General features: G+C 27.5%; 56 protein-coding genes and 1 other annotated feature (2 of these 57 cut by a window edge). Of the genes, 42 read left to right on the top strand and 14 right to left on the bottom strand.

The features are described 5' to 3' along the window. The 10 genes from NNC19_RS02915 to NNC19_RS02870 form a co-directional block, all read left to right on the top strand. Positions 1-1,345, top strand: the 3' portion of a protein-coding gene (locus NNC19_RS02915; RefSeq protein ID WP_310937106.1) for a xanthine dehydrogenase family protein molybdopterin-binding subunit. Its footprint begins 764 nt before the window's first position; 1,345 of the gene's 2,109 nt are visible here — the last part of the coding sequence; its start codon lies beyond the left edge, outside the window; it ends in the stop codon at positions 1,343-1,345. Beyond that, positions 1,338-1,814, top strand: a complete 477-nt coding sequence (locus NNC19_RS02910; protein WP_310937105.1) for a 2Fe-2S iron-sulfur cluster-binding protein — start codon at positions 1,338-1,340, stop codon at positions 1,812-1,814. The genes NNC19_RS02915 and NNC19_RS02910 overlap by 8 nt, the downstream gene beginning before the upstream one ends. Continuing rightward, on the top strand, positions 1,808-2,662 hold the full coding sequence (locus NNC19_RS02905) for an FAD binding domain-containing protein (protein WP_310937104.1): 855 nt from the start codon (positions 1,808-1,810) through the stop codon (positions 2,660-2,662). Before NNC19_RS02910 ends, NNC19_RS02905 begins: the two co-directional genes overlap by 7 nt. Before the next feature lie 94 nt (positions 2,663-2,756). Further along, positions 2,757-5,504, top strand: coding sequence for a molybdopterin cofactor-binding domain-containing protein (locus tag NNC19_RS02900; RefSeq protein WP_310937103.1), 2,748 nt, complete (start codon positions 2,757-2,759; stop codon positions 5,502-5,504). 4 nt (positions 5,505-5,508) lie between these two features. Further along, complete coding sequence (locus NNC19_RS02895; protein ID WP_310937102.1) at positions 5,509-6,531, top strand: XdhC family protein; 1,023 nt, start codon at positions 5,509-5,511, stop codon at positions 6,529-6,531. An 80-nt stretch (positions 6,532-6,611) separates the two neighbouring features. Continuing rightward, on the top strand, positions 6,612-7,976 hold the full coding sequence (locus tag NNC19_RS02890) for a nucleobase:cation symporter-2 family protein (RefSeq protein WP_310937101.1): 1,365 nt from the start codon (positions 6,612-6,614) through the stop codon (positions 7,974-7,976). Positions 7,977-8,015: 39 nt separating this feature from the next. Then, the gene (locus tag NNC19_RS02885) at positions 8,016-8,396 is read left to right on the top strand and encodes a RidA family protein (protein ID WP_310937100.1); all 381 of its coding nucleotides are present in this window, start codon (positions 8,016-8,018) and stop codon (positions 8,394-8,396) included. Positions 8,397-8,690: 294 nt separating this feature from the next. Further along, positions 8,691-9,722, top strand: coding sequence for an FIST N-terminal domain-containing protein (locus NNC19_RS02880; RefSeq protein WP_310937099.1), 1,032 nt, complete (start codon positions 8,691-8,693; stop codon positions 9,720-9,722). A gap of 17 nt (positions 9,723-9,739) precedes the next feature. Beyond that, the gene (locus tag NNC19_RS02875; RefSeq protein WP_310937098.1) at positions 9,740-10,717 is read left to right on the top strand and encodes a methyl-accepting chemotaxis protein; all 978 of its coding nucleotides are present in this window, start codon (positions 9,740-9,742) and stop codon (positions 10,715-10,717) included. A 111-nt stretch (positions 10,718-10,828) separates the two neighbouring features. Continuing rightward, positions 10,829-11,707, top strand: a complete 879-nt coding sequence (locus tag NNC19_RS02870; RefSeq protein ID WP_310937097.1) for a radical SAM/SPASM domain-containing protein — start codon at positions 10,829-10,831, stop codon at positions 11,705-11,707. Between the two features lie 26 nt (positions 11,708-11,733). Here the strand turns inward: NNC19_RS02870 and NNC19_RS02865 are convergent, their stop codons facing one another. Continuing rightward, entirely contained in the window at positions 11,734-12,528 is a 795-nt protein-coding gene (locus tag NNC19_RS02865; protein ID WP_310937096.1) for an HAD family hydrolase, read from the bottom strand. Positions 12,529-12,858: 330 nt separating this feature from the next. Between NNC19_RS02865 and NNC19_RS02860 the strand changes: the two genes are divergently transcribed. The 8 genes from NNC19_RS02860 to NNC19_RS02825 all read left to right on the top strand — a co-directional run bounded on the left by NNC19_RS02860 (position 12,859) and on the right by NNC19_RS02825 (position 18,751). Further along, positions 12,859-13,281: a YjdF family protein gene (locus tag NNC19_RS02860; protein ID WP_310937095.1), complete on the top strand. Its 423-nt coding sequence runs from the start codon at positions 12,859-12,861 to the stop codon at positions 13,279-13,281. A gap of 74 nt (positions 13,282-13,355) precedes the next feature. After that, complete coding sequence (locus tag NNC19_RS02855) at positions 13,356-14,210, top strand: LD-carboxypeptidase (RefSeq protein ID WP_310937094.1); 855 nt, start codon at positions 13,356-13,358, stop codon at positions 14,208-14,210. Positions 14,211-14,267: 57 nt separating this feature from the next. Next, positions 14,268-15,182, top strand: a complete 915-nt coding sequence (locus NNC19_RS02850) for a ribonuclease Z (protein ID WP_310937093.1) — start codon at positions 14,268-14,270, stop codon at positions 15,180-15,182. A 12-nt stretch (positions 15,183-15,194) separates the two neighbouring features. Further along, positions 15,195-15,530, top strand: coding sequence for a hypothetical protein (locus NNC19_RS02845; protein WP_310937092.1), 336 nt, complete (start codon positions 15,195-15,197; stop codon positions 15,528-15,530). A gap of 182 nt (positions 15,531-15,712) precedes the next feature. Beyond that, positions 15,713-16,510: an amino acid ABC transporter substrate-binding protein gene (locus tag NNC19_RS02840; RefSeq protein ID WP_310937091.1), complete on the top strand. Its 798-nt coding sequence runs from the start codon at positions 15,713-15,715 to the stop codon at positions 16,508-16,510. Positions 16,511-16,541: 31 nt separating this feature from the next. After that, entirely contained in the window at positions 16,542-17,183 is a 642-nt protein-coding gene (locus NNC19_RS02835) for an amino acid ABC transporter permease (RefSeq protein WP_310937090.1), read from the top strand. Positions 17,184-17,193: 10 nt separating this feature from the next. Further along, on the top strand, positions 17,194-17,886 hold the full coding sequence (locus NNC19_RS02830; RefSeq protein WP_310937089.1) for an amino acid ABC transporter ATP-binding protein: 693 nt from the start codon (positions 17,194-17,196) through the stop codon (positions 17,884-17,886). Positions 17,887-18,061: 175 nt separating this feature from the next. After that, complete coding sequence (locus NNC19_RS02825; protein ID WP_310937088.1) at positions 18,062-18,751, top strand: 4'-phosphopantetheinyl transferase superfamily protein; 690 nt, start codon at positions 18,062-18,064, stop codon at positions 18,749-18,751. 58 nt (positions 18,752-18,809) lie between these two features. On the opposite strand, the gene aspS is transcribed toward NNC19_RS02825, so the two are convergent. Next, a complete protein-coding gene (aspS, locus tag NNC19_RS02820) occupies positions 18,810-20,093 on the bottom strand; it encodes an aspartate--tRNA(Asn) ligase (RefSeq protein ID WP_310937087.1) in 1,284 nt (427 codons plus the stop codon). Between the two features lie 56 nt (positions 20,094-20,149). After that, positions 20,150-20,488: a binding site (T-box leader), on the bottom strand. A gap of 154 nt (positions 20,489-20,642) precedes the next feature. Between aspS and NNC19_RS02815 the strand changes: the two genes are divergently transcribed. Then, complete coding sequence (locus tag NNC19_RS02815; protein WP_310937086.1) at positions 20,643-24,224, top strand: glycosyl hydrolase; 3,582 nt, start codon at positions 20,643-20,645, stop codon at positions 24,222-24,224. A gap of 80 nt (positions 24,225-24,304) precedes the next feature. On the opposite strand, the gene NNC19_RS02810 is transcribed toward NNC19_RS02815, so the two are convergent. Further along, positions 24,305-25,669, bottom strand: a complete 1,365-nt coding sequence (locus NNC19_RS02810; RefSeq protein WP_310937085.1) for a [Fe-Fe] hydrogenase large subunit C-terminal domain-containing protein — start codon at positions 25,667-25,669, stop codon at positions 24,305-24,307. 254 nt (positions 25,670-25,923) lie between these two features. Between NNC19_RS02810 and NNC19_RS02805 the strand changes: the two genes are divergently transcribed. Both NNC19_RS02805 and NNC19_RS02800 read left to right on the top strand, forming a co-directional pair. Then, positions 25,924-26,628 (top strand): peptidase MA family metallohydrolase, encoded by a 705-nt coding sequence (locus tag NNC19_RS02805; protein ID WP_310937084.1) that lies wholly within the window; start codon positions 25,924-25,926, stop codon positions 26,626-26,628. 78 nt (positions 26,629-26,706) lie between these two features. Beyond that, positions 26,707-28,623, top strand: a complete 1,917-nt coding sequence (locus tag NNC19_RS02800) for a hypothetical protein (RefSeq protein ID WP_310937083.1) — start codon at positions 26,707-26,709, stop codon at positions 28,621-28,623. A gap of 42 nt (positions 28,624-28,665) precedes the next feature. Here NNC19_RS02800 and NNC19_RS02795 read toward each other — a convergent pair whose 3' ends face one another. Together NNC19_RS02795 and NNC19_RS02790 are read right to left on the bottom strand one after the other, a co-directional pair. Then, positions 28,666-30,030: a DUF5808 domain-containing protein gene (locus NNC19_RS02795; protein ID WP_310937082.1), complete on the bottom strand. Its 1,365-nt coding sequence runs from the start codon at positions 30,028-30,030 to the stop codon at positions 28,666-28,668. Further along, positions 30,027-30,425 carry a GntR family transcriptional regulator gene (locus NNC19_RS02790; protein WP_310937081.1) on the bottom strand — a complete coding sequence of 133 codons (399 nt, stop codon included), beginning with the start codon at positions 30,423-30,425 and terminating at the stop codon, positions 30,027-30,029. The genes NNC19_RS02795 and NNC19_RS02790 overlap by 4 nt, the downstream gene beginning before the upstream one ends. Before the next feature lie 316 nt (positions 30,426-30,741). On the opposite strand from NNC19_RS02790, the gene NNC19_RS02785 reads away from it, so the two are divergent. From NNC19_RS02785 to NNC19_RS02755, 7 genes are all read left to right on the top strand, one after another. Then, positions 30,742-31,761, top strand: a complete 1,020-nt coding sequence (locus tag NNC19_RS02785) for a hypothetical protein (protein ID WP_310937080.1) — start codon at positions 30,742-30,744, stop codon at positions 31,759-31,761. 126 nt (positions 31,762-31,887) lie between these two features. Further along, positions 31,888-33,138, top strand: coding sequence for a poly-beta-1,6-N-acetyl-D-glucosamine synthase (pgaC, locus tag NNC19_RS02780; protein WP_310937079.1), 1,251 nt, complete (start codon positions 31,888-31,890; stop codon positions 33,136-33,138). Further along, positions 33,138-33,605, top strand: a complete 468-nt coding sequence (locus tag NNC19_RS02775) for a hypothetical protein (protein ID WP_310937078.1) — start codon at positions 33,138-33,140, stop codon at positions 33,603-33,605. The genes pgaC and NNC19_RS02775 overlap by 1 nt, the downstream gene beginning before the upstream one ends. 1 nt (position 33,606) lies before the next feature. Further along, positions 33,607-34,476, top strand: a complete 870-nt coding sequence (locus NNC19_RS02770) for a polysaccharide deacetylase family protein (protein WP_310937077.1) — start codon at positions 33,607-33,609, stop codon at positions 34,474-34,476. Between the two features lie 155 nt (positions 34,477-34,631). After that, positions 34,632-34,901, top strand: coding sequence for a hypothetical protein (locus tag NNC19_RS02765; protein ID WP_310937076.1), 270 nt, complete (start codon positions 34,632-34,634; stop codon positions 34,899-34,901). A gap of 163 nt (positions 34,902-35,064) precedes the next feature. Beyond that, entirely contained in the window at positions 35,065-35,259 is a 195-nt protein-coding gene (locus tag NNC19_RS02760) for a hypothetical protein (RefSeq protein WP_310937075.1), read from the top strand. A 175-nt stretch (positions 35,260-35,434) separates the two neighbouring features. Beyond that, on the top strand, positions 35,435-36,586 hold the full coding sequence (locus tag NNC19_RS02755) for an SEC-C metal-binding domain-containing protein (RefSeq protein WP_310937074.1): 1,152 nt from the start codon (positions 35,435-35,437) through the stop codon (positions 36,584-36,586). 58 nt (positions 36,587-36,644) lie between these two features. Here NNC19_RS02755 and NNC19_RS02750 read toward each other — a convergent pair whose 3' ends face one another. Further along, the gene (locus NNC19_RS02750) at positions 36,645-37,160 is read right to left on the bottom strand and encodes a GNAT family N-acetyltransferase (protein WP_310937220.1); all 516 of its coding nucleotides are present in this window, start codon (positions 37,158-37,160) and stop codon (positions 36,645-36,647) included. 152 nt (positions 37,161-37,312) lie between these two features. Between NNC19_RS02750 and NNC19_RS02745 the strand changes: the two genes are divergently transcribed. Next, positions 37,313-37,966: a class I SAM-dependent methyltransferase gene (locus NNC19_RS02745; protein ID WP_310937073.1), complete on the top strand. Its 654-nt coding sequence runs from the start codon at positions 37,313-37,315 to the stop codon at positions 37,964-37,966. A gap of 13 nt (positions 37,967-37,979) precedes the next feature. Here the strand turns inward: NNC19_RS02745 and NNC19_RS02740 are convergent, their stop codons facing one another. Further along, complete coding sequence (locus tag NNC19_RS02740; protein ID WP_310937072.1) at positions 37,980-38,405, bottom strand: hypothetical protein; 426 nt, start codon at positions 38,403-38,405, stop codon at positions 37,980-37,982. Positions 38,406-38,725: 320 nt separating this feature from the next. Here NNC19_RS02740 and NNC19_RS02735 point away from each other — a divergent pair, with 320 nt between their 5' ends. The 11 genes from NNC19_RS02735 (at position 38,726) to NNC19_RS02685 (ending at position 48,324) form a co-directional block, all read left to right on the top strand. Continuing rightward, complete coding sequence (locus NNC19_RS02735; protein WP_310937071.1) at positions 38,726-39,076, top strand: hypothetical protein; 351 nt, start codon at positions 38,726-38,728, stop codon at positions 39,074-39,076. Between the two features lie 114 nt (positions 39,077-39,190). Next, the gene (locus NNC19_RS02730; protein ID WP_310937070.1) at positions 39,191-39,445 is read left to right on the top strand and encodes a DUF1653 domain-containing protein; all 255 of its coding nucleotides are present in this window, start codon (positions 39,191-39,193) and stop codon (positions 39,443-39,445) included. A 105-nt stretch (positions 39,446-39,550) separates the two neighbouring features. Beyond that, positions 39,551-41,317 carry a M3 family oligoendopeptidase gene (locus NNC19_RS02725; protein WP_310937069.1) on the top strand — a complete coding sequence of 589 codons (1,767 nt, stop codon included), beginning with the start codon at positions 39,551-39,553 and terminating at the stop codon, positions 41,315-41,317. A gap of 172 nt (positions 41,318-41,489) precedes the next feature. Next, on the top strand, positions 41,490-42,158 hold the full coding sequence (locus NNC19_RS02720; RefSeq protein WP_310937068.1) for a hypothetical protein: 669 nt from the start codon (positions 41,490-41,492) through the stop codon (positions 42,156-42,158). Positions 42,159-42,261: 103 nt separating this feature from the next. After that, positions 42,262-43,299, top strand: a complete 1,038-nt coding sequence (locus tag NNC19_RS02715) for a M42 family metallopeptidase (RefSeq protein WP_310937067.1) — start codon at positions 42,262-42,264, stop codon at positions 43,297-43,299. Positions 43,300-43,531: 232 nt separating this feature from the next. Continuing rightward, positions 43,532-44,383, top strand: a complete 852-nt coding sequence (locus NNC19_RS02710) for a methyl-accepting chemotaxis protein (RefSeq protein ID WP_310937066.1) — start codon at positions 43,532-43,534, stop codon at positions 44,381-44,383. Positions 44,384-44,571: 188 nt separating this feature from the next. Then, positions 44,572-45,441 (top strand): pyridoxal 5'-phosphate synthase lyase subunit PdxS, encoded by an 870-nt coding sequence (pdxS, locus tag NNC19_RS02705; RefSeq protein WP_310937065.1) that lies wholly within the window; start codon positions 44,572-44,574, stop codon positions 45,439-45,441. A 1-nt stretch (position 45,442) separates the two neighbouring features. Then, entirely contained in the window at positions 45,443-46,027 is a 585-nt protein-coding gene (pdxT, locus tag NNC19_RS02700) for a pyridoxal 5'-phosphate synthase glutaminase subunit PdxT (protein WP_310937219.1), read from the top strand. Positions 46,028-46,133: 106 nt separating this feature from the next. After that, positions 46,134-46,889, top strand: coding sequence for a YdcF family protein (locus NNC19_RS02695; protein ID WP_310937064.1), 756 nt, complete (start codon positions 46,134-46,136; stop codon positions 46,887-46,889). A gap of 317 nt (positions 46,890-47,206) precedes the next feature. Then, positions 47,207-47,611: a hypothetical protein gene (locus tag NNC19_RS02690; RefSeq protein WP_310937063.1), complete on the top strand. Its 405-nt coding sequence runs from the start codon at positions 47,207-47,209 to the stop codon at positions 47,609-47,611. 98 nt (positions 47,612-47,709) lie between these two features. Beyond that, positions 47,710-48,324 carry a superoxide dismutase gene (locus NNC19_RS02685; RefSeq protein ID WP_310937062.1) on the top strand — a complete coding sequence of 205 codons (615 nt, stop codon included), beginning with the start codon at positions 47,710-47,712 and terminating at the stop codon, positions 48,322-48,324. Between the two features lie 21 nt (positions 48,325-48,345). Here the strand turns inward: NNC19_RS02685 and NNC19_RS02680 are convergent, their stop codons facing one another. The 4 genes from NNC19_RS02680 to NNC19_RS02665 form a co-directional block, all read right to left on the bottom strand. Further along, positions 48,346-49,860, bottom strand: a complete 1,515-nt coding sequence (locus NNC19_RS02680) for a phytoene desaturase family protein (RefSeq protein WP_310937061.1) — start codon at positions 49,858-49,860, stop codon at positions 48,346-48,348. A gap of 109 nt (positions 49,861-49,969) precedes the next feature. Further along, a complete protein-coding gene (gene glgB / locus NNC19_RS02675; protein WP_310937060.1) occupies positions 49,970-51,799 on the bottom strand; it encodes a 1,4-alpha-glucan branching protein GlgB in 1,830 nt (609 codons plus the stop codon). A gap of 161 nt (positions 51,800-51,960) precedes the next feature. Next, positions 51,961-53,535 carry a MutS-related protein gene (locus NNC19_RS02670; protein ID WP_310937059.1) on the bottom strand — a complete coding sequence of 525 codons (1,575 nt, stop codon included), beginning with the start codon at positions 53,533-53,535 and terminating at the stop codon, positions 51,961-51,963. A gap of 162 nt (positions 53,536-53,697) precedes the next feature. Next, entirely contained in the window at positions 53,698-54,084 is a 387-nt protein-coding gene (locus tag NNC19_RS02665; protein WP_310937058.1) for a hypothetical protein, read from the bottom strand. Between the two features lie 126 nt (positions 54,085-54,210). Between NNC19_RS02665 and NNC19_RS02660 the strand changes: the two genes are divergently transcribed. Beyond that, positions 54,211-54,564 carry a hypothetical protein gene (locus NNC19_RS02660; RefSeq protein ID WP_310937057.1) on the top strand — a complete coding sequence of 118 codons (354 nt, stop codon included), beginning with the start codon at positions 54,211-54,213 and terminating at the stop codon, positions 54,562-54,564. Between the two features lie 26 nt (positions 54,565-54,590). Here the strand turns inward: NNC19_RS02660 and NNC19_RS02655 are convergent, their stop codons facing one another. The 3 genes from NNC19_RS02655 to NNC19_RS02645 form a co-directional block, all read right to left on the bottom strand. Next, positions 54,591-55,439, bottom strand: coding sequence for a DegV family protein (locus NNC19_RS02655; RefSeq protein WP_310937056.1), 849 nt, complete (start codon positions 55,437-55,439; stop codon positions 54,591-54,593). A gap of 118 nt (positions 55,440-55,557) precedes the next feature. Continuing rightward, positions 55,558-56,694, bottom strand: a complete 1,137-nt coding sequence (locus NNC19_RS02650; RefSeq protein WP_310937055.1) for a radical SAM/SPASM domain-containing protein — start codon at positions 56,692-56,694, stop codon at positions 55,558-55,560. Beyond that, positions 56,600-57,496 (bottom strand): hypothetical protein, encoded by an 897-nt coding sequence (locus NNC19_RS02645; RefSeq protein WP_310937054.1) that lies wholly within the window; start codon positions 57,494-57,496, stop codon positions 56,600-56,602. The genes NNC19_RS02650 and NNC19_RS02645 overlap by 95 nt, the downstream gene beginning before the upstream one ends. 145 nt (positions 57,497-57,641) lie before the next feature. Between NNC19_RS02645 and NNC19_RS02640 the strand changes: the two genes are divergently transcribed. After that, positions 57,642-57,671: the 5' end (the start) of a MarR family winged helix-turn-helix transcriptional regulator gene (locus tag NNC19_RS02640; RefSeq protein ID WP_310937053.1), read on the top strand. It continues 438 nt past the right edge of the window; only the first 30 of its 468 coding nucleotides appear in the window; it begins with the start codon at positions 57,642-57,644; its stop codon lies beyond the right edge, outside the window.

The raw sequence follows: 57,671 nt of genomic DNA, 5'->3' as shown, positions 1-57,671 counted from the left end.
GTCTTTTACACCAAAAAGACATCCAGCTTTACTAAAGTACAAAAGCTTTTTAGATAAAGATAACAATCTAATTGGTATGGATATAAATATAACATTAAATGGTGGAGCATATAAGACATTATCTTCTGTTGTACTTCAAAGGTCACTTCTCTGTGCAACAGGAGTTTATAACATACCTAATATTAGGGTCAAAGGTCGTGTTGCTAAAACAAATACTATTCCAACAGGAGCCTTTAGAGGTTTTGGTGGACCACAAAGTATATTTGGGATAGAAACCCATATGGCACATATAGCAAATGAAATAGGTATTGTTCCTTTAGAATTTAAAAAGAAGTATTTTGTAAAAACAGGTGATGATACCTGTACTGGTGGGAAATTTACCTATGATATAAAGCTTGAAGAAATGCTAAAAAAGGCTGAAAAAATAAGTAACTTTAGTGAAAAATACAAAAAGTATTCTAAGGAAGATGGAATTATGAAAAAGGGAATAGGGATATCTTTATTCTTGCATGGATGCGGATTTACAGGTAGTGGAGAAAGGGATTTTATAAAAGCTAAGGTTAAACTTTTAAAAGATAAAGATGGAAAAGTGGAAATATTAGTGGCAAATACAGATATGGGGCAAGGCCTTCAAACCACATTTAAGAAAATAGTTGCTAAGGTTTTAGATATAGATTATGAAGACATAAAGTATGAAAATCCAGATACAGATAGAGTTCCAGATTCAGGACCAACAGTAGCTTCAAGATCAATAATGGTAGTTGGGAAACTTTTGGAAAGAGCAGCTAATAGACTTAAGGTTAATTGGAAAAATGGACAAGAACAAGAAATAGAAGAAAACTATAAACATCCAGACTTGATACCTTGGAATATAACAAAGTTTAATGGTGATGCTTATCCAAGTTATTCATGGGGGATAAATATTGTAGAACTTGAAGTGAATATCATAACAGCTGTTATAGAAGTTAAAGGAATATATACAGTTTATGATATAGGAATTCCAATAGATGAGACTATTATAGAAGGTCAAATACAAGGTGGTGTAATACAAGGTCTTGGATATGGTTCTTGTGAAAATATGGACTGTGATGATGAAGGAAGGATAAAACAACATAGTATAACAGATTATATTATTCCAACTTCAAAGGATGTTGTGAATATGAAAAATGAACTAGTTGATAATCCTTGTGATCTTGGTCCATTTGGAGCAAAAGGGGCTGGAGAGTTGACCTTAGTTGGAACAGCACCAGCTTATGCAAATGCAATAGAAAATGCATTAGGCATAAAGGTAGGTAAAATCCCTGTAACACCTGAATGGATTATGGAGGCTATAGAAAATGAATAAAGAGATAAAATTAAATATTAATAATAAAATCATTACAACAAAAGAGCATCATACCAAAAGGCTCCTAGATTTTCTAAGGGATGATATGGATATAACAGGCCCCAAAGAAGGCTGTGGGGAAGGAGAATGTGGTGCCTGTGCAGTGATTATAGATAAAGAATTAGTTAATTCATGTTTAGTTACAATTGGTTCTGTTCAAGGCAAAGAAATAATAACAGTTGAAGGATTAAAAGGAACAAAACAATTTGATATTCTAGAAAAATGTTTTGCTAAAGCAGGAGCAGTACAATGTGGATTTTGTACCCCAGGTATGATAATGGCAGCTCATGCATTACTGTCTAAAAATCCAAAACCAGAAGAAAATGATGTGAGAGAAGGTATTTCGGGGAATTTATGTAGATGTACAGGTTATAACATGATAATAGTTGGAATCCTTATGGCAGCTGAAAGAGGTGATGGTTTATGGTAGAAGGCTATTATCCCAATACACTTTTAGAAGCATTAAAAATATTAGAGGAGAAAGATATAATTATTCATGCTGGTGGAACTGATCTTATGGTTAGAAATAAGAATATAACATCACTTCTTCCTAAGTTTGACAAGGATTTATTATATATAGGTGATTTGAAAGAGTTAAAAGAAATCAAAATTTGTGACTCAATGATAGAAATAGGAGCAGCTTGTACTTATTCAAAGCTTTTAAAAGAAAAAGAAATTCCTAATGTTTTGAAAGAAGCTATTAAAGAAATAGCATCGCCAGCTATAAGAAATAAGGGAACTATAGGCGGAAACATCTGTAATGCATCACCAGCTGGAGATACACTACCTATTTTATATGCATTAGATGCAAAGCTGAAGCTAACTAACATAAGTATATCAAGAGAAATTAATATAGAAGATTTTATACTTGGTCCAAGAAAAATTACTCTTAAAAAAGATGAAATTTTAGAAAGTATAATCATACCAAAATCAAAAATAAACATTACTTACTATGAAAAAGTAGGAGCTAGGAAAGCCTCAGCTATCTCAAAATTATCCGTTGTTGCTCTTGCAGATATTGAAAATGAAAAGATTAATGATATTAGAATAGCCTTAGGTGCAGTAGGTACAACAGTTGTTAGAAGAAAAGAAATAGAAAATATTATAATAGGAACAGATTTAAAAGATATAAAAAATAAAATTGAAATTATAAAAAAAGCTTATTCAGAAAAGATAACGCCTATTAATGATCAAAGATCAACAGCAATCTATAGAAAAACAGTAGCTTTAAAACTTATAGAATATTTTTTAATCTCAAAATTACCAGCTATTCATTAAGGGACAATCAAAAAAATAACAAGTCAATCTGCCAGACTATTTGGACATGTTATTTATTTTCATGCCCATAAAGCTATATTGGAGGGATATAAGAGTGTCAAAATTAATAAGACTAACAGTAAATGGTGTAAACCTAGGTAAAGAGATTGATAAAGACTATTCGCTTTTAAAATACTTGAGAGATGAATTAAGTCTTATGGGAACAAAAAATGGTTGTGGAAAAGGTCATTGTGGAGCTTGCATGGTAATAATTAATGGTGAAGCTAAGCGTTCATGCCTTGTTAAAATGAGTAGATTAGACAAATCAAATATAGAAACTATTGAAGGATTATCTTATGGAGACAATCTTCATTATATACAAAAAGCCTATATAGATGAAGGAGCAGTGCAATGTGGCTTTTGTACACCAGGAATGATAATGTCAACAAAAGCATTGTTAGATAAGGTTGAAAATCCAACACAAGAAGAAATTAAAGAAGCATTAAAAGACAATATGTGTAGATGTACTGGATATACAAGCATAGTAAGAGCTGTACAAAGAGCAGTAAGGTATAAAAAACATTATGAAGATAATGGATACATCATAAAAGGCAGTAATTATATAGGTGTACCAGTGCCTAAGATAGATGGTGTAAAAAAGGTAAAAGGAGAACCCATTTTTGCAGCAGATTATACAGTAGAGAATATGTTACATGGTAAATTATTATTTTCTAAACATGCTCATGCAAAGATTAAAAAAATAGATATTTCAAAAGCAGAAAAATCAAGTGGAGTTAAGCTGGTTTTAACAGGTAAAGATATCCCAGGAAGAAATTCCTTTGGATTATTTGTTCCAGAACAACCTGTAATTAGTGAAGATGAAGTTAAATATTTAGGTGCAGTTGTAGCAGCTGTATTTGCAGATTCTGAGGAAGAAGCAGAAAAAGCTAGGGATTTAATAGAAGTTGAATATGAGGTTTTGCCAGCCATATTATCTCCAATAGAGGCTTTTAAGGATAATTCTCTTGTGATCCATGAATGTAAGAAAAATAATATAGTTCATGAGGTTCATGTAAGAAAAGGAGATATAGAAGAAGCCTTTAAAAAGGCTGATGTTATAGTAGAGGATTATTATTATACTCCAGCAATAGAACATGGATATTTAGAAACTGAAAGCTGTTTAGCTATTCCTAGTGAAGATGGAGGAGTGACTGTTTACTCAGGTAGTCAAGGCTCAGTAGGTTTTCAAGAGGCCATTTCAGCTAGTTTAGGGGTGCCTATGGAACAGGTAAGAGTTATTTATACCCCTTGTGGTGGTGGCTTTGGTGGAAAAGAAGAACCAACGGTGCAGATTCATGCATCTATTGCAGCAGTTAAAACAAATAGACCAGTAAAAATAATTTTATCAAGGGAAGAATCTATTAGAACAAGTACCAAGAGACATCCTATGCATATATGGATGAAACATGGTGCTACTAAAGATGGTAAGATATTAGCAGTCAAATCAGAAGTAATAGGGGACGCAGGAGCATATGAATCAGCCACAAAACCAGTTATATTTAGATCAGCAGTAACAGCAACAGGTCCTTATGTAGTAGATAATTTTCAAGCTGACTCCTATGGAGTATGTACACATAACAATCCTAATGGGGCCTTTAGAGGTTTTGGAAGTACTCAAGCAAGTTTTGCCTGTGAAATTCAAATGGATAAGATAGCTAGAAAATTAAATATGAATCCTGCAGAACTTAGAAAAATTAATGGTTATGCCTCAGGAAAGAGAACTGGAACAGGACAACTTTTAGGAGAAGGTGTTGGATATTTAAATACATTAAAAGTAGTTAAAGATGCATTATATAAGGAAAAAGATAAATTTAAACCATCTTCATATACTAAAAAAATAGGAATAGGAATAGCTAGTTCCTATAAAAATGTCGGTATTGGTACAGGTCTTTTAGATAAAGCTGGAGCTATAGTTGAAGTTATGGAATATGGAAAGATTCAAGTTAGAATGGGAGCAACTGATATGGGACAAGGTTGCGATACCATCTGTGCTCAAATTGCAGCAACAGTCCTAGATATACCTTATGAACTTTTTGAAGTAATAGCATGTGATACAAAAACTTGTCCAGATGGAGGTATGACTACAGCTTCAAGACAAACTTATGTAACAGGAAATGCTGTAAGAGTTGCAGCAGAAGCTGTGAGGCCAAAGCTTAAAGCGTATTTGGGTTTATTATCAAATAATGAAGAAAAAATTACACAAGATACTCTTAAAAAAGTTTATTTATTAAGTAAAGAAAATAATGATTACTTAAGAGAAGAAAGGGATTATATTCCACCTAAAACCTTTGCTCATAGAACCTGTGCAGATTTAAAGCCTAGTATGAAGGAAGAAGAATTAAAAATTCATTATGCATATTGTTTTGCAAGTGCAGGAGTTATCGTAGAAGTTGATACTTTAACAGGTGAAACAAAGGTATTAAAGGTATTTGCAGCTCAAGATGTAGGAAAAGCCATAAACCCACAAAATGTAAAAGGACAAATAGAAGGAGCAGTATTGATGGGAATGGGACTTGCTCTTTCAGAAGAATTCTTAGAAACAGATAGCAAAATACTTACTGATAATTTAAATAGAATTGGAATACCTAAAATTAAATCCACACCAGAAATAGAAGCCTTTGTTGTAGAGGTAGGTGAGCCAGAAGGTCCTTTTGGAGCAAAGGGAATGGGAGAAGTTGGACTAAATCCAATAGCACCAGCTATATCAAATGCAATTTTTGATGCAGTTGGAGTAAGAATGCAACAGCTCCCAATGAAAAAAGAAAAGGTATTAAAAGCCATTCAAGAGCTTAAAAGAAGGTGATGCTATGAAAAAAAAGTTTTATAATAATCTATTCAACAAGTTAAAAGAAAAAGGACAATTAAATGTAATCACAATAGTTAAAGGAAGTTATAAAGGAACAAGTCTAATTGGAGAAAAGTGTTTAAAAAGTGAAGATGAAATTCTTGATGTATTCTGGAGAGATATATTAAAAAAAATAAATTTTTCTAATGGGTCTACCCTGTTAAAAGTTAATGATAATCTTGAAGTGTTTATAGAATTTGTTTCATCAAAGCCTGATTTAGTTATATGTGGAGGCGGGCATATAGCACTACCTTTATGTCAATTAGGAAGGATGGTTGAATTTAAAACAACCATAATAGATGACAGAGAAGAATTTGCCAATATTTCAAGGTTTCCTATGGCAGATAGGGTTATATGTAAAGATTTTTCTAAAGCAATTGATGAGATAAAACCAAATAGAAGCACATATTTTGTTATTATCACTAGAGGTCATAAAGATGATAGAAAATGTTTAGAAACCATTCTAAAGAATAATTTCTTCTATGTAGGGATGATAGGAAGTAAGGGAAAGATTTCATATATTATAAATAACTTACTTGAAAATGGTTTTAGTAAAGAAGAGATAAGTAAACTTCATAGTCCAATTGGATTAAACATTGGTGCACAAACTCCAGAAGAAATTGCAGTAAGCATAATAGGGGAAATAATATTAGAAAAAAATCAAAAAGAAGCAAGCATTATAGAAGAAAATATTTTAAATTCAATTTGTAATAGAAAAGAGCCAATGATACTTGCAACTATAATAGATAAACATGGTTCTTGTCCAAGAGGTGTTGGAACAAAAATGCTTATATATGAGAATACAGAGTTTGTAGGCACTGTAGGTGGTGGAAGTATAGAAAATGCAGTATATGAGAAAGCATTAGAATTAATAAAAAATAGAAAATCTTCTGTAGAAGTTTATGATCTTTCAAATTCAGAGGCTTCAAACCTTGGAATGGTATGTGGTGGAAGTTTAAAAGTATTATTTGAATTTATAGAATAAATTAAAGACACTCAGTTGGGGAAAGTGTTTTTTCAATATAGAATCTAAAAATAAATAATTATACAAGTAGGGGGCTTATTATGTTAGAAAATGAATTAGTTAAAAAAGATAAAGTAAATGAAATGCTTCCAGTAGGCAAACTTGCAGTTTTAGGGTTACAACATGTACTTGCAATGTATGCAGGAGCAGTTTCAGTGCCATTAATTATTGGAGGAGCTGTAGGACTAACAAAAGAGCAACTAGCACTTTTAGTAGCAGCTGATTTATTTACATGTGGTTTAGCTACACTTTTACAAGCAATTGGGATTGGGCCTTATGTTGGTATAAAGTTACCTGCCATTTTAGGATGTACATTTGCAGCAGTAGGGCCACTGACTCTTATAGGAAAAAGTCTTGGTATAGAAACAGCTTATGGTTCAATTATAGTAGCAGCTATTATAGTTATAGTAATTGCACCTTTTTATGGAAAACTCTTAAGGTTTTTCCCAACTGTTGTTACAGGAACTGTTATAACTATGATAGGACTTTCTTTAATAAATGTAGGTGTTACAAGTATAGGTGGTGGTTCAGGGTCAGAAGATTTTGGAAGTGTAAAAAATTTAGTCTTAGCTGGATTTGTAATGATAGTTATACTCATATCAAATAAATTTTTAAAGGGCTTCTTTCAAGCTATATCTGTATTAAATGGTATAGTTCTAGGAACTATATTAGCATCATTTATGGGAAAGGTAGACTTTTCAACTATAGATACTGCCAAATGGATAAGTCCAATACATCCTTTTAATTTTGGAATACCTAAATTTGATATAGGATCTATAGTGATGATGACCTTTGTTATGTTAACAGTAATGATTGAATCAACAGGTACATTTTTAGGTATAGCTAGGGTTTGTGAAGTGGATATCAAAGAAAAAGACATAGTAAAAGGATTAAGAGCAGAAGGGATAGCCACAATTTTGGGAGGAATATTTAATTCTTTTCCATATACAACTTTCAATCAAAATCTAGGACTTTTAGCATTAAGTAAGGTAAAAAGTCGTTTTGTTGTAGTAGCTTCTAGTATAATTCTTATTGCCCTTGGATTGATTCCTAAATTTGCAGCACTAGCTACAATAATTCCTCAACCAGTTATAGGAGGAGCCACTACAATAATGTTTGCCATGGTTGCAGTTGCAGGTATTCAAATGTTATCTTCTGTAGATTTCAATAAGAGCTCAAATATGCTTGTGGTTGCATGTTCAATTGGATTAGGATTAGGGATAACATCAGTTCCAGATTTATTAAACAATGTACCAAGCATGATTAGGTCTATTTTTAGTAGTGGAATAGTAACTTCTTCTGTAGTTGCAGTAATACTCAATGCTTTCTTAAATGATAAAGGAAAACAAAAGAAAGATGAAATAAATTATGTAGAATATGGATTAGATAAGAATTCTAGTTTATAATTAGTTTAAATATAATAACTCAGATTTGGAGGAATAAAAATGTTAAAAGTAACAAATACAGATAAGGCTCCTGCAGCTATAGGACCTTATTCTCAAGCTATAAGCTTTGGAAATTTATTATTTACATCAGGACAAATCCCTTTAGATCCATCAACTGGAGAAGTGGTAGGAACAAATATTGAAGAGCAAGCTCTACAAGTTATGAAAAATATTTCAGCTATATTAGAGGCTAATGAGGTGGATTTTAAAAATGTTATAAAAACAACTTGCTTTATTGCAAATATGAGTGATTTTGCTAAATTTAATGAAGTTTATGCTAAATTCTTTGTAAGTAATCCAGCACGTTCTTGTGTAGCTGTTAAAGAACTTCCTAAAGGAGTTTTATGTGAAGTTGAAGCAATATGTGCTAAAAATCTGTAAACATATAAAAACAAAGGGAGCTTGGTATCCGGCGAAAGACAACCCAAGCTCCCCAATTAGCACTATTGTACCAACTGCATAGTAATATTAACATATATATATATATTAAACAAGTACCATTTATAAATGTAAACGAATATCTTTGTAAAATTTATATTTTAATAATTTTATTTAGTTTTTTTTATTAATATGTTTAAAAAACATAAAATTATCTCTAAGGTTGAAAAATATTTATACGATAATAAAAACAATAATAATATAACAAGATGAAAAATGACGAAAGGTTGAGATGAAATGGAGACATTTAAATTTTCAAATGTAGAAGAAACAATAAGTTACCTTAATAAAAACAGCTCATATGGACATGTTGTATTTTGTGATCCCGAAAAAGTTAAACAAATATCATCAGCCGTTACAGGTAATGTAGTATTGTGTTCTACCTCAGGAGAATATACAAGTGAAGGATTTGAAAAACATGTATGTACAGGCTTTCAATTTGATTTAAAGGAAGTTGAAATAGTTGAAATTAGTTATCCACCAATAAAAAGTTTAGAATCTCTAAAAAGAGCTTATGAAAAAGTAAAGAATAATGAAAATGCTTTTGCACTATTACTTTGTGATGGATTGTCAGGGGCAGAAGAAAGTATTATGACAACATTCTTTTTTGCAAGAGATAACTTTAAGATAATTGGGGGGAGTGCTGGAGACTATACCGAGTTTAAAGAAACTTTTATCTATCATGGAAATAGAAAAGTACACAGTATAGCTTTATTTTTCAATAGTAAGAAGAGAACTCAAATAATTAAAGAAAATATTTATAAGCCAACTGGAACTAAACTATTAGTAACAGAAGCTGATTCTGTAAATAGGATTGTTAAATCATTTAATAATAACCCTGCAAGCACAGAATATGCAAGAGCGCTTGGAATAGCAGAAAGTGAGTTACCTAAATATTTTATGAATAATCCATTAGGGAAGGTATCTAAAGATAATATATACATATCATCTCCTATGAAAGTAAATAGTGATAAATCAATAACCTTTTATTGCCAAATATTAACCAATACTTTTGTTGAAGTTCTGGAACCTACAGATACCTTAAGTATGATTAAACATACTCTTAATGAAGTAAAATTTAAGCCTAATTTTACTTTAGCTTTGAATTGCATATTAAGAAGCTTAAAGTTTCAAGATGAATCATTATGGAAAAGTATAGATAATGAATTATTAAATTTCTGCAAAAATACTACAGGATTTATTTGTTATGGAGAACAATATTATAAAGCTCATTTAAATCAAACTATGGTACTTTTAGTAACAGAATAATACAAGGAGGCGTTAATTTGTTTAACTTAAGAAAGAAAAAAGAGATAGAAATTTTTAAGGAAGCAGTCACTGAAGAAGTACAAACAGGTAAAGAGAAATTTAAATATGTTGATGAAGTTTTTGTTTTATCTAATGAAATAGATAAAAATGTTAATGCTCTTTTTAATGAAGAAGGTGATATGACTTTTGGACTTAAGAAGCTTCTTGAAGGAAATGAATATACTACAAATCAAATTCAAGAAGTTGAAAAGTATTTGCACACAGTATCAGATAATACAGATAACATAGAAGGTTTTGTTGAAGAAGTATTTGAAAGAATAAAAATATCATTAGACAAAGTTGAAGGTGCAGGAAAAGAAATTAACAATTTAGCAGTTAATATGAATTCTGTTAATACTATATTTAATGATATAGTTAGCAGTTTTGGAGATCTACAAGAAGAATATATGAACATAAATAAGATAGCTAGTCTCATTACAGATATTGCCAGTCAAACTAACTTATTAGCTTTAAATGCATCTATAGAAGCAGCAAGAGCTGGCGAAGCAGGTAAGGGATTTGCAGTTGTTGCCAACGAAATAAAAAATCTATCCGAAAGTACACAAAATAGTGTGAAAAGCATAATAGAATCAAATAATAATATGACAAAGATCATAGATTTATTAAGCAATAAATCTAATGAAGGTTCAAGTGTAGTTGAAGATACAATGAATGGAATTAAAAATTCTGAAAGTCAATTAAAGCGTATAATAGATGCGGAAAAAGAAGTTGCTACTAGCATGGAAAAGGTAAAAAAATCTCAAATAGAAAATAAAGAAAATGTTGAATCTATAACAAAAAATTTAACTAATGTTGTTGAAAAGTCAGTTAGAGATAATGATGATCTTGAAGAATTAATTTATAGTGTACAAGCAAAATCTGATTATTATTTACATGTTTTAAATCATCTAAATCAAATAAAGATACTTAGAGAAGAATATGATAAAAATAAGTAATACTATCTTTAACTAATATATAACATTAATTTTTATTGTTTATTATGTTAAATATAAGTATAATAAAGCTTGTATATTTAATCACAAGTAAATAATAGAGGTATTTAACATATGAATAAATTTAAAAAGGTTTATATAGAAATTACAAATATATGTAATCTTAGTTGTAGTTTTTGTCCAAAGACAAATAGAGTTAAAAAATTTTTAAGTATAGAAGAATTTAAAATGATACTTAATGAGATAAAGCCATATACAAAATTTATATATTTTCACTTAATGGGAGAACCTTTGCTTAACCCAAATCTTGAAGAGTTTTTAAAACTATCCTATGAAGAAGGTTTTAAAGTTAATATAACTACAAATGGAACATTAATTCCTAAAGTATATGATATTTTACTAAAATCTAAAGGGTTAAGACAAGTTAATATTTCATTACATAGTTTCGAAGCAAATGATAAAGAAGTATCTTTTAATGAATACTTTAAGGGAATACTTGAATTTATAAAGGAAGCTAATATGAATACAGATATAATCTGTTCTATGAGACTTTGGAATATGGATAGTAGTATTTTAAGTATAAAGGGAGAAAATAATCTAAACATAGATATAATAGAAAAAATAAGCCAAGAACTTGGATATACAGGCGATTTAAAAGAAAATCTTTATAGAGATAATAAAGTTAAAATTAAAGATAGAGTATATCTAAATGGGGCAGAGAAGTTTCAGTGGCCTAACATGCATGCTGAATTCTTTGGAGATATAGGTTTTTGCCATGGATTAAGAGATCATTTTGGAATATTAGTAGATGGCACAGTAGTTCCTTGTTGTTTAGATGGTGAAGGGCATATCCCTCTTGGAAATATATATAGTAAAACATTAAAAGATATTCTAGAATGTGATAGAGCTAGAAAGATTTATGATGGGTTTTCTGGACGTAAAAGAGTTGAAGAACTTTGTATGAGATGCGGATATAGTGAAATCTTTAAGTGATTTAAAAAAGTGGCTAAGCCGCTTTTTTAAATTATATTGAAATGTTTTAAAGCATATTCAATTCCATCATCCCCAATGTCTTTAGTAACAAAAGAAACGAAATCAAATAATATCGGATTACTGTTTCCCATAGCAATGCTATTTTTTACATATTTAAGCATGGATAAGTCATTTGTGCTATCTCCAATTGCATATGTGTTTTCAAAAGGAAGATTTAAGTACTTGATTATATATTCAATACCTGATGATTTAGAAAAACCTAAAGGCACAAGTTCGTAAAAATCCTTTCCTCTATGTATAAATTCAAAAACATCACTATATTTCTTGTTAAACTCTTCAAAATTACTATCATCTCTTGTCCAAATTGTTAATTTATCAAAATTTATTTCAGGTGAATTCCATGTTTCGCCATTATATAAATGCTCTTCTATATGGCGCTTTTTTATTCTCATTAATTCTTTAGAATTTATATTTGAATCTTCGTCATAATATAGACCATTTTCTCCTTCTAGAATTGCATCTATTTTACACTCTTTAAGGTCATTAACCACATCTTTAGATAATTTGTTACCCAATTGTTTTGAAAACAGGACTTTATCTGCATATTCAATATAAGTACCACATCCACATATATAGCCATCAAATTTTATGTCTTTAATAAAAGTGTCTATACTCACTATTGGTCTACCAGTATTAATAAATGCTAAGTGTCCATTTTCTTGAGCTTTTCTTATTGCTCTTTTTGTACTCTCTGGAATAACAAGAGTTTTTTCCGTTAGAATTGTTCCATCAATATCAAAAAAAATAATTTTGGGCTTCATTTTATTCTCCTTTAAGCTTGTCTATAGTTTTTTATAGTTAATTTTAAATTATATTATCATTATATCTGAATTGTTAATATACATACAACTATAATATATGATACATAAAATATAATGTTTGATAAAGAGTTTTTGTAAAAGCAGTATTTTTTGCACTATACAATATCTTTTCTTCATGAGTAACTTTATTTTAGGGCAAAATAAGGATATAATAGCATATAGAGATAAAAACACAGTTCTGTTGGTAGTCAGAACCTATTTCATATAGCAGTAACCTGCCTCCTGAGGTTGTCCTTTCTCTGTAATTTAAATTTACAGGAGGATTTGATTATGATGCCAATAATTAAATTAACAGTTTTATTTAGTAATCCTTTTTGGATTGGAATCTTTGAAGTAGAGGATGGTAATGAATTTCAAGTATGTAAAGTAACTTTTGGTTCAGAGCCAAAGGATTATGAAATATATGAATTTATATTAAAAAAGTTATATTCATTAAACTTTACTTCCTCTATTTTAATTGATGATGTGAAAATAATTAAAAAAAAGAAAAATCCTAAAAGAATTATGAGAGAGATAAAAAAATCTACATGTGAAAAAGGAATAGGAACTAAGGCACAAGAAGCTTTAAAATTGCAATACGAAAATAATAAAGAATTATGCAAGAAAAAAACAAAAGAACTAAGAGAATTAGATAAAGAAAGAAAGTATTATCTAAAACAAAGAAAAAAACTTGAAAAGCATAAAGGTCATTAATTAGACAAAAAGTGCTGGTTCTATAATAGGGCAGCACTTTTTTAGCAAATAAGCAAAAGGCAGGTGTGCGAAAAATGATTTTAAAAAAAGGAGATAAAATAGGTATTGTTGGATGCTCAAATGCACAGTCTTTATTAAATAAGCCAAAGATTGAAGAATTGTTAAAGGTACTTAAAGATATAGGATTGATTCCTATTTTTAGTGAATACATATATGAAAAATACTCCATATTTAGCGGAAGTCCAGAAGATAGAGCAAAAGCATTACTTAAGTTTTATTCTGATACTGAAATTAAAGTTATCTTTGATATTTCAGGTGGAGATCTTGCAAATGAAGTATTAGAATATATAGACTTTGATTTAATTAGAGAAAATCCTAAACCTTTCTTTGGGTATAGTGATTTAACTACTATAATAAATGCAATATATACTAAGACTGAATCTATATCATATTTGTATCAAATAAGAAATTTAATATATGATAATAAAGATGTTCAAAAAGAAAGAGTTATAAATTCTTTACTTAATGAAAAAAATGATTTGTTTGATATTAAGTATTCATTTATACAAAATAATAAAATGGAGGGAGTTTTAGTTGGTGGAAATTTAAGATGTTTTCTAAAGTTAGCAGGAACACCGTACTTTCCTAAATTAGAAAACAAAATATTGTTTTTAGAATCACTTGGAGGAGAAGTTGGTCTTATTTCCACTCTATTTAGGCAGTTAAAACATATTGGAGTATTCTCAAAAATAAATGGAGTTTTACTTGGAAATTTTACAAAAATGGAAGAGGATAATTTAAAACCTACAGTAGAGGATATCCTTAAAAATGTAATAAATAATGAAAATATGCCTATTGCAAAAACAAAAGAAATAGGTCATGGAAGTGATTCAAAATGTATTGCAATAGGTAAATTTATATCATTATAGAAGTTATATTAAACATAGTTAGATGAAATTTATAATATTATATTTGAGGTGAATTAAATGATAGATTTAACGCTTTTAGGTTGTGGTGGAGGAATGCCTACTCCAAATAGGTATTTATCATCATTATTAATTAATTATAAAGGAAGAAAAATGCTTATTGATTGTGGAGAAGGAACACAAGTTTCAATGAAAATAGCTAATACAGGCTTTAAAAATATAGATATTATTTGTATTACACATATTCATGGAGATCATATAGTAGGTCTTCCTGGACTTTTAGGTACTATAGGTAATAGTGGTAGAATAGAACCCATTACAATTATAGGGCCAGAGGGTATAACTGAAGCTGTAGAAGGACTTAGAGTTATTGCAAGGTATCTTCCTTATGAAGTAAATGTTATTGAAAATCCAAAAGAAGATTTGAACATTATAAATGATGAAATTAAAATTTCTACATTGGAGGTTGATCATTCATCTCCATGTATAGGTTATAGTTTTTACTTTAAAAGGGCTGCTAAATTTGATGTGGAAAAGGCAACAAAAAATAATATACCTAAAAATTTATGGGGGAAACTTCAAAAATCTAATAAAGAGATTATTGAAAATGGAATTACTTATTCACAATCTATGGTGATGGGAGAACAGAGAAAAGGTATTAAATTAAGCTTTATAACAGATACAAGGCCAATTAATACAATCCCTGAATTTATTAAAGATAGTGATTTGCTTATAAGTGAAGGAACATATGGTGATGATTTAGATATAGAAAAAGCAATAAAAAATAAGCATATGACTTTTAGGGAAGCTGCAACGTTAGCTAAAGAATCTCAAGTAAAAAAACTTGTTTTAACACATTTTGGCACAGCATTGGAAGATCCAGAATACTTTATAAATAATGCTAAAGAGATTTTTGAAAATACTGTAGCTGGTGAAGATAGGATGGCTTTTGAACTAAAATTTGATGAAGAATAGGAGAGGTACTAAATGATGATAAAAGCATTAGATGTTGCTGATAAATTAGGATTATATTTAAAGATTGTAACAACCACTTCATCTTTTGAAAATTATAATAGCTTTTTTAATATATACACTGATATGGAAGAACCTTGTAGAAGAGTAGCTGTTTTGACTCCTTATAAAGATTTAGAAGAAGTTACAGAAGTGGATTTAAGTAAACCAATTGAAAAGCTTAAAATAATTGATAATAATTTATGGATAGAAGAATATCCTCTAACAGTTAACCCAAAAACAATTAAATTAGAAGATATATACATACCAGAAGAAACATGTGATGTGATAAAAAAATCAATAAAATTTTAAGTATTTAGTTGTTAATATTAAATTATAACCATATCAGAAATTTTTGATATGGTTTTTTGCATTAATATTCAATAATAAATTACATTTTTTGTCGTAAAAGAAAAAAATCATTGCATTCATCACTTTAGTGTGGTAAAGTATTAAAAGAATGATAAATAAACATTACTAAAGGAGTGGCAATAATGAATTTGAAAAAGTTATTAAAAAAAGGCTTAGTTATAACAATGATTGGAACACTAGCTATAAGTATGGTTGCTTGTGGTAGTGATAAAAATAAAACAAACACTCTAAATAAGGATGAAATAGTTTTAGGGTTTGATGATACCTTTGTACCAATGGGATTTAAAGGTGATGATAGCAATTATACTGGTTTTGATATAGAATTATCTGAAGCTGTAGCTAAAAAGTTAAATAAAAAAATTACATTTCAACCAATTGATTGGACTATGAAAGAATCAGAACTTAAGAATGGAAATATAGATTTAATTTGGAATGGATATTCTGTTACAGATGATAGAAAGAAAGAAGTGGATTTTTCAAAATCATACTTAAAAAATAGACAAGTAATAATAACTCTAGCAGATTCAACTATAAATTCTAAAGATGATTTAAAAGGGAAGAAAGTTGCTGCTCAAGATCAATCAAGTGCTGTTGATGCAATAGGTAATTACAAAGATAACTTTAAAGAGTTAATTACATTTTCAACAAATGATGAAGCTTTAAGAGATTTAGAAGCAGGAAGAAGTGATGCAGTAGTTGCTGATGAAATTCTTTCAAGGTATTATTTAAAGCTTAAAGGTGAAACTAAATACAAAGTATTAAGTGATGACTTTGGTAGTGAAGAATATGCTGTAGGTATCAGAAAAGATGATAAGGAATTTGTTGATACATTTAACAAAGCTTATGATGAAGTTGTAGCAGATGGAACTGCTTCAGAAATCTCTAAAAAATGGTTTGGAGAAGATATTATTTTAAAGTAATTTGAAGATATGGGAAGGGGGATATCCCTAAATGGACATGATAAAAGAATTAATGCCACAATTATTACAAGGTTTAGAAATGACATTGGCAGTATTTGTATTAACTTTAATACTTTCAATACCTCTTGGGATAGTTGTTGCATTAGGAAGAATTTCGAAAATCAAAATAATTAAAAATATAACTGGAGTATATGTTTTGATTATGAGAGGAACACCTCTATTATTACAATTAGTATTTATATTCTTTGGGTTACCTATATTAAACATTAGTATTGATAGATTTCCTGCAGCTTTATTAGCATTTGTACTTAATTATGCTGCATATTTTGGTGAAATCTTTAGAGCAGGAATTCTTTCAATAGATAAAGGGCAGTATGAAGGTGCAGAAGTATTAGGTTTATCTTCTAAAGATACTTTTTTAAGAATAATATTACCTCAAGCTTTCAAAAGAATTTTACCACCTGTAGTTAATGAAATAATAACCTTGGTTAAAGATACATCTTTAGTATACGTAGTTGGATTAGATGAATTATTAAAAATAGCCAAAGCAGCATCTAATAAACTTTCATCACTAGTACCCTTAGTTATAGTTGGTATAATATATCTATTACTTATAGCAATACTAACAAAAGTACTTTCTAGAGTAGAAGAAAAATATAATTATTATGAATAGGTGGTAAGACATGTTAAAAATAACTGGACTAAAAAAAAGTTTTAAAAAAACAGAAGTTTTAAAAGGGATTAACCTTACTATAAACCATGGAGAAACTCTTGTTATAGTTGGACCATCTGGTGGAGGAAAAACAACACTATTAAGATGTGTTAATGCTTTAGAAAAAGCTGATGGTGGTACTATAGAAATAAATGGCAAGACTCTTTGTGATAATGGTAAGTATGCAGATAAAAACGGTTTGAAGGATATAAGGAAAGATGTTGGATTAGTATTTCAAGGGTATAATTTATTTCCTCATATGAATGTTTTAGAAAATCTAATAGAAGCTCCTCAAAGGGTTTTTGGAGTATCAAAAGAAGATGCAACTAAAAAAGCAAGGGAAATATTAGGATTCTTAGGATTAAGAGATAAAGAAACTAACTATCCCTTTGAATTATCAGGAGGTCAAAAGCAAAGAGTTGCAATAGCAAGAGCATTGACCTTAGAGCCAAAACTTATGTGTTTTGATGAACCAACATCAGCTTTAGACCCTAGTTTAACTGATGAAGTTGCCAATATAATAAAAAGCCTAAATAATAAAGGTATGTCTAATCTTATTATAACTCATGATATGGATTTTGCTAAAAAAGTAGCAGATAGAATTTTTTCTATGGATAAAGGACTATTAAAAGAAGGCCTTATTTTTGAAGAAAACATTAATTAACTAAAAATATAAATGATTAAAACTTAATTTATTAAAGAGGTATTTAGTTTATAGATATACCTCTTTTTTTATATGAGAATTTACTGCCTTGAAGTAAATATAAAAATTTAATATACTAAAACTATAAAAATTACATTATACATATAAAAATAAATTTTTATAATCAGGGGGAACAATGGAAATTTATATTTTTAATATAGAAAAAATAAATAAAACATTTGATTTTGAAAAGTTTTATAACTATGTTGATAAAGAAAAAAGAGAAAAGGTAATTAAGTTTAGAAGAGATGAAGATAAAATTCGGTCACTATTAGGCGATGTTTTAGCAAGAATTTTGATTTGTAAATTTTTAAAATGCAAGAACAAAGATATTAAATATAAATATAACGAGTATGGTAAGCCATATATAGATGAAAATGTAGAATTTAATATTTCACACTCAGGAAATTATGTTGTTGTGGCAATAGATAATGCCCCTTTGGGTATAGATATAGAAGAGATGAAAGAAATAGAATTTGAAGGAATAGCTAAAGGATACTATAATGAAAGCGAGTATAATTGGATAATTAATCACAATAAATCTGAGCAAATGAAATGTTTCTATAAAATATGGACATTAAAAGAAAGTTATGTGAAATATGTAGGCAAAGGATTGAGTATAAATTTTAATTCTTTCAAATTTAATATAGCTCAGGATAATAAATTTAATATAGATAATACGAAAAATGACATTCAATTATATTTTAAAAATTATAATATTTTGGACAAGTATCAATTATCAGTATGTTCTAAAAAAGATGAATTTATATTTAAAGATATGGAATATAATTCATTAATAAAATATATGAAAGATTATGATGATTAAATATTTGTTTTTTAGATACTAAAAAGATTTATATGTCTTTTTAGTATCTAAAATTTATCTAAGGGATTAAACGTGTTCTATCTCTAGGAATAAGGCTAGCTTCTCGTATATTTTTTAATCCTAAAACTTGACAGGTGATTCTCTCTAACCCTATAGCTAATCCACCATGTGGAGGCATTCCATATTTGAAATTTTCAGTATAACTTCTATAGTTGTCTGGATTTAAGCCTTTATATTTAATATTGTCAATTAACATGTCATAATCATGAATTCTTTGTCCACCTGTAGTTATTTCAATACCCTTGAAAAGTAAATCAAAACTATTAGTTTGAAATTTCCCATTTGGCATAGTATACATAGGTCTCTTACTTCTAGGATAATGGGTTAAAAATATAAAATCACTATTAAATTTCTCTTTTGCATATTTACATATAAGTTTTTCACCTTCAGGATCTAAATCACCTTCAGGGTTACTTTTCCCATACTCCATATTTACAATTTTTATAGCTTCATCTAGTTCAATTCTTGGAATATTATTTATTTTAGGAATTTGTACCTGAAAATTATTTAAAATTCTCTTACCTTCTTTATTTATTTTGTCTAAAATATATTTTAATAACTCTTCTTCTAAATCCATCAATTCACTTTCATCATCTATAAATCCTATTTCCAAATCCATGCTTATATATTCATTTAGGTGTCTTGAAGTATTATGTTCCTCTGCTCGATAAACATGCCCAATTTCAAAAACTCTCTCAAATCCAGCACCAACCATAATTTGTTTATAGAATTGTGGACTTTGACAAAGATAAGCATCATTTTCAAAGTATTTCAGTTTAAATATTTCGGAGCCACCTTCAGCACCTTCTTTAACAATTTTAGGTGTAGATATTTCTGTAAAACCTTTATTATTTAGAAATTCTCTAAAGCCATTAGAAATTATATTTTGAATCTTAAAGATACTATTTATTTTTTCATGTCTTAAACTTAGCATCCTATTATTTAACATAGTATCTAAGGTAACATCTAAATCTTTTTTATTAATTTCAATAGGTAGTGGAGTAGTAGCTTGACTTATTAAGCTAAATCTTTCCACATTTATTTCATAAGGATTTAAATCATTTCTATTTAATACTATTGTACCAACAATTTCAACTGAAGATTCAAGTGAAATGCTTAGATTTAAGATTTTATTATCTATAACACATTGAATTAGTCCTGATCTATCTCTTAGAATTAAAAATGTCACTGATTTTAATCGTCTTATACTAGCAATCCATCCCTTAATTAGAACTTGTTCATTTATATAATTATTTAAATTATTAATCATTATTCTTTGCATAGAACACACTCCTTATATTTAATAAATAATAAAACCCCTTAAGGTATGTTACTAACTTAAGGGGCGAATATATTTCGCGGTACCACCCTTTTTAACTTATGATTAAACCTTTAAAATATGATACAAATATAAAATTGGCCACTTTTATATAAAAAAAGCTTTCACTTCATATAGAAGTGAAAGCTAATACTTCACGGTACCATTCTATTTTAACAAAAGTTTAAACTTAAGTTATCTCTAATCCTTATAACGGAGGAATCCGGCTTAACCTACTAATATTTTCAGATAAGCTTCTCCAGGATGTCTTCAATATAACTTTTCTCATAGAGCTTACACCACCCTCTACTCGCTTAAGATACTAAGATAATATTTACTATTCCCTTCAAAGAATTTACAAATATCATATACCTTAAATTAATATTTGTCAATAATAAAAATTAAAGGAATTTGGGGATTGTATAACACATTTTACGACATATCCATTGAAAAAAGCGTATTTTCAAATATAATCAAGGGGAGAATTGGAGGAAAATGAAAGGGGGAACTTTTGTGAATTTAAAACAAAAAGGTAAAATGTCAATATTTATGGCATGTACTATGGCTCTAAGTTTAGTACCAAATTCAATAATTGCTAGTGCAAGTACTGATGAAAATATTATTTATGAAAATGATTTTGAAAATGGAAAAGTACCTGATGAAGTTTCAGGTGTAATTACAAAAGATGATGTTTCTGTTGTATCTATCAATAATGGTAATAGTGCATTAAAATTCAAATCTAAGTTTGATGGTACTGATAGATGGGAAAGCAACAAACATGAACTTGCTTTTTACAAGGATTATAAAAATAAGATATCAAAAGGTGCAACTTTACAGTTTGATATTTTGATACCTACAGATAAAAAAGAGTATAATGGACAAATTAAATATATTGGAGGATTAGGAATTCATGATACCTCAAGTGATAATTGGGGATGGGTTGGTACAAGTTATGGGGATATATACTCTAATGATTTTGTTGATTTAGGTAATGGATATTCTTCTAAAAGTGTAAAAGTAACTCTTAATGACAATGTAAACGTTGATTTATTTAAAGTAGATTTACAAATAGTATCATATAATTGTAACTATGATGGTGATATTTATATTGATAATTTGAAGTTTGTAGATAAATCTAGTCAAAATTCAGGAAAGAGTATATTAGAATGGAATTTTGAAAATGCAGATAAAGGTGTTGATGGTTGGAAGTATGAAGGGAACTGGGATTATCAAGGCAAAACTGATGTATCATATGATAATGATACTATTTCTACTGGTGCATTAAAGGTGTCACTTGATTATTCAAAAGATTCTACTTCTTCATGGAGTGAAGTAAAACTTGGTAATTATTTTAATACCTCATTTGATTTTACTGGATGCAACGCTTTAAGTTATGATTTATATTATGACCCTGATTCTATGTCTCAAGGATCTTTTATGACAAAACTTTTCATTAAGGATGCAGTTGAATCGAATTCTAATATAGATTTTGATGATTCAGAGGATGCAGGTAATGGATTAAGAAAAGTAACAGTTAAAGTTAGATTTGATTCTAAAAGTATAAATATAGGCGGATTAAGCCTAGGATTAGTTGGAGCAAAAACAGATTATAAAGGCGATGTTTACATTGATAACATAAAGTTTTTGAAAGAAGATGTGAAAGATATATATGTTGATAAAGCTACAGATATAAATCAAAATTATACTAAGGTTGATTTAAATTCTTTAAGTGTTCAAAATCAAATAAGTTTAGTAGATTCTCAAGCTACTGATACAACAGCATCATTGTATTCTTACTTATTTGCTTTAGGGAAAACAGATAAAGTGTTATATGGACATCAAAATGATACAACAACTAAGGCTGTTTTGAAAAATAGTGGAACAAATTCTGATACTAAAGATATTACAGGATCACTTCCAGGGGTTTGTGGAATTGATGCACTCTCATTTACAGGTGCAGAATTATCATTACCAACAGGTGATACTAGAGATTATGTAACAGCTACAGCTGATGTAAGTAATGATGCAGCTAAAGAGGGAGCAATAGTAACACTTTCAGCTCACATGCCAAATTTTGCCGAAGTAGTTAAGAAGAATAAGATTAATGGTAAATATGATTATTCAGGATATACTCCAAATGTTACAACTGGAGATGTTGTTTCAAGAGTAATGCCTGGTGGTGATTTAAATGAAGCATTTACTGGATATTTAGATATGATTGCTAGTTATGGTAATCAATTAGCTGAAAAAGATGTTTCTGTTTTATTTAGACCTTTCCATGAAAATAACGGAAGTTGGTTTTGGTGGGGGGCAAATTTCTGTGATGCAGAAGCTTATAAAAATTTATATAGATATACAGTAGAGTATTTACGTGATACAAAAGGAATTCATAATTTCTTGTATGTATATTCTCCTAATGGACCTTTTAATGAGAAAGATGATTATTTAGCTCGTTATCCAGGAGATGAATTTATTGATGTAATGGCTTTTGATATGTATCATGATAATCCAAAATCAGGTATTGATCCATGGTTTGATAGTTTTAAATCTACTATAAATTTAATTGATGGAATAGCAAAAGAACATAACAAGATTCCAACAGTCTCAGAAACAGGTGTTAGAGTTACAGAATCATCTGATTATGAAGTTAAGAATTGTGGGCTTCCTTCCACAGGAAACCTAAGAAAAGATTGGTTTAATGAAATAAATAATATAGTTAGCACATCTGATATGCCTTACTTTATGGTATGGGCAAATTTTGATGGACAGTCAAATTTCTTTTCACCATACATGGTAAGTACTACTCGTGGACATGAAATGATTAATGATTTCATTGATTTTTATAATGATGAAAAGTCTGTTTTTGCAAATGGAGTTGGAGATTATAAATCATTAAAAGTAAATAAAGGAGATTCATATTCATATGGATATATAACTTCTCCTGCACCTGGTAGCAGAATAATTAAACCAACAACTATTGAAGCAAAGGTTAAAAATCCAAATGGAAATGTAACTTTTAAGATTAAAAACAGTTCAGGAGATGTTGTTTCAATTATTGATGGAATAGAAAATGGTAATTTATATAAAGGTGATATCACTCAAGAAATATTAGATAAAATAGGTAAAAGGCTAGGTAGCATAGAACTTTTTATTGGAGATGAATCTAAAGGGAAAATTTCAGCATTATTTAATTTACAAGAAAAAGAAGAATCGTCTTCAGTAGTTGATGATTTTGAAGGTTATGGTGATGAAGATTTACTTCTTCAAAAAGAATGGAAAACTAATGTTGGAGCTGGTTGCTCAGTTATACCTAAGGTTACAAAAGATGGTGCTGGGAACCATGAGTTAGAGTTTAATTATAAGATTTCTACTGAAAAAGTTTCAGAAGGTTGGGCTGGTATAACTAAAGAGAAAAAAGCTGATTGGTCTAATTATAATTCATTACAATTCTGGTGTACTCCAGACGGCAAAGGACAAAAATTAGTTATTCAAATTACATCTAATGGAGAAGATTTTGAAGTGTATCTACCAGAATTTACAGAGACAACAGAAGAAAAGCTTATGACCATACCATTTAGTGAATTTAAAGGAAAGAATGGTGGCACTCTTGATTTGAATAATATAGAAAAAGTTGGTATTTGGTGTAATACTATTCCTAAAACTTCTGATGGCAGTTGGAATGTAGAATCTAAGATGTATTTTGATGATTTAAAAGCTGTTTATGTATTTAGTGACTCAGAAAAAGCACAGTTAATTAAAGATACAACAGATTTAATACAAAATGCAGCTAATCAAAAGAATGATGATTATTTAAATAAAGCTCAAGAAATATTAAATAAACTACCAGCTTCTTCAGAAAAAGATGCTTTACAAAATAGATTAAGTAATGTTAAATCAGATCTTGAAAATATCAATAAAGAACAAAGTAAACAAGCATTAGTTAAAGAAGCTTCAGAAGCTGTTGAAAAAGCATCTTTAGGTAATAGTAAGGAGGATATAAATCTAGCTCAGAAAGCTATTGATAAGCTAGCAGATGAATCTGAAAAGGCAGCTCTTCAAAATAGGCTAGATACTATAAAAGATAGAATAAAGTAACATGAAATATTAGTTAAAACAACTTAGTGTAAAAATAATCCCCTTAAGGTTCATAATTGGGGACCTTAAGAGGATTATTACTATTTAAATTCTTTTTCGAATTTTCTTTCAAATATAGAAACTTTTTCTTCATCTTCGAAGTCTTTTAAAGATGTAATTCCTATCTTTTCTAAAACATCATCGAGAGATTTACTATGTAGAGCAACTTTAATAGGGGAATCATAGGCAAACGTATCTGCTGCTTTTCTTCCTTCTTCTGGAGAAATCATCTTCTTAGGTCCACCAACACATCCACCAGGGCATCCCATTCCTTCAATAAAGTTAGCATCAATCTTTCCCTCCATAGCACTATTAAGCATTTCTTTACATTCTTTAATTCCATTTGCTTGAACTGCTTTAAAATATTTGTGCTTTTCCGGATAGAGTTCTTCTATAATTTCTGAAATAGCAATAGAAACACCACCAGTTCTTGCATAAAGACGACCGCCTTTAGAAGCATATTCCTTTGTAGGAATTCCTTTAAGTTCACTTGGTTTGATATCTAATGCTTTAAAAATTTCATTAAGTTCTTGGAATGTTAAAACAAAATCTATAATCCCTATTAAATCTTTTTCTTTAGCTTCTGCTTTTTTTGCAATACATGGTCCTATAAATACAACCTTAGCATCTTTATTTAATTTTTTTATAACTCTACCAGCTGCAATCATAGGAGAGACAGATGGTGATAAATCCTTAACTAATTCATGATATACTTTTCTAAGCATTCCAACCCACATAGGGCAACAGCAAGATGTTATCATTAAATCGTTGGGACCATTAACGTGTTTATTAAATTCAACAGCTTCCTTAACACTTAACATATCAGCAGCAAATGCAACTTCAATCATATCAGTAAAGCCAAGTTTTATTAAAGCAGCACGAAGTTGATCCATAGTAACATCTTCCCCAAATTGTCCCATTATTGCAGGAGCAACAGCTGCTATTACAGTTTTATTTTCTTTAATTAAGTTTACTATAGGTATATATTCAACTTTGTCTACAATTTTCCCATGATCACAAGCATCTACACATATACCGCAATTTGTGCAAATTTCATCATCTATAACAGTAGAGTTTTTCTCTGGATCAAAATATATTGCATCAAAAGGGCAAGATCTTTCACAACTATGTTTTTTATCTTCTCCAGTTGAACAGCCTAAATTACATGACTCTAATTTTTCTACTATTCTTTTATTTACAGAGTATTCAGTTATAGCCTTTTTTAAATTATAGATATAATTGTTATCAAATTCAATATTTACACCACATAATGATGTGATTATTTTGAAGGTTTCTTGTGGTGATATTTCATGGCATACCATAATGCGTGTTAAGGTTTCATCAAAAGTTCCTTCATAATAAGATTTAACTAATGTATCAAAAAGTTCAACATGCTTATTATTCATTAATTTCCCTCCATTTGTTTGTCATAAATATAGTATGCATATATTTTAGAAAAATATATTAACTTTTTGATTTTAAATTTAATTTTTTTAGTTTTATAAGGATTTAAATTATAATAAGAGTCATCTATATAAATGAAAATTTTATTCAAAATAGGATTATATGGGAGTATAATTAATTATATGTAAGCATGTTTGTAATTCATGGCTTATGGTAAGATGATATTCTAAAATTTAAGGAGATAAAATAGAAGAACATGGATAAAAATAGTAATTTAGATTTAATTAAAGAGACAGAACACTTTATAATTTCCTACACCAAAATGGATAAGCCTTGCATAGATAAAGTTTTAAAAAGATTGGAAGATAATTATATAAGCATTACTAGAAAATTTAAAGAACAACTTGAAAACAAACAAAATATTGAAATTTATTATAAGAATGAGGAACTTCATAATGCATTGAAATTGTCAAATGCACCAAATTGGATAAGAGGTGGAGTAAGGGAAAATATCATAGTTATAACTTCACCTTTAAATCCGCCTCCAGGCTCTAATTTTGATAATGTATTAAATACAGCTATTCATGAATTTATTCATATAATAATAAATAAAATTAATAAGTTTACACCAAGATGGCTAAACGAAGGTATAGCTAGCTATGAAGGTAAAGATAATAATGAAATATGGATAAAAGAAACTGTGAAAAATGGATTGATTAATGGAAAAGTCCCTACATTTGAAGATTTAGATACTGGCAATGATTTTGAAAAGTTCTTTGCTTTTAATGGATATCAGTATTCATATACAATAGTAGAATATATTATTGAAGAATTTGGTTATAATAAACTTCATGATTTAATAAAATTCCCTAAAAAGTATATAGATATCTTCGGAATAAATGAAAAAGAATTACAAAATAATTGGTTGAAATATATTAATAACAACTATTTAACAGTATAATACGTATTATTTAATGGTATTTTATTGTAAATAATGGTATAATTAATTATATATTATTTAAGAAATGGGGGAAGAATTATGGGAAAAATTCAAAATTTATTTGAAAATAAAGATGATACAGAAAATAAAATATCAGATTCACAAGACAATGAAACTATGGAATGGTTTGATGAAAATGGTAAGAAACAGGTGATGACTAAATTTCAATGGAAAAATGAAATATTACCAAATCTATTAAATGAGCATTGGAATGATGCCAATTATTTATATAATGACATAATGCATTCAATAGAAGATGGCTTTCAAAATGAAGTTAAAGCTGCAGCTGAGCATTTAAAAGAGATTGATGAAATAAAGGAACGTGGGTATACCATTCTAGCTATTACTTATATGAAATGTAATTTATATGATGAAGCTAGAAAAGTTTTAAACGATTACATATATCAATTTGGAAAAACAGGTATTATACTTACAAACTTAGCTAAAGTTTATTATGCAAAAAATGATAAGAGATATTTAGATACCCTTTGGGAAGCTCTAAATTTGGATCCTAATCAAAGTAATGGAGTTCTTTGGTATGCTACTACATTTAGAGATAGTGAAGGTACAGAGGGATATATTAATGCTTTGAATAAAATTTCTGTTATAGAAGGAAGTTGGTTTCCACAAATACTTATAGCTAAAGAACATTTAACTAAAAGAAATTGGGATCAAGCTAAAAAAATATATGAGTCAATTTTAGAAAATTATAAAGATAAAGATGAAGTATTAATAACTATATCTGGAGATTTAGGACAAGCAGGCTATATTGAAGAAATGATCAAAATAATTTCTCCAATATATGAATTAGGTAAATATACACCAGGAACAGGATTAAATCTTTTACAAGCATATTTTCAAACTAAAGACTTCGAAAAAGGACAAGTTCTCATTAAAGACTTAATGAAGGTTCCAGATCCTGGTCTTCGTGATTATCTTATTCATATGTCAAATGAATTTGATAAGATGAGAGCAATAAAAGAAGTTAAGGCCCATGATGGTGATGTAAAAGTTAATCTTATTGTTTTAGATAGTCCAATTTGGTATTATCAATTAAATGATCCTGAATGGTTAATAAGAAAAAAAGAAACTGTAGAAAAAATAGGATTAATTCCTTATGTTGATCTAACTAAAAAAGAGAATGGTGAGCATGAAGTTCAAGCTGAAGATGGTATTGGCACCTTAACTAGAACCATTCCTTTATATATTGGTGAAAGAATTTCGTTTTCTACAAATTATGATGAAAACTTTGTAATACCATTTGCAGAGAATTTTGGGCCAATAGTTACAAATAAAGAATATAATCAAGAAGCATTGAAAGAAATTAGTAAAAAAATTGGTTGTGATAGATTAATTACAGGTAGTTTAACATTAAAAAACACTACTTTAATAGTCAGAAATTATATTTATGACACAAAAACAGATTCAATAGAAACTATCATTTATGATTTAGATGAAGAATGTTTTGGTGAAGATCTTAATGATATGGTGAAAGATGTTGTTATAGATCATTTAGGGAATACATCAGATGAGGCAAGTTATTATGAACATCCAAGTAATGAAGAAATTCCTGCATATATAAGTGCATTAGGACAACAATTAACACAAACATTTATTGCTAATAGATATTTAAAGAGAGAGGCTTTGTGGGGGGAGAAGGACATATTAAGTTGGTATTTTAATATGGCTCTAAAAAATCCTAAAAGTGAAGTAGCAAAAATTATGATTGCATCTGGAGTAACTAAAAGCAAAGAATATGGTTCAAATTTATACTTAGAAATTAAGGAACAAGTTGTTGGTATATTTGAAACACATAAAGAAGAAAAATATGCTAAAAGATTGCTACCATTAATCTATAAGGTTTATGAAATGAATGATGAATTTGAAGCGATTAAAGAAAAACTTCTTAGTGAAGAAAATGATGAAAAGTTTATTAAATGGATAAATAATCTTTAGAGAAAAGAAGCTTGTAAACCTGCCTACAAGCTTCTTTTAATATTAGTTCATATTTAAGTATGATTTTAATTCAGTATAGTATGAATTAGTTTCTTCATCATTGTTTCCGTTAAAAAATACATATTTATCTGAAAGTTTAATTAAGATTATTCTATCTAATTTTTTATGAACATAAACCTTTGATTTTCCATATCCTTTTACAGTGTAGTTACCTAAAGATATAGATCCAGTTTCTGCTCCATTAGTTTTATTTCCTCCAGGAAAAGATGAGATTATTGAGATGTCTTCCACATCTTCTTTATTAAAATCACTTCCATACAAAGGAGCTTCAATCTTTATGTTTTTATCATTTAGTAAAATGTTAAAATTCACATTAATAAGTTTAATTTTTAGGAAAAATATAGGCAGTAAAGTAATTAGTATAAAAATAGCCAAACCATATGATATAATTTTAGCTTTAGGATGTCCCATATTCATAGTCATTCCAAGACCTATACGTTTTTCAACCATTAAATTTGAATCATTTGGATTATTATAGAACATAATGCCCCAATATTCATCATCATCAGCATATATAACATTATCTATAGCCATGAGCAATTTATTTTGTGTATCTCGTATTTTTGTATAACCTAAAAATATGGGGATTACAGTTAATATAATTACCATGAAAGATATTACATAAGTGTACGAAAACATAAATGATACTAGAAATATGAAAAAGCTTTCAATGGTAGAAGTTAAAACCAAAACTATTGACCAAGTCCTTCTATAAACTAAATTACAAGCCAAATTAATATTTGTATCATTGCTATATACCTTTGTTTTTTCAGCAGAAAGGAGTTTGTATATAATAAGTAATATTAGCAATGTAACCAATGAAGATAATCCTAAAACAAGCCTTTCAACTGAACGATCATCTTTTATATTAATTCCACATAGAATCAATCCTAAAGTAATGGCAAAAGCTGGGATGAACCATAATATAGAGATTGGCATCTTGTTTTTCAATTTAGAAACTTCTGTATCTACAGATATAGTATGTTTTTTTTCTAAAAACCAATTATTATTTGCCTTTAAAGTACGAAGTTTTGTTATATATTTTTTTAACAGAAAATAGTTTAGAATAAGTTCAAAAAAAAGCCAAATACAAAAATATGATTCTGTTATATTTTCAGGATTTATAATTAAACTTGGAATATATATAGATATACTTATTAAAAAACATATTTTATTACTCTTTTTAAATTCTTGAACTATCTTCAATACTTCATCATTATCAAGTTCTGAAATAGGGAGTGTTGTGCTTAATATAACATTCTTATTAGGTTTTGTAATAGTAACATTAGTAAAATAAAATATAACTGATATAAAAATAATAATTCCAAAAAAATAAATACCTATCATAAATCTCCTCCAATTAGATCAAATCCATTCATACTATCAAAAATATCAGAACACATCTTTAAAAAATCTTTCTTTTCTACACCTTTAATTGTTGATTCAGCTATTATAAGTAACAATTCACTTTCTAATTTTTCTTTAAATTCTCTTGTTAGATCTAAAGCAGGACTTACCTTGGCACCATGTCTACGATCAATTTCAATGTAGCCTTCTGTTTTCAAGATATTATAGGCTTTATTTACAGTCATGTTATTCACACCTATATCTTGTGCCATTTGTCTAACAGTAGGTAACCCTTCTCCAACTTTAAGTTTACCAAGGCCAATCCCCATAACTATCTCATTTCTTAGTTGAACATATATAGGAATTGAACTTGACATATCTAATGTTATTATCATAAATAAATTTCCTTTCTTTAGCAATATTTGTATTACACATTATGATACAAACAATACAAAAAGTCAATAGAGTTATTAAGAATTATCATTTCTTTACGATATATAATATTAAAAGGTATATAACAAATAAAATTCCCTTATTAAGTAAAGATTTAAATATATCTAGAAAAACATAGAGAAATTTGATACAATAAGATGTATTGGCGTGAAAAATGTAAAATGAATATTTGAAGTCAAATATTCATCTAAATATTTCTAAAAATTAACATTTGAGAGGAGGAGTATATTTATATAACACTAAATAGGAGGAGAAAATATGCTAAAAAAAGGAAAAGGGTATTTAGAAATAGGATTAGTATGTATTCTTATACTTCTATCTTTCATGAAAATTCTGAATATTTATAAAGAAAGATTAAATAGGATAGAGGAAAATCCTCCAAATATAAGTGGGAAAATGGTATATCATACATATTCTAATTATAACGATGGTGATAGCCAATTATATGTATTTGATTTTGAAAAAAAAGAAAATATCTGTATAAGCGATAAATTTAAAGGCGTTTTTAATGCTATGAATGGCAACTTTAGTAGTAATGGATCTGAAATAGTTTTTATGGCTCTAAAAGATAGAAAAGAAAAAGACGAATGGGATATTTTTATATATAATTTAGAGACAGAAAAATTAACTAATCTTACAAAAGGAAATGGGTTAAGTGATGAAGATCCTAAGTTTTCGCCTGATGGAAAGAAAATAATATTTAAACAAGGGCATTTAGACGAAGCTGAAAACAAAGTAGATTTTAATCTTGTAGAAATGAATCTTGAAACAGAAGAATTGAAGAATTTAACAGATGATATAGAAGAAGATTCTATGCCCTTTTATTCAGCTAATGGCGAATCGATTTACTACGCTCGAGCAACTGGAGATAAATCTTCAAAAATATGTAGTATTAATTTAGGTAATGAAAATGAAATTCGAAATATTTATGTAGAAAATGGGGTTTATTGCTATTATCCAACAATTTATAAAGACACACTTTATTTTTCAAAAGATTATTCCACGACTAATAAATCAGATGTTATTGTAAAAATGGATTTAAATACAAAAGAAATAACTATCCCAGATTTCAACAGTTCAGAGTATGACTGTTCAGATGCATATGCTATTTCAGAACAATATATTATTATTAGTAGTACGAAACCTGATGGAAAAGGTGGATATGATTTATATATTGCTGATGTAGAAACAGGTAAGTTATGGTCAATGAACCTATTTGGTCATGGAATAAATAATGAAAAGCATCAGTTAGGTGCATCGTATTATTCTAAAGATTAAAATAGGACAACCATAATAATACTCTAAAGTTGTCTATATAAATAGTATTTGTTAAAAATAATCACAATCATTATCTAGTATTAATCAATTTATATATTATTATTTAGTTATGGAGGGAACAGCAATATGGAATTGTTTAGTGGATTATCAAATTTTTTGCAGATAATAGGTGGATTTGTATTTTGGTATCCATATTTAATGTGTATTTTATGGGCTGCAGGAGCTTTAATTTTTGTATTTTATCGAGAAAAAGGGGAAGTTTTTCATTTTAATGATTATGATTGGCCTCCAATAAGTGTTTTGATTCCTTGCTATAATGAGGAAGATACAATTGAAGAAACTATAAAATATTTATCTCAACTTTCTTATCCTAACTATGAAATCATTGCAATTAATGATGGAAGTAGGGATAACACTGGAGAAATATTAAAAAAGATAGCACCTCAATATGAAAAATTAAGAGTTATTGATTGTCATGAAAATAAAGGGAAAGCTAACGCATTACATATGGCAGCACATGCTGCAAGAAATGAATACTTAATATGTGTTGATTCAGATGCTATTTTAGAAGATAATGCTCCATATTATATGGTTCAGCATTTCTTAAAGAATGGTGAAAGAGTAGGAGCTGTAACAGGTAATCCAAGAATACGTAATCGTGATACATTACTTAGTAGACTTCAGCTTGTAGAATATGCTTCAATTATTGGCTCTATAAAAAGAGCACAAAGAACTGTAGGAAAAGTTATTACAGTTTCTGGAGTTATAGTTGCTTTTCGTAAAAAAGCATTGGTTAGTGTAGGTCTATGGGATAGAGATATGATAACTGAAGATATAGCTATATCCTGGAAATTGCAAAAGAACTTTTGGGATATTCGTTATGAACCTCGTGCATTATGCTGGATGCTTGTGCCTGAAACTTTATCAGGATTGTGGCATCAGCGTGTTAGATGGGCACAAGGTGGTCAGGAAGTAATCCTTCGTCATTGGGATATTTTTAAAACTTGGAAACAAAGAAGATTATGGCCTATTTATATTGAGCAAGTAGTAAGTACTTTTTGGTCATTTGCATGGTTTTTTATGACTGTTTACTTCATTTTTACTGCAACTAGTTTTAGTAGTCTTTTAATTTGGCTTACATTTAGTTCATATTTACTTACTATGTTAAATTTTATTCAGCTATTCATTTCTATGAAAAATGATTCAGCATACGATAATATAATGAAATATTATATTTGGGCTGCATGGTATCCGTCAGTTTATTGGTTACTTAACGTATTTGTTGTAATAGCTGCTGTACCAAGAGCCATTAAAGCAACAATCAAAGGAGGATATGCAACATGGCAATCACCAGACCGAGGAGAAAGGAAAAGCTAATGAATAAAAATAGTGAAAAAGTTGTATTTACTAAAAATTTAAATGAATTTATAGTTAAGTCAAATCAAAGTATAGGACAAAAGCTTCTGGTTTATGGTATTAGTCTTATTATGTGGTTTCATATGTTTACAGTTTTTTATTTTTTTATAAGTGCTTTATTTGATTACAATGATAGTTTTATTGGTATTTTGAAAAGTTATTTCAAAATTACAAATAGTGATATTAGATATTTCATGGTAATTTCTGTAATATATTTCGTCTTCAGTTTCCTAATATTATTTTCTTGGAAAATGTATAACAAAAAGCGATATGGGTCACTAAATAGAAGAAAGGATCCTGGTCCAACAACAGAAAAAGAAATGCTTGATTTAGAACTCATTGATCCAGAAATTTATACTATACTTCAAGAAAATGATATTATCATATTTGAGGAAAATCCAGTAAAGGAATTATCAAGGAGGAAATAGGGTGAATAAAAAAATATTTAGTAAGATACTTATCATAATTATAGCTCTTTTATTAGTATTTAAAGTTGGCTCTCTTATTATAAAGGATAATAGCGCTCCATCAGAAAAATTTGATGAAATTCCTCAAAAGAATGTATGTGTTGGCCTAAGTTATCACTATATTAAAATAAAAAATCCGTGGAATTTATTCCTAGATAAAGTTACAAAAGTAGATGAAATAACTAAATACTCAATATATAAAGATGATTTTGAAAAACAAATTAATAAATTGATTGAAGAAAAAGCTTACTTTGCAACATTGGATGAAGTTAAAAAATTTAGACAAACTGGTGTATATCCAGACAAATGTGTTTGGATTTGCTTCGATGATGGGGAAGAATCTGTATATAAATATGCGTATCCTTTCTTAAAAGAAAAGAATATTCCATTCACTATGTTTATCATTGCTGGACAAGTTGGAAATAAAGATTTTAAAAATTTAACTTTATCCACTTGGGACGAATTGAGAGAAATGAGAGATAGTGGACTAGTGACATTTGGATCCCATACATATGACATGCATTATTTACAGGATAATAAAGCTAAATTTTTAAACAAAGATATGTTTAAAGAATTTGAAACAGATGTAAAACTAAGTAAAAAAACTCTTGAAGATGAACTAGGGATTAAAGTTACAACTATAGCTTATCCTTTTGGAAATGCATCTGATGATGTTGCTGCAATAGTTGAGAAATCTGGCTTTACTGATGGATTTATATTGGCGCCACAACCTTTAGCAAAAGATAACGATCCATTCTATCAGAATAGATATATGCTTAATAATGAAGATTTTTATAAAGCTATTGTACCATGGCTTGAAAAAAATAATTAATATATAAATAGAGTAGCTATCTTGAAATGCAATTTATATTTCAAGATAGCTATAATTATATAAAGAATATTTTTTTTAGTTTATTTATAGTATATTATATAGAATATATGGTTTAAATATATATTAATAAGATTAGTAAAGGGTAGTGAGATTTTATGGTAAATAAAGAATTGGAAATGAATGGATATATTATAACTTTTGATTACAAGGAAAACAAATGTAAAGTTAGAAGAAAAGATAATGTTACAATTGATATGAAAAGTAAAGAATTTCTTAGAGATTTAAATGATATAAAAAGAACAAAAGAATATGCTGAAAATTATAGATTAATGAATTTATATAACATTAATAAGACAAAAAGTAGTTTGTCAGAAAATACTAGTGATAGACTACTGGAGTTTACTAAAAGTTTGTTACATGAATAAATTACAAATTGATTATTTTTAATATTTATTTTATGACTATGGTTGGTAATTTTTCAGAATAATTATAATTGAAATAAGTATATTTTGAATGAATATATTTAAATATATTGAATATGTTTATTAACATAATAAACTATAATGTAAATAAAAGGATGGATATACTATGATTTTTGATTCTGTAGGTTTGTCTTTAAGAAAGATAAGAAAAAATAGACTTTTGAATGATAAGATTGAAATAAAAATAAATTATAATGAAAAAATTCTTTTTCTCAAATATGCCAAAACCTGTGGCTTAAATATAGATGATTTAATAAAAGGATTAGTCAGAGAGGAAATAGATAAATTTATAAAAGGATAAAAAGATAGATATTATTAACAGTTAAATATTTTTTTCCTTAATTTAACATTGACATTTTGCAAAAAAAATACATACTTATATAGTGGAAATATGATTTTTAAGGTGCTATTGATATAGCACCTTTATATATGTAAAATTTAACATATAGTATTTAGATTAGATAAGGAGAATTTTAATGCAAGATAAAAAATATTATTATGATGAACAAATTAAAAACTACTTTTATAAGTGGTATATAGATAGTTTTTTTAAAGTTAAGGGAAATTTAGAAGATACTAATTTAAAATCTTTATTATTAGTTAATACAAAACAAAAGTTAATTGAAATAGCTAAAAGAATAGAAATCAGAGGATATTCAAAACTAGGAAAAGAATCTTTAGTTATGTTGATTTCTGATAATATAAAAGCTAATTTACCATCACTATTAGGAGACTTAACATATAAAGAAATTAAGTTTTTACAAGCGCTTTGTAATGAAGACATTAATGAATATAAATTTAATATTGAAGAATTAAATCTTATTGGCGGACTAAATTCACTTGGTATTTTAGCAAAACTTTCTATAGACAATAATTTAAATTTAGTTATTGCTAAAGAGGCTAAAGAACCTTTAAAAGAAATTTTTTCAAATCAAGAATATATGGAAAGTTTAAAAGAACGTTCAAAGGGAATAGCTTATATAGATGGGCTAATGATTCATTATGGAATGGTTGATGGTAGTGAATTGTACAGGCTTATTTCAGAATCTAATAGCAGTTTTTTAAACAAAGCTGATTTAGATTTTTACCTAAATTACATATTCAGAAGTTATGAGGCTTTCCCAGATGCTAATGCTATAATACATCCATTTGTATTAGATCCTAAAAATATTTTTGCTGAAATAAATGTAAGACAAAATATAACTTATAGTTATGAAAACTCAGATTATTTTATTGCTTTAGGTGAAGGTTTAAAATTAAGTTTTTCTAAGGAAGCAAAGATATTAAGAGAAATTTTATTAAAGAATAATATTGAAGAAAAAAAAGTAGATCTCCTAATAATTGAACTAATATTTTATATAAAAAACGAAATTGGAACTTTATCTATAGTTAATTTGCTTGAGGATAGAGGTGTAGTATTTAATGATGAAACTAAGGAATCTAATGAGTTAGTTGCTGCAGTAGCTGAACTTTATAATACTACTGCAATTTGGACATTAAAAGGATTAACCCCAATAGAATTAGAGGAAAGAGGAAAAACAGTAGTATATAAAGAAAAGAAAACAGGAAGAAATGAGCCCTGTCCATGTGGCAGTGGGAAAAAGTATAAAAAATGTTGTGGAAAATAGTGTAAAATACATTAATAAAGACGTATTAAGATTTTAGTTAATACGTCTTTATTAAATTTTAAACATTGTAATAATCATTTCTAGTAATACTATAATATAATTCATTTACAATTTTATTATCCAGCAATTTAAGTTTAGTATCTTTATTAAATCTATAAATAAATCCACATTTTTCAACAACTCTTTTTGAATTCTTATTAAAGTTATAATGCCCACACCAAATAATATCTAAATGTAACTTTTCAAAGCCAAATTTTATAAGCAAGTTTACTGCTTCAGGTATATACTCATTCCCCCAATAAGCAGGATTTAATACATATCCTATTTCCCTTTGATTTAGATTTTTTTTATTTTCATCAGGAATTCTTTTATGTAAACCAATACTTCCAATAACCTTATTTTTATTTTTCAAAACAACTGCATAGCAATCTTTATTTTTTATAAACATATTAACAATTCTTTTACTATCATCTTCAGTTTTGTGAATAGGCCATCCTGCATTAGGTCCAACCCTTGGGTCTTTAGCGTATTCAAAGACATCTAAATAGTCACTTTCTTGCCAAGGTCTTAAAATTAATCTTTTTGTTTCTAATATTTCTATAATTTTTCCCTCCTTATAGTAGGGTATATATTTTTTATATTATAACATAGAAAATTTTATGCAACACTGTTTGGTAAACTGTGGTAAAATACTAATGCGATTAAATTATATGGGGGGAAATGTAAATGAATAACTCAGATAGTATTGCAGTAAAATTTGATAACATGGCTAGATTTCCTAAAAATGATGAATTAGGACTTTTTAAAAACTATGATAAAATATTAGAAGAAACAAGACGAAGAATAATAGAACATAATGGACAATACATACTTGATATAGGTTGTGGCACTGGGAACTTGTGTGGAGAATTAAATGAAACATATAGTATAATTGGGATGGATAAAAATTTAGAAATGTTAAAAAGAGCTAAAGAAAAATATCAACATATAAATTTTAAAATAGGAAACTTTTTGGACACTCCGTTTAAAGAAAATTTTTTTGATATTGTTGTATCCACATTTGTTTTCCATATTTTAAATGAAGAAGAAAAGAGAATAGCAATAAAAAATATGCTTAAGTATATTAAAGATAATGGAAAAATTATTATCGTAGACTATATGTTTCTTGATAGTAAAGAAAAGGATGAATATAAAAAAAACTTCAATTTAAATAAAAGAGAAGATTTATGGGACTTTATAAGTAGTAAGCATTATACAAATATTGAAGAATTAAAAAATCATATAGTTAAATTCAATTATAATATTATAATTCAACATATAGTAAATTTTACTTGGATTATAGAGATAACGAAAAGTAAAGGACTACTAGACAATTGCTAGCAGTCCTTTACTTTTAAGTTTTAATTTTGAATTCATGCTTACATCTTTTGCAAGTTACAATGATTTTCTTTTGCCCTCTAGGTAATCGTAATTTTTGACTGCAATTAGGACATTGAACAATCTTATACTTTCTTTTTTCATTAAAATAGTATTTAATTTGTTTGAAACCTTCAGGTATACTTTCTAATCCAATTCTTGGCATCATATTATAAGGAATTTGTTTACCGAACTTTCCTAGTAATTTATTTATAATAGTAATAAATTTGGTGAGCTCTGCTGATCTTTTGTACATGTTTTTTGAGAAAGCTCTAAAAATAACAATTATAATCAAAATAAAACTAACTATTCTTGGATATTTACCAAAGTTAAATAAAGTACTTAAAATTAATAAGAAAAATGAAAGTAAATCAAATCCATAAGAACCATAAAATATATTCATATCATCACCTCAAATCTATAAAGAATATTTTACCATACATTTATGAAAAGTATTAGTAAAAATATAAAAAAAGTAAAATAGCTTTATTCTAAAGTTATTTATTGAATTTAAATAAAATGCACTTAAAAGATATAAAAATATCAAAATTTAAAAAAATATTTTTTTAGTTTGTTATAGAAAAATTGAAATTGCTTCAGAAATAGTAAATTTACCAATAATGTGTATAAAGTCTCTAATAATGAGCATAATTTATATTGTAAGCAATGATGGTATTGTATTATTTTAGAATAATAATTTATAAAATAGAAGAAGGCGGTAAAATGAAATTTATAAAAGAGAATAGTATGTTGAAACTTATTACTTTTGGCTTAATATGGTCAGTTGGAGCTTGTATTTTAGCAATTGTTATTTCCGCTATAACTTTATTAAATTTTAAAGATGTGATTTTTATTGAAGGATTAGTTTTATTTGGCATAGGATTACTTTCTTCAATTAATGAAGAAGAATTATGTGGTTCTCTTAAGGGTACTGGGGGATTTAACTATCAATATATTAGTGGAGAATTACAAGCTAGGGAAAAGGAGAATAAGATAATTGTATTAAATTCTAGTTCAATTAATATGGATATGATAATTGGTGGTATAATAAGTATTCTTATGTTAATTTTATAAAATAAGAAGTATTGAAGAGGAGAATAAAAATATTCTTCTCTATTTTTTCTTTAAATACAATTTCAAAGTATATAATGATATAATTGAGTATATAACAAATTATGGAGGAAAAATATGAGGGACATAAGTAATAAAAAAGGAAAAATTTTTAGACATTTTAAAGGTGATTTATATTTACTTATTGATTTTGTTACACATTCAGAGACAAGAGAGAGTTTAGTTTTATATAAAGCCTTATATGGAGAGTGTGGATTGTTTGTTCGTCCATTAGAAATGTTTATAGAAGAAATTCCAAAAGATAAATTTAATCCAACTAATCAAAGATATCGATTTGAAGAATTTAATGTAAAAAGTTTGAATGTGAAATAAAATAACATTAAATTTCTTCTATGGTGACTAAAAACTTAATTCTACAATTTTAAGTTTTTGAAGTTTTACCAAAGCATATAATACATATATGAGTGGAGGTATGAAATGGAGTTAAATTGGAGTCTAAAAGAGATATATTCATCATTTAAAAGTGATGAGTTTAAAAATGATTTAGAGCAGCTGGATAAGATAATTGAAAATATTAATAAATGGGTTGAAAATGTAATTATCTGTGAAAAAGAAAATTTTCTTTGTTTAGAAGAATATATAATTAAGTTTTCAGATTTTGAAAATTTGCTATCAAAGCTTAATTCTTTTATAGAACTTAGTTTAAGTGTAAATACAAATGACAAAGAAGCATTAAAATATTCAGGAATTCTAGAAAAAAAATTAACTTTGGTAGTAGCAGCTTCAACAAAAATAAAAAACTGGATAAGTGAAATTAAAAATCTAGAGGATGAAATAAATAAATCTGAAATTCTTAAAGAACATGAATTTTTATTAAAAGAAATTACCCAAAAAAGTAAGTATTTATTAAATGATAGAGAAGAAACTATTATATCAAATATGAAAAATACTGGTTCAAAAGCTTGGCTCAAACTTAAAGATTCTTTGATTTCAAATTTGAAAGTTGAAATAGAACAAGATAATGAACTAAAGAAAGTACCACTAACGGTGGTATTAAATATGGCTTATAATGATAATAAAGATGTTCGTAAAAATGGGTATGAGGCTGAAATTAAGGCTTATAAAAAAATAGAAGAAAGTGTAGCTGCTGCACTTAATGGAATAAAGGGAGAGGTTATTACTGTTGCAGAATTAAGAGGATATAAAGACCCTTTAGATATGACCCTAAAAAATTCAAGAATGGATATAGATTCATTAACTGCAATGTTAGAAGCAATAAAAGAAAGTTTACCATATTTCAGAAAATACTTGAAAAGGAAGGCAGAAATGCTTGGTTACAAAAACGGATTACCTTTTTATGAAATGTATGCTCCTGTTTCTAGTGCAACTATGAAATTCACCTATGAAGAGGCAACAAAGTTTATAAATAAAAATTTTAAAACATTTAGTAGTAATCTAGCTAAATTTGCCCAAAAAGCTGTAGATAATTCTTGGATTGATGTTATGCCTAAAGATGGAAAAGTCGGAGGAGCATTTTGTGCTGGACTTCATTCATTAGGAGAAAGCAGAATACTTCTTAATTTTGGAGGAAACTTTGGAGATGTAGTTACACTAGCTCATGAACTTGGTCATGGATTTCATGGTGAATGCTTAAAAAATGAAAGTATATTAAATTCAGAATATCCTATGCCAATAGCGGAAACAGCTTCTAGTTTTTGTGAAACTATAATAAAAAAAGCAGCATTAAAGGAGGCAACTAAAGAAGAAGCCTTAACTATACTTGAAACTGAGATATCAGATTGTTGTCAAGTTGTCGTTGATATTTATTCAAGATTTCTTTTTGAAAAGTCAGTATTTGATAGGAGAAAAGAAAGTGCATTAACAGTAGCCGAAATTAAGGAACTTATGATAAAAGCACAAAACGAAGCGTATGGTGATGGTTTAGATCCTAATTATTTGCATCCATATATGTGGACTTGGAAACCTCATTACTATGATGCTGATTATAACTATTATAACTTTCCATATGCATTTGGTTTACTATTTGCAAAAGGCTTATATTCAGAATATTTAAGAAAAGGAGAAAATTTTCCTATTGAATATGAAAAAATTCTTTCTATTACAGGAAAAAATAATATATCAGATATAACTAAAGTTGTTGGAATTGATATTCATAACAAAGAGTTTTGGAAAAATTCTTTAAAGTTAGTTGAAGCTGATATTGATGAGTTTTTAAAATACTAAATTTGATTAAAAATAAAGGAATAATATCAGGAGCATTGTCCCTATTTTTATAGGACTATAGTCATTATCTGTATAAAATATGACTTTATATGACAAAAATATGTTATACTCTCTCATGTAAACAATTTTAATATAATATAAGAATTTTATATTGTTAATAGGGGGAAGTATTATGAACTTAAAAAAAATAATAGCAATGTTTAGTGTGACAATTTTAACAGCTGGATTAGTTTTAACTGGTTGTGGAGAAAAGATGAGCTCGCCGGAAGAAACTGCACAAGCATTTTATGATTTATATGTACTTGGAGATTCTAGCAAACTTGAAAAAATGGGAGTTGATAAAGCTGAATATGAATCAACTATTGAAGAAGAAAAGGCAGGTTTTAAAGCTGCAACAAGTTCAGTTTTTTCAAATTTTACACTTAGTGAAGATCAATTAAATAAAATAGTTGATGCAGAAATGGGTGCTCTTAAGAAATTAAAAGCAAAAATTGAAACAACATCCACTACAGAAGATACAGCTACAGTAAAAATGTCATCAACAAATGTTGATATATCATCAGCTTTTAATAAAGCACTTGAGGATGCAAGAACAGAAGTTACAGGAATGGATTTAAAAACTCAAGAAGAAGCTGATACTAAACTTGTTGAAATTTCTGTAAATAAAATAATTGAAAATTTAAATAAACTTGAGCCATCAACAGATACAAAGGAAGAAACATTTACATTTAAAAAGGAACAACTTACTGTTAGTGGGAAGTCAAAAGATTTTTGGATTCCAGAAGATATGACAAAGTTTGGAACTGATTTAGGGTCAATAATTACAGTACAAAATCAATAATAAATAAATAGTTATCTAGAATATAGTATATTCTGGATAACTATTTTTTTTTGTAGTAAAATATACTAAAGAGAATATTTTATTAATTTATTTGGAGGAAAATATGATTTTAGAAATAAATAAGGATTATGTTTTAATGACAGCAAAAGAAATATTAGAATTTGATAGTCCAACAGGCTTTTGCTATGATATTATGGATTTAATAAAGAAAAAAGCAGAAAGTTTTGGGTATCAATTTGAAGCAACTAGAAAAGGTTGTGGAATAATTACGGTTCCAGGAAGTTCCAATGAAAAAGTTATAGGATTAGCAGCCCATGTAGATACCCTAGGTGCAATGGTTAGATCTGTAACATCAGAAGGAACTTTAAAATTCACCTTACTTGGAGGACCAATTGTACCAAGCTTAGACTCAGAATATTGCAAAATCAGAACAAGAGATGGAAAAATCTATACAGGAACTTTTTTAAGTACAAGTCCATCCATTCATGTTTATGATGATTGCTTGTCTAAGAAGCGTGATTTGGATAATATGGAAGTCAGAATAGATGAAGTAGTTGCTTCCAAAGAGGATGTTAAAGCTTTAGGAATTTGTCCTGGTGATTTTATTTTTATAGATCCCAAAACAACTTTAACAGAAAGTGGATATTTAAAATCTAGATTTATTGATGATAAGGGTAGTGTTGCATGTCTATTAGGATTACTAGAACTTTTAAAAAGAAAAAAAATTACGCCAAGGCATACATTAAAAATATTAATATCTGTATATGAAGAAGTAGGCCATGGAGCATCATATATTCCTAATGATATAACAGAAATGATAGCAGTAGATATGGGATGTATCGGTTCAGATTTAAGTTGCACTGAACAAGAAGTTTCAATATGTGCAAAAGATTCTAATGGACCTTATGACTATAATATGGTAACAGATTTAATTAATCTTGCCAAAGAAAATGAAGTTAAATATGCAGTAGATATATATCCTCATTATGGTTCTGATGTTGGGGCCGCTTTAAGGGGTGGAAATAATATTCGTGGAGCGCTTATAGGACCTGGAGTACATGCATCTCATGGAATGGAAAGAACTCATTATGATGGTTTAGAAAATACAATTAAGCTATTGTATCTTTACATAACAAGATAGAAGAAAAAGTGATTATATACTGTTTTTTTATATCTTTAACTAATTTAACAATGATTTGTAAAATTAGTTTAGTAAAATTAAAGAGTTTATAAATAAAAAAGGACTGATGAAAGTTATTTTTTTGAAATATAACTTAATTTTCTTAAAGATTACAGAAAAAAATTTCTTGCTTATTGTTGAACGGTGTTATAATAAAATCATAAAATTTAAACAATACTGGTAGGAGGATAATATGGAATATAAAGAGTATTTTAATGAGAATTTAAAAGATGAAGAAATTCTAAGAGCTTTTTCTATTGTTTTACCGTATTTAAAAAATCTTACTAGAGATGATACTGCATATGGTCTATCCGATATGAAGAAATATATTTACTATGAACCAGCTAAAGGGTTTGATTTACATTTAAATTATGGTGACGATGTAGTTGAGATGGTAAAACAGTGTTTAAACAGTGGTAAGAATCAAATGGGTAATTTACCTGCAAGTGTATTAGGTACAGAAATGATTATTAAAGTATTACCAATAAAAAATTCAAAAGGTCAGATTATAGGAACAATCAGTAATGGTATTGATGTTGAAGATACTAATCGTTTAGTGGCAAATATTGATGAAATATCTAAATCAGTAACACAAGTAACTATTGGAATTAACGAATTAGCTAATTCTGCTACAGAACTTGCAAAAACTGGGCAAGGTACAATGGAAAGTGCCGAATTAACAATGGTAAATTCAAAAAAGACAGCTGAAGCATTGGAAATTATTAAGAATATTGCTGACCAAACAAACCTTTTAGGGTTAAATGCAGCTATTGAATCATCAAGGGCAGGCGAAGGTGGAAAAGGTTTTAATGTAGTATCAAGTGAAATTAGAAAACTTGCAAGCAGAAGTAAAGAAGCTACTAAAAGTATAAAAAATATAGTTGAAAATATGAATGAATCTGTAAATGAGATAAATTATAAAATTAGTGAATCTGCAGCAGTAAGTGAAGAGCAAGCAGCAACCATTCAAGAAATAAGTGCAACTATTGAAACTATTAATGAAAATTTAAAAAAATTAGCTGAATTCAGCAAAAATTTTATATAATTTTTAATATTTTATATTTTTATAAAAAATACAAAATGTTCAAGGCATCATAAGATGTCTTTTTTATATGTCAATTTATTTTAAAACCTTATAAAAAAATTATATATTTTAAAGTAACGATACATTTGCAAAAAAAAATAAAACAATTTATGATAATCATTATTATAAGTATTAAGGGGGATAAAAATATGGAAAGAAAAAATATTAATAAAAACCTTGCACAAATGCTTAAAGGTGGAGTAATAATGGATGTCACAAATAAAGAAGAGGCAATAATAGCTGAAAAGGCTGGAGCATGTGCGGTAATGGCCCTTGAAAGAGTACCATCTGATATTAGAAAACAAGGTGGAGTAGCTAGAATGTCTGATCCTAAAATGATTAAGGAAATACAAGAAGCTGTAAGTATACCTGTTATGGCTAAAGTTAGAATTGGTCATTTTGTTGAAGCTCAGATATTAGAGGCACTAAATATTGATTTTATTGATGAAAGTGAAGTCCTTACACCAGCTGATGATAAGTTTCACATTAAAAAGAAGGATTTTAAAGTTCCTTTTGTATGTGGTGCAACTAATTTAGGAGAAGCTTTACGAAGAATTGGAGAAGGTGCTTCAATGATAAGGACAAAGGGGGAAGCAGGAACTGGAGATGTTGTAAATGCAGTAACTCATATGAGAACTTTGATGGATGAAATTAGAATAGTTCAAAATTCTCCTGAAGAAGAATTGATGACTATTGCAAAGAATATTGGAGCACCATATGATTTAGTTGAATTAGTGTGGAAAACCGGAAAGCTTCCAGTAGTTAATTTTGCAGCAGGAGGTGTTGCTACTCCTGCAGATGCAGCATTAATGATGCAACTTGGAAGTGAAGGTGTTTTTGTGGGTTCAGGGATATTCAAATCTGGTGACCCTGAAAAAAGAGCAAAAGCTATAGTTTTAGCAACGACATATTACAACAATCCAGAAAAACTTGCAGAGATTTCTGAAGACTTAGGAGAAGCAATGAGTGGCATAAGCACTGCTGAACTTTCAATTAAGTATGCTGAAAGAGGCTGGTAAAATGTATATTGGTGTTTTATCCCTTCAAGGAGGAGTAACAGAACATCTAAGGCATATAGAACAATTAGGCCATGTTGCAATTCAAGTTAAGGAATCAAAGGATTTAGATGGTATTGACGGTTTAATTTTGCCAGGGGGTGAAAGTACAACTATGGGAAAGCTTTTAAATTTAACTGGATTGTTAGAACCTCTCAGAAATAAGATTATATTGGGTCTTCCAACATGGGGAACCTGTGCAGGAATGATTTTATTAGCTAAAGAAATTGAAAATGATAATAAAAGACACCTATCTTTAATGAATATTAAAGTAAAAAGGAATGCTTTTGGATCACAAATTGATAGTTTTAAAATTAATAGAGTGATTAATAAAATATCAAAAAATCCACTAGAATTAGTTTTTATTAGAGCTCCATATGTAACAGAGGTTGGTGAAAATGTTGATATTATATGTAAAGTTAACAAAAATATCGTTGCTGTAAGAGAAAAAAATATGTTAGCAACAGCATTTCATCCTGAACTTACAACTAACCTTGAATTTTTAGCATACTTCATAAAAGAATTTATTGGTAAAAACCCCAAAAATTAAACAATAATATTAAAAACTTGTTTTTAAAAAAAGCAAGTTTTTTTATTGGAAATAATTTGTATTAATTGGATATAATATTAATATCAAATATAATGGAGGAAATTAAGTGGCATGTTGTATTGATATTATTATCGGAATTTTAATAATAGTTTATATTATAAGTGTTAATATAATTAATGGTGCAACTATAGCCTTTAGTATACTTTTAATTTTAGGAGGTGTTTTCCCTATTTTATATCACTTTTTAAAGAAATATTTGAATGATAGAAAATATTTGAAAATAGTAAAAAAATATCTACTGATAATATTAGGGCTGATTTTTTTTATTTTTATGTTAATTGAATCATTTATAATAGGATTTCCTAAAATAAACAAAGAAAACTCGGATTATATAATAATTTTAGGAAATGAATCAATAAATAAAAATGGTATTAGTAAATCACTTAGAGATAGATTAGATACAGCAGTAAAAAGTATATATACTGATGGAGATAATGCTCATATAGTTTTATCTGGAGGTCAAATTAATGGTGAATCAAATTCAAGTGCAGAGACTATGGAAAGATATCTAATAGATCAAGGAGTTCCTAAGAATAAACTTATAAAAGAAAATGAATCTAAAAATATATATGAAAATTTAAGAAATTCTAAAATATTGATAGAAAAAGAGTGTGATAAAAACATTGGCAGTTTATCTATAAAAATAATAACAACAAATTATCAAGCTTTAAGATGTAATGTAATAGCATCAAATTTGGGTTATAAAGATATAAAATTTAATACATCTAATACAATATTATATCTAGCCCCTGCCTATTATACTGTCGAAGCATTTAAATTAATTAGAAGTATGTTTTTTTGAGTAAAAAGTAGCTACAATGAGTAGCTACTTTTAGTTATTACATACACAAAATACTTTTTATATATATTATGGAACAAAATGTATACAAGCTGTGTTTATTATACTATAATATAAAAAGATATTTATTTCTAATTTATTAGCAAATGAATATAATAGTGCTTAAGAATTAAATACTATTCAATTAGTTTAAGAAAAAAAGTAAATTTAATATTTTTTTCATATAGTATAGGTTTTGTTAAAGAAAATTGTAGAAAAACCGATAAATATATCATATGCACTTTTAGTACAAATGAAATAATAAACATAAGGTGAGATAAATGGGTGAGAAACGTATGGAATATGGTTATATTGATATATTATTTTTAAATATTGGAGAAATAACATATAATATCAAAGGAGAAGGAATAAATTCCTTTTCATTACTACAAGAAAGAGTAGATTATAATGATATAGTCTATAGATATTTGGATAAAGGAATTAAATTAGCTAGAAAAGGATATATTAATGAAAAATTAAAAGGTGAATTATCCTTTGAATTAAGTAAAATATGTGGTAATAGTAAAATTGATGATACAAGATTTAAAGCGTTACATATAATTAAGAGTTTAATAGTGCCTATGATAAATGGAGACCATGAATTGATTTTAGAATTTTCTAAGTATTATTGTAACAAAAATGTTTATGCTATTCTTTCTCAAACTTTTAAAAAATTTTATATATAATATAATTTTGAATTTTAATTATTAAAATTGATTCTGCATAATATGATTTATGAATACATAGTATAATAAAAAAAAGTTATTGTGAGGATTAATGAATAATGACAAGATATGATAAAATTGAATTACCTTATTCCTATGATGCATTAGAACCATATATTGATGCAGAAACAGTAGAAATACATTATACAAAGCATCTTCAAAATTATGTGGACAAGTTAAACAAATTATTAGAAGGATATGAAAAGTATACAAGTAATAAATCCTTAGAAGAAATCATGAAAAATGTATATAAGTTACCTAAGAAAATAAGATATGATGTAATAGATCAAGGTGGAGGAGTTTTAAATCATAATTTATATTTCTCTATTCTATCTAGTACTCCTAAATCTTCTCCAGAAGGGCCTTTGCTAGAGCAAATTACTGAGTCTTTTGGAAGCTTAGATTCATTAAAAGAAAAAATTAATGAAGTAGCAATTAGCCAGTTTGGATCTGGTTATGGTTGGCTAGTTAAAGATAAGCATGGGAAATTGAAAGTATTAAATACATTAAATCAAGATTCTCCTCTAATTTTAGGACTAAAGCCATTACTTACAATAGATGTATGGGAACATGCATATTATTTAAAATACAAGAATTTAAGAGCTGATTATGTAAAAAATATATGGAATATAATAGATTGGCAAAAGGTTGAAAATTTATATAATGATAAATAGGGATAAAAAAATAAATGCTTATCAAGCATTTATTTTTTTATCTAGAATATGATCCTTACATATTCTATCACAACAAATTTTAGATGATTTTAATACTGTTGAAACTCCATTTCCTGGATGAATAGATGAACCAGTAAAATAAAGATTTTTAATTTGAGGGATAGTGCATTGTGGTCTAAATAATATACTCTGATCAAGAGAATGGCTAAGCCCAAAAGCACACCCTGCAAAAGAGTTAAACCTATCTCTTAAATCAAGAGGAGTTAGATAATTATCATAAATTATATGTTCTTTAATATCTTCAAGACTTTCAATATTAGAAAGAGTATCTAATATTGAACTTTTAAGTTTATTAATTGTTGACATACTCCATGTGATTTTTTTATACAATAGATTTGGTACTCTTACTAAAACATTAAGTTCCTCATATTTATTAGGGCATATTGATAAATCAATAGAACTAGGACAATAAATATATAATGATGGATTTAAAGGTAGTGAACCTTTAAAAGCTGCTTGTATATTTTTCTTAAAGTTTTTATTAATAAAAATATTGTTCACTTTAAGTATAGGATATTTTTTATTTAAAGCTAAATAAAGAATAAATGTAGAACATGAATATTTAAATGTTTCAGTAGGGTTAATCATATTTTTTATATTTATATCCTTAATTAAATTATTTATGCTATAAGAATAGTCACTAGTACATATAACTATATCAGCATAAGATGCTGTACCATTTTGTATTACTCCAATAGCTTTATTTTTATTAAATAATATTTTATCAACATTCCTTAAGGTATTTATATGACCTCCATAATCTAAAATTAGTTTCTGCAAAGCTTTTATATATGAATACATCCCACCTTTTATGTAAGCTAAACCTTCTAACTGACTACTAGCAGGTATAGAGTTATAAATATTTGATGACTCATAAGGCGATGCACCAATATACATAGTTTGAAACATTAAATAATTAATTAATTTCTTATTTGAAATATATTTTCTGCAATTACTAATGCTAGAAGTTGTAACTTTTAATTTTATTCCATTATATATAAGCTTAGGATTTAAAAAACTAGTTTTTTTATAAAATCCTCTATTTAAAAAAGTATTATTTGCTATTAAATATTTATTATAACTAGATGTAAGAAAATTATAAAATCCAACCTTATCTTTGATATTATTTTTTGTTATTCTATTTATTGTATTAGCTAAAGATGCAAAATTATTAGAAAAATCATAATAACTTTTATCTGGATAAAAACATCTATAATTAATATCCAATGTGATAAAAGAAAAGTATTTTCTATAATCCTTTTGGCAAAAATTAAAAATATCTATATAATCTTTATAAAACATTGGAATAGATGCAGTTAAGTCAAATTTAAAGTTTCCAGATTTTAAAATATTAGTCTTTCCTCCAATTGTATTGTTTTTTTCTAAAATTTCTACATCAAAACCTTTAAATAAAAGTCTAGCAGCAATAGATAATCCACCAATGCCTGCACCTATAACAATTACCTTTTTCTTCATAATCAAAACTCCAAACTAGAAAATTTAAATGTTAATATTAATAAGTATTGACAGTTAATCATGAAGGAATACATAAATAAATCTTAATTTATATAAAATTTATGATTATTTAAATAAGTTTAAAAATACAACTTGTAAAAGGAGGTAAATCTATTAAAATAGAATATTTTTTTTCATTCAAAAAATTTTTTTCTGCTGAAATTATATTAGAATTAATTATGTTAGTACCACCATAGATATCTAGATTGCTATTTAAAATTTCTATGATTTTTATTTTATAATTCATAGAAATTCTAAAATTTTTGTAGTGTTTATCAGACATATTAATGACTATTAATAGTTCTTCATCACTACTATATCTTATATATGAATAAACACTTTGTTCTTTATTATCAGCATCAATCCATTTATAACCTGCTTCATCATAATCCTTTTCATAAAGTGCAGTATGGCTTGAATAAATTTTGCATAAATCCTTATAAAATTTATTAAATGAATCATGAGAAGGATATTTTAATAAAGACCAATCATTTTCTTTACTTTCATCCCATTCTCTAAACTGTGCAATTTCATTACCCATAAAATTTAATTTTTTACCTGGATGTGTAAACATGTAAGTGTATAATGTTTTATATTGTGCAAATTTTTCTTCATAAGTTCCCCAAATCTTATCTATTACGGTCTTTTTTCCATGAACAACTTCATCATGAGATAAACATAAAAAGTAGTTTTCATAGTAGAAATAGCTCATAGAAAAATTAATTAAATTATGATTATATTTTCTTTCATTAAATGGTGTAGCAAAATAATTTAAAGTATCATTCATCCACCCTAAATCCCATTTATAATCAAAACCTAGTCCATTATAAAGAGTGGGAGCAGTAACTTTAGTGTAATTACTAGAATCTTCAGCTATTAACATAACATTAGGATACATAGAATTTAATCCGTAATTCATTTTACGCAAAAAATCTACACCACCTATATTTACTCCTCTTTGAGAATCACCTTGCCAATAAATAGCATTAGATATAGCATCCATTCTAAGGCCATCAATATGATAAGTTTCAAGCCAAAATGTAGCTGCACTCATTAAAAAGCTTACCACAGTGGGATTATAATAGTTAAAGTTGCAAGAGCCCCATTCGTTATTTGCCACATCTTCATATTCATATTCATATAAATGACTACCATCAAATTTGGCTAAGGAGTAATTATCTCGAACAAAATGTACAGGAACGAAATCTAAAATCACCCCAATATTACTTTGGTGACATTTATTTATAAACATCATCAATTCTTGTGGATTTCCATATCGTGAGGTTGGACTAAAATATCCAGAAGCTTGATAGCCCCACGAGCCATCAAATGGATGTTCGTTAAGAGGCATAATTTCAATATGTGTAAATTTGTTAATTTTAATATAGGTTATTAAATCATCACATATTTCCATATAAGTATAATATTCATTTTTACTTGGTTTCTTCCAAGAGCCTAAATGAAGCTCATAAACATTAACTGAATTCTTAAAATTTTTACATCTAGATTTCATCCATTCATCATCAGTAAATATTGAATTATTAAGGTCAACAATATAAGAAGCAGTATTTGGTCTGAATTCACTATAAAAGCCATAGGGATCACATTTATCACAAATTAGGTCTGTACATTGATGAATGCGATATTTATACATCATACCTTTTTTAGCCTCAGGAATAAATAAAGTATAAGTTCCTTTGCTATCTTCATTAACCATTTGATGATTTTCGCCTATCCACTCGTTAAATTCTCCAATAACTTGCACATTTTTTGCTTTAGGTGCATATACAGTGAATCTAACTCCTGATATACCTGATTCCTCAGTTAGATGTGCTCCAAAATATTTATAAGCAAAAAAGCAGTTTCCAGAATAAAAACTTTCTAGTAATCTATTATTCATATCTTAAACCTCTCTTCCGTTTCACCAGTATATTATAAAAGAAACTTACAAAAAAAGTAAATAAAATAAATGTAAATTTTTTGCAACTTATCTTGTTTTCCTTAAAATTTAACATAGTAAAAGGAATATATAGTCTTTTATTTAAATTAATTAAGCTAAATTTAAATAAAATTTTCATTAAGAGTTTCAGCTCTTTGGTATGCAGCGGCAGTTATTTCTTTTGGGAAACCTACATAATCAAGAAGTTTAATAGCATTTCTAGTATTTGATACACCTTCTTTTAATTTGTAATCAAAACTTAATCCCTCAGTGCTATTTATATCCTCGCTGAAGTAATAAAACTCATAATGATCTTTTAACATTTCTGATAATTCTCTATCATGAGTAGCTACTATACAAATAGCATCTTTGCTATTAATATAACTTAAAATTTCTGCTGAAGAGGATATCCTTTCAATTGGATTTGTTCCCCTAAAAATCTCATCAATAGGGCAAAATACTGGTATATCATTGTCTAAAGCTTTAATTATTCTTAGTATAGATTCTGCTTCAGCTAAATAATAACTTTTTCCTTCATTAATATCATCTTTTGGACTAATTGATGATACAAGGTTTAAAAAACAAGCTTCATATTCTTTAGCAAATACAAAATTAAATGTTTGAGCTAAAAGAATATTTGTACTTATCATTCTTAAAAAAGTTGATTTACCAGACATATTTGTACCAGTTAGAACTATACCATTTTTCTCAATAGTTACAGAATTCTCAACAGGCTTTTTTAGTAATGGATGAATTCCATCAATAATTTTTATTGAAGTTTTATCTGTAAACTTTGGTGATGTAATTTTTGATATGTTACTTTCTTTATAACTTGCTATAGATATTAAAGCATCTATTTCTCCAACTAGGTAATATAATGTAAGTAGTTTATCTTCATTCTCTAATAAATATCCACTAATCTTATAGTAAGTAGTTACTTCTAACAAAAATGGTACTGCCAAATATTCAAGAAGCCCTGCAAATCCAGTAATAACTTTAATAAACTTTGTTGATCTATCTATTGATTTTACTTCTTTAATATTTAAAGTTGACTTAAGTTTCTTAGTATAAGGGGAGAGTGTTAAATTATCTTTTTTAGAAAGTTTATAAGCAGCATCTAATAAATTTCTAAGACATACTATTCCAGTAGCCTTTACATTATTTTTTTCCTTATCTGTTATATAAATATTAAGATTTATTAAGATAGCAATTCCTATAATTAATCTAGGTTCCTTCAAAATAATAGTAAGTATTATTAATAATAGAGGGAGTAGTTGTCCAATAAAAGTATAAAAATAGAATTTGAATTTACTTACTGAAAGTAAACCTTCTAGCATTTCAATGAGCCTATTGTTTGAATCAAATCCCATATTAAAAAGGATATATCTTAAATCACCACTTAACTTCTTATTTTCTCTAAATAGGTTTATATATTTTTCTCGTTCTTCTAGTTTGTCCCTATCCATTAATGGATTTCTAAGCATACTATAAAGAACTGCTTCTCCAGAACTTGTATATGTTCTATCTAACTCTTTAAAAACATCATCCATCATTAAATCATTCCAAGTATTATCATCAAGTGTGTATTCATTTTTATAAGATAAGTCAAAAAGAGTTCTTATATTTTTAAAAATTCTCTTTCTATCTTTAGGTTGTGTAAAATCTGTTGTTATTAATTTTTTTATAGGATTCATCATAAAATTCCCTTCTGTCTATTTTTTCTTTATGTGGTAATTATATCAGGTTGAATATTAATTTAAAAGTAATAGTATTTCTACATTAAAATTAAAATAAACATACTAGCCCTAGATATACAATCATATAACTAAAAGTTAGCATGTTTATTTAATATTTTTTAATTAGCAATGACAAAAATTTTGTGAATTACAACATTCACATGGGGAGTAAACAAATAATACTGTAAAGCTATAAGAATTACATCCATCAGTTGCTGTAAAAGTTAATACATCCATGGTATCTGGGGCTATACAATGATTGGCATGTAAAACAATTCCTGAATTATAAAAGGAATATTTCCCCAACTTCCCACACAATTCATTTTTACATGGATCATATTTATTTCCAGTATAAGTTATTGTAACAGGTCCACAACATTTTGTTGAAGTTGCAGTAAAATATTGTGGTTTTCCTGGGCAGACATATATTATTTTATTCTTAGGATCAAAATTAACATCAAGTTTGCAATTAGCATGAATTTTACTAGGTGTATTAATAGGATTTGTCATCATTTTTCCTCCTAAAGTGCATAAATTCCCTTTAATTTATTCTATGGAAAAGTAGATAGAAGTGGGACAAATTATATATAAAAGGCATAGTATATTTTGTAAGAATTATACTGAGGATGTTTAAATATGAAAGAAGAAGATTGCAATTCTTGTAAATTTGAAATACATCCAAATAACTTTAATGTAGAGATAAAAGAAATAAAGCCTATATATATCAATGGATGTAAGCCCTTAATATTAGACATAAAGATTAATAATTTTTGTAAAGTCAAAAGTTCTATAGACATAAAATTAAAACCTCATAATGGTGAGTTATATTTTATAGAACCATCAACTTTTATATATAAAGCTTTTAAAGGTTTTTGTGGATTAGATATCTTTCAATTATGTTTAAAAGATGAGTTGGGAGGAGAATCTATAAAAAGTATATTAGTTTACGTAAAAGGTAAAAAAAGCATTAATTTACATCATAAAAAATAAGCTAAGGTATTTCCTTAGCTTATTTTTTAATATATTCTTTCAACGATAAATCCAACCAAACCAGGTCCAGTATGAACTCCAAGAGAAGGGGCAATAGATCCACCTAAGTTACATTCTACAATATTTTTAAAATCCTTTATTGAATCATATAAAATTTTAGCCTTTTCAGGAGCAGCTCCATCTAATACCCAAACTTTACATTTTCCTTTTTCAACATATGGCTTTAATAAATTAACTAGTTTAGATATTGATTGCTTAACGCCTCTTACTTTTGCTGCAGTATGATATATTCCATCATTTCCAACAGTAATTATAGGTTTGATATTAAGAGTTTGTGCTATTGTTCCAGAGACTTTACCAACTCGGCCACCCTTTATTAAATATTCTAATGTATCTATAGTAAAGAAAACATCAATTTTATCTCTTAACTTAGGCAAAAATTCAATAATCTCTTTAAAGCTTTTACCATCTTTAATTAAATTAGCAGTTTCCATTACCATAGCACCTTCTGACATAGTTAAAGTCATAGAATCAAATATAAAAGTTTCAATTCCTGATACATTCTCTGCAGCAAGCCTTGCTGAGTTATAAGTACCTGAAAGTCCACTTGATATTGTTATAATTATTGCATGTGTATATCCTTCATTCTTTAAAGAGGTTAGTACACTAGTAAATTTATCAATGCTAGGTAAAGATGTCGATGGAATTTCCTTAGGCAAAAATTTATAAAGCATCTCAGAAGTTAATTCTATTCCATCATTATACTCTCTATCAGAAAAAATAATTTTAAAAGGTACTACCTTAATATTATTTTCTTTTGCAAAATGCATACTTACATCAGATGCACTATCTGTTATTAATGCTATTTTTTCCATTATGTATTCTCCTTTATGTATATATAATAAAAAGGGTAATTCTATTTTGATTGTTAAATATTTTACTCTTTGTATATTTAGTATATCATAACTTATATTTGCATTATAACCATATTAATTAACTTTTTAATAGAGGACAAGCTGGATCAGGTTTTTTATAATCATTATAGAGTGCATAGGAAATGCACTTAGAACCACCTCGGCATTTAAATGAATAAACACAATTTGTACATTCTTCTGGAATATTTTCATTTCTCAAATCTCTAAAAATATTATTATTGTAATAAATCTCTGAAAGAGATGATATTAATACATTTTCAGTAGAAATAGGCATACGTCTACAGGGAAGTACATCACCATTTTCTAATATAGTTAAAAGAGAATTACCAGCACTACATCCATAAGGATTTTCACCACTTCTCAAAAACTGTAATGCTCTATTTGCAAACACTTCAATATTGCTTAATTTGTTTCTAATTTTTTTGTTTTTTTCAGTGAGTATTAATTCAAAGTATTCTAATGCTTCATCTTTAGATAAAATTTCATTAAACATTTCTTTTCCATTTCCCATAGGAACTAATCTATCTGTCCAAACTTTTGAAGCATTAATCTTTCTGGAATAACTACATACATTAGAAAATTCTTTATAATTTTTTTTATGAGCTGTAAATGATACATGGCTTTTAATATTATGTTTATTTAATATTTTTAGAGCAGACATAGTTTTAATGAAACTTCCATTTCCTCTTATACTATCATGGGTATATTTATCACCCTCCATACTAACTTGAATATGAGATACTTTTAAATCTTTAAGTCTTTTTGCTATTTCATCATTAATGAAAGTTCCATTAGTTAATATACCATATGTAAAGAATTTTCTGTTTTTCTTAAATTCTTCTAATATTTTAAAAAAATCTTCTCTTAAAAAAGGTTCTCCACCAGTAATATTTATATGCCCAGGAATAAAATCTACACATTTATTCTTAGAATATGATTTTAATAAGGTTACATATTGATCTATGACAACTTTTATTTCATCAAAAGTTAATTCATTACCATTATAAGTTTCTTGATAACAGTGCTTGCAGCGAAGGTTGCATCTATTTGTAATATGCCATTGTAATATAAGTCTACTAATAAATTTGTTTTTATACATATTAACTGCCACCACATCCACCACAACTACTGCAAGAGCTACAACTACTGCAAGAGCTACTGGAATCATTTGAAACGAGGCTTGAAGAAGAGTCATTATAAGAACTATATCCTATATTTTCTAAAGATTTAGCATATACAACTGTTTGCGGATAACTCATAAGAGCACTTAACCCAACTATACAAAATGTCATCTCAAGATATTCATCAGTAACATTTTCTGTTTTATTTGAATTATACATTAATCTTGCTTTTTTTAAATAATTATCGAATTCATATTTTGTAACACTGATTCTATTTATGAAAAAATATGAAACTTGAAATATTATTAGCAAAAAAATTAATCCTAACACAGGTTTATTTCTTGAGATCCCCATAATAAGCTTGATAATACCAGGTGTTAATAATATTATATCCATGAATAGTTTTATTAACTTTTCCTTATAGATTTGGTTTTGCGCTTTAAATATATCTCTTTTCTCAATTTTTTTCATGTTTTCTTTTGATATATCTGAAATTAAAGATTTCAAAACAACTGATTTAATTAAATCTTCATACTTAATATTAGTCTTACTCATATTAAGTATTTCTTTTTCAATTATATCATCTGAAATTTCTTTGATTGCAGTAATAAGTGTATCATTTTTACACTTACTAACATCTATCATTTTCTTGCGCCACATCCTAAATAGATAGTAATTTAATATTTCTTTAAAACTACCATTAGATTTAAATGTTAATATCTCTAATGGTGTAATACCATGAACATCTATGTTTCTATTAGAATTTCTATTAATATTATTAAATAATACCTTAGTAAGGTAGATTATTAATATAGAAAACATAGCATAATACAAAAGAAAATCTTGTCCATTTATATTTCTTAAAATATTTAACATACTATTGATTCCTCCTTTGATACTGCCTTATTTTTTATAATTATAATTCATAGCAGGACAAGGGTCAATGACTATACACAGTATAGTTGACTAATCAACTATACTGTGATATTTTATAATTTGTAAAAATAAAAAGGAGGCACATATGAATAATAAATTTAGAGATTTAATTAGA

It is taken from the genome of Clostridium sp. SHJSY1, assembly GCF_031626875.1.
Classification (GTDB): Bacteria; Bacillota; Clostridia; order Clostridiales; family Clostridiaceae; genus Clostridium.
The sequence above is the reverse complement of the archived record's forward strand: the minus strand, read 5'-3'. Positions and strand labels throughout refer to the sequence as shown.

What these genes read in the sequence shown, in the direction of transcription:
- NNC19_RS02910 (WP_310937105.1), top strand. Translation starts at nt 1,338, where the DNA reads ATGAATAAAGAGATAAAATTAAATATTAATAATAAAATCATTACAACA.
- NNC19_RS02655 (WP_310937056.1), bottom strand. Translation starts at nt 55,439, where the DNA reads ATGGAAAAAATAGCATTAATAACAGATAGTGCATCTGATGTAAGTATG.
- NNC19_RS02690 (WP_310937063.1), top strand. Translation starts at nt 47,207, where the DNA reads ATGGGTGAGAAACGTATGGAATATGGTTATATTGATATATTATTTTTA.
- pgaC (WP_310937079.1), top strand. Translation starts at nt 31,888, where the DNA reads ATGGAATTGTTTAGTGGATTATCAAATTTTTTGCAGATAATAGGTGGA.
- NNC19_RS02800 (WP_310937083.1), top strand. Translation starts at nt 26,707, where the DNA reads ATGGGAAAAATTCAAAATTTATTTGAAAATAAAGATGATACAGAAAAT.
- NNC19_RS02765 (WP_310937076.1), top strand. Translation starts at nt 34,632, where the DNA reads ATGGTAAATAAAGAATTGGAAATGAATGGATATATTATAACTTTTGAT.
- NNC19_RS02840 (WP_310937091.1), top strand. Translation starts at nt 15,713, where the DNA reads ATGAATTTGAAAAAGTTATTAAAAAAAGGCTTAGTTATAACAATGATT.
- NNC19_RS02835 (WP_310937090.1), top strand. Translation starts at nt 16,542, where the DNA reads ATGGACATGATAAAAGAATTAATGCCACAATTATTACAAGGTTTAGAA.
- NNC19_RS02825 (WP_310937088.1), top strand. Translation starts at nt 18,062, where the DNA reads ATGGAAATTTATATTTTTAATATAGAAAAAATAAATAAAACATTTGAT.
- NNC19_RS02685 (WP_310937062.1), top strand. Translation starts at nt 47,710, where the DNA reads ATGACAAGATATGATAAAATTGAATTACCTTATTCCTATGATGCATTA.
- pdxS (WP_310937065.1), top strand. Translation starts at nt 44,572, where the DNA reads ATGGAAAGAAAAAATATTAATAAAAACCTTGCACAAATGCTTAAAGGT.
- NNC19_RS02880 (WP_310937099.1), top strand. Translation starts at nt 8,691, where the DNA reads ATGGAGACATTTAAATTTTCAAATGTAGAAGAAACAATAAGTTACCTT.
- NNC19_RS02645 (WP_310937054.1), bottom strand. Translation starts at nt 57,496, where the DNA reads ATGTTAAATATTTTAAGAAATATAAATGGACAAGATTTTCTTTTGTAT.
- NNC19_RS02885 (WP_310937100.1), top strand. Translation starts at nt 8,016, where the DNA reads ATGTTAAAAGTAACAAATACAGATAAGGCTCCTGCAGCTATAGGACCT.
- NNC19_RS02720 (WP_310937068.1), top strand. Translation starts at nt 41,490, where the DNA reads ATGAACTTAAAAAAAATAATAGCAATGTTTAGTGTGACAATTTTAACA.
- NNC19_RS02785 (WP_310937080.1), top strand. Translation starts at nt 30,742, where the DNA reads ATGCTAAAAAAAGGAAAAGGGTATTTAGAAATAGGATTAGTATGTATT.
- glgB (WP_310937060.1), bottom strand. Translation starts at nt 51,799, where the DNA reads ATGAATAATAGATTACTAGAAAGTTTTTATTCTGGAAACTGCTTTTTT.
- pdxT (WP_310937219.1), top strand. Translation starts at nt 45,443, where the DNA reads ATGTATATTGGTGTTTTATCCCTTCAAGGAGGAGTAACAGAACATCTA.
- NNC19_RS02760 (WP_310937075.1), top strand. Translation starts at nt 35,065, where the DNA reads ATGATTTTTGATTCTGTAGGTTTGTCTTTAAGAAAGATAAGAAAAAAT.
- NNC19_RS02860 (WP_310937095.1), top strand. Translation starts at nt 12,859, where the DNA reads ATGATGCCAATAATTAAATTAACAGTTTTATTTAGTAATCCTTTTTGG.
- NNC19_RS02670 (WP_310937059.1), bottom strand. Translation starts at nt 53,535, where the DNA reads ATGATGAATCCTATAAAAAAATTAATAACAACAGATTTTACACAACCT.
- NNC19_RS02850 (WP_310937093.1), top strand. Translation starts at nt 14,268, where the DNA reads ATGATAGATTTAACGCTTTTAGGTTGTGGTGGAGGAATGCCTACTCCA.
- NNC19_RS02795 (WP_310937082.1), bottom strand. Translation starts at nt 30,030, where the DNA reads ATGATAGGTATTTATTTTTTTGGAATTATTATTTTTATATCAGTTATA.
- NNC19_RS02755 (WP_310937074.1), top strand. Translation starts at nt 35,435, where the DNA reads ATGCAAGATAAAAAATATTATTATGATGAACAAATTAAAAACTACTTT.
- NNC19_RS02870 (WP_310937097.1), top strand. Translation starts at nt 10,829, where the DNA reads ATGAATAAATTTAAAAAGGTTTATATAGAAATTACAAATATATGTAAT.
- aspS (WP_310937087.1), bottom strand. Translation starts at nt 20,093, where the DNA reads ATGCAAAGAATAATGATTAATAATTTAAATAATTATATAAATGAACAA.
- NNC19_RS02715 (WP_310937067.1), top strand. Translation starts at nt 42,262, where the DNA reads ATGATTTTAGAAATAAATAAGGATTATGTTTTAATGACAGCAAAAGAA.
- NNC19_RS02745 (WP_310937073.1), top strand. Translation starts at nt 37,313, where the DNA reads ATGAATAACTCAGATAGTATTGCAGTAAAATTTGATAACATGGCTAGA.
- NNC19_RS02650 (WP_310937055.1), bottom strand. Translation starts at nt 56,694, where the DNA reads ATGACTCTTCTTCAAGCCTCGTTTCAAATGATTCCAGTAGCTCTTGCA.
- NNC19_RS02905 (WP_310937104.1), top strand. Translation starts at nt 1,808, where the DNA reads ATGGTAGAAGGCTATTATCCCAATACACTTTTAGAAGCATTAAAAATA.
- NNC19_RS02680 (WP_310937061.1), bottom strand. Translation starts at nt 49,860, where the DNA reads ATGAAGAAAAAGGTAATTGTTATAGGTGCAGGCATTGGTGGATTATCT.
- NNC19_RS02665 (WP_310937058.1), bottom strand. Translation starts at nt 54,084, where the DNA reads ATGACAAATCCTATTAATACACCTAGTAAAATTCATGCTAATTGCAAA.
- NNC19_RS02775 (WP_310937078.1), top strand. Translation starts at nt 33,138, where the DNA reads ATGAATAAAAATAGTGAAAAAGTTGTATTTACTAAAAATTTAAATGAA.
- NNC19_RS02790 (WP_310937081.1), bottom strand. Translation starts at nt 30,425, where the DNA reads ATGATAATAACATTAGATATGTCAAGTTCAATTCCTATATATGTTCAA.
- NNC19_RS02865 (WP_310937096.1), bottom strand. Translation starts at nt 12,528, where the DNA reads ATGAAGCCCAAAATTATTTTTTTTGATATTGATGGAACAATTCTAACG.
- NNC19_RS02890 (WP_310937101.1), top strand. Translation starts at nt 6,612, where the DNA reads ATGTTAGAAAATGAATTAGTTAAAAAAGATAAAGTAAATGAAATGCTT.
- NNC19_RS02735 (WP_310937071.1), top strand. Translation starts at nt 38,726, where the DNA reads ATGAAATTTATAAAAGAGAATAGTATGTTGAAACTTATTACTTTTGGC.
- NNC19_RS02895 (WP_310937102.1), top strand. Translation starts at nt 5,509, where the DNA reads ATGAAAAAAAAGTTTTATAATAATCTATTCAACAAGTTAAAAGAAAAA.
- NNC19_RS02855 (WP_310937094.1), top strand. Translation starts at nt 13,356, where the DNA reads ATGATTTTAAAAAAAGGAGATAAAATAGGTATTGTTGGATGCTCAAAT.
- NNC19_RS02730 (WP_310937070.1), top strand. Translation starts at nt 39,191, where the DNA reads ATGAGGGACATAAGTAATAAAAAAGGAAAAATTTTTAGACATTTTAAA.
- NNC19_RS02810 (WP_310937085.1), bottom strand. Translation starts at nt 25,669, where the DNA reads ATGAATAATAAGCATGTTGAACTTTTTGATACATTAGTTAAATCTTAT.
- NNC19_RS02830 (WP_310937089.1), top strand. Translation starts at nt 17,194, where the DNA reads ATGTTAAAAATAACTGGACTAAAAAAAAGTTTTAAAAAAACAGAAGTT.
- NNC19_RS02660 (WP_310937057.1), top strand. Translation starts at nt 54,211, where the DNA reads ATGAAAGAAGAAGATTGCAATTCTTGTAAATTTGAAATACATCCAAAT.
- NNC19_RS02740 (WP_310937072.1), bottom strand. Translation starts at nt 38,405, where the DNA reads ATGAATATATTTTATGGTTCTTATGGATTTGATTTACTTTCATTTTTC.
- NNC19_RS02725 (WP_310937069.1), top strand. Translation starts at nt 39,551, where the DNA reads ATGGAGTTAAATTGGAGTCTAAAAGAGATATATTCATCATTTAAAAGT.
- NNC19_RS02805 (WP_310937084.1), top strand. Translation starts at nt 25,924, where the DNA reads ATGGATAAAAATAGTAATTTAGATTTAATTAAAGAGACAGAACACTTT.
- NNC19_RS02710 (WP_310937066.1), top strand. Translation starts at nt 43,532, where the DNA reads ATGGAATATAAAGAGTATTTTAATGAGAATTTAAAAGATGAAGAAATT.
- NNC19_RS02845 (WP_310937092.1), top strand. Translation starts at nt 15,195, where the DNA reads ATGATGATAAAAGCATTAGATGTTGCTGATAAATTAGGATTATATTTA.